We start from the raw sequence: 57,671 nt of genomic DNA on the forward strand, positions 1-57,671 counted from the left end.
TCGGGATTGTACGGTCGGATCGGCCCGGGGGCCGATCGCACCGCACAATCCCGAAGCCGGCGCGATCTCGCTGGTGGGTCGCCTGGAGAGGACGACCGGGCGGAGGGGTTGGTGCGGGAGGTCATGGACGTGACGCAGTGCACGTCCGGGTCGCCCGGTCGGGTGGTCGGCGACGCCGTGACCTGGGCGTTCGCCGCGAGGGGGCCGTTGGCGACGGCGGGAATCGGAAACTGTCGGGGGTGCCGCGCATCATGGAGGACGTGGCAGCAGACGTCCTCGACCTCTTCTCCCCCGCGACCCGCACGTGGTTCGAGGGGGCGTTCGCCGCGCCGACCGCGGCGCAGGAAGGGGCCTGGCGGGCCGCGCACGCCGGGCAGCACGCCCTGGTGGTGGCGCCCACCGGGTCCGGCAAGACGCTGTCCGCGTTCCTGTGGGCACTCGACCGGCTGTCGGTGGAACCACCGCCGGCGGAGCCGCGCAAGCGCTGCCGGATCCTCTACGTCTCGCCGCTGAAGGCGCTGGCGGTCGACGTGCAGCGCAACCTGCGGGCGCCGCTCGCCGGGATCTCGCAGGCATCGCGGCGGCTGGGGCTGCCGGTGCCGGAGATCGAGGTCGGCATGCGCACCGGCGACACCACGGCGGCCGAGCGCCGGTCGTTCGGCAAGACGCCGCCCGACGTGCTGGTGACCACGCCGGAGTCGCTGTTCCTCATCCTCACGTCGTCGGCGCGGGAGTCGCTGGCGGGCGTGGAGACGGTGATCGTCGACGAGGTCCACGCCGTGGCGGGCGGCAAACGGGGCGCGCACCTGGCGGTGTCGCTGGAGCGGCTCGACGCGCTGCTGCCGAAGCCCGCGCAGCGGATCGGGTTGTCGGCCACCGTACGGCCGGTCGACGAGGTGAGCTCCTTCCTCGCCGGCGGGCGGCCGGTCAAGGTGGTGCAGCCGAAGCTCGCGAAGACCATCGAGGTCCGCGTCGAGGTGCCGGTGGAGGACATGGCGAACCTCGACGGGCCGGCGCCGTCGCCGATGGAGCGGCTGGAGAACTTCACGTCGTTGTCGCAGCTGCCTTCCGAGGGCGGCGTCGGCACGCAGGAGGAGATCGCGGGCGCCGAGGTGAAGCGGCCGTCGATCTGGCCCGCGGTCGAGGAACGGGTGCTGGAGCTGATCCAGGCGCACCGGTCGACGATCGTGTTCGCCAACTCGCGGCGGCTCACCGAACGGCTCACGGCGCGGCTCAACGAGCTGGCGGCCGAGCAGACGGAGCTGCGGGCCGGCGACGACTTCCCCGCCGAGGCGATCGGGCAGTCCGGGCTCACCACCGGTGCGGCGCCGACGATCGCGAGGGCGCACCACGGGTCGATGTCGCGGGAGCAGCGCACCCACGTGGAAGAGGAGCTCAAGTCCGGGCGGCTGCCGTGCGTGGTGGCGACGTCGTCGCTGGAGCTGGGCATCGACATGGGCGCGGTCGACCTCGTGGTGCAGATCGAGGCGCCGCCCACGGTCGCGTCGGGGCTGCAGCGGGTCGGGCGCGCCGGGCACCAGGTGGGGGCCGTGTCGTCCGGCGTGATATTCCCGAAGTTCCGCGGCGACCTCGTGTCGTGCGCGGTGGTCGCGGAGCGGATGGCAGCGGGGGCGATCGAGGCCGTGCGGTACCCGCGCAACCCGCTCGACGTGCTTGCGCAGCACGTGGTGGCGATGGTGGCGCTCGAGTCGTGGACGGTGCCGGAGATCGCGGCGCTGGTGCGGCGGGCGGCGCCGTTCTCCGCGTTGCCCGACGACGCGTTGCACGCGGTGCTCGACATGCTGGCCGGGCGGTACCCGAGCGAGGAGTTCGGCGAGCTGCGGGCGCGGATCACGTGGGACCGCGTGACCGGTGAGCTGCACGGGCGGCCGGGTTCGCAGCGGCTGGCGGTCACGTCGGGCGGCACGATCCCCGATCGAGGGCTGTTCACGGTGATGACGCCGGGGGCCGACGACAAACCCGGCTCGCGCGTCGGCGAGTTCGACGAGGAGATGGTGTACGAGTCGCGCGTCGGCGACACCATCCTGCTGGGCACGTCGTCGTGGCGGATCACGGACATCACCCACGACCGCGTGATCGTGGTGCCGGCGCCGGGCGAGCCCGCCCGGATGCCGTTCTGGAAGGGCGACGCGGCGGGGCGGCCGCTGGAGCTCGGGCGGGCACTGGGCGCGTTCGTGCGGGAGCTGTCCACTTCGGACAGCGTGGCGGCGCGCGACCGGGCCGCGGCGGCGGGGCTCGACCAACGGGCGTGCGACAACCTGCTGGCGTACCTGGAAGAGCAGAAATCGGCGACGCGGCACGTGCCGAACGACCGGACGATCCTGCTGGAGCGCTACCGCGACGAGCTGGGCGACTGGCGGATCGTGGTGCACTCTCCGTTCGGGGCGCAGGTCAACGCACCGTGGGCGCTGGCGATCGCCGCGCGGCTGCGGGAGAACCGGGGTGTCGACGCGCAGGTGGCGCATTCCGACGACGGCATCGTGCTGCGGCTGCCCGACGCGCTCGACGCCGAGGGCGGCGAGGTCACCATCGGCGCCGACGACGTGCTGCTGGACCCGGAGGAGGTCGAGCAGCTGATCGTGGCGGAAGTCGGCGGGTCGGCGGTGTTCGCCGCGCGGTTCCGCGAGTGCGCGGCCCGCTCGCTGCTGCTGCCGCGGCGCGATCCGCGGCGGCGGACCCCGTTGTGGCAGCAGCGGCAGCGAGCGTCCCAGCTGCTGTCGGTGGCGGCGAAGTACGAGCGGTTCCCCGTGGTGCTGGAGGCGATGCGGGAGGTTCTGCAGGACGTCTACGACGTGGGCGGGCTGCGAGAGCTGATGGCCGACGTCCGGGCGCGGCGGGTGCGGCTGGTCGAGGTGGAGACGCCGGCGGCGTCGCCGTTCGCGCGGAGCCTGCTGTTCGGTTACGTCGGGATGTTCCTGTACGAGACCGATGCGCCGCTGGCCGAGCGGCGCGCGGCCGCGTTGTCGCTGGATTCGGGGCTGCTGGCCGAACTGCTCGGCACGGAGGCGATCCGGGAGCTGCTGGATCCGGACGCCGTGCGCGAGGTGGAGCGGTCGCTGCAGCGGCTGGATCCCGAGCGGCACGCGCGTTCGGCCGAGGACGCGGCCGACCTGTTGCGATTCCTGGGTGATCTGTCCACTGTGGAGGCTCTGGAACGAGGGATCCAGCCCGAGTGGCTGGAGGAACTGGAAGCCGCGCGGCGGGCGATCCGGGTGCGGATCGCCGGCGAGGAACGCTATCTGGCGATCGAGGACGCCGGGCGGGTGCGCGACGCGCTCGGGGTCGCGCTGCCTGTGGGGGTGCCCGAGGCGTTCACGGAACCGGTGGAGGATCCGCTGGGCGATCTGCTCGGGCGGTACGCGCGGATTCGCGCACCGTTCCCGGCTTCGGCGGCGGCCGCGCGGTTCGGGCTCGGCTCGGCCGTGGTCACGGGTGTGCTGGAGCGGATGACCGGGCAGGGGCGGCTGGTCCGGGGTGAGCTGAGCCCGATCGGGCACCCGGACACCCACGGCGTGGGGCTCGAATACTGCGACGCGGCGGTGCTGCGGCGGCTGCGTCGGGCGTCGCTGGCGAAGCTGCGGGCGGAGGTCGAGCCCGTGGAGCCCGCGGCGCTGGGCCGGTTCCTGCCGTCGTGGCACGGGATCGGCGCGCGGGTGCGCTCGGCGCCGACGGCTGACGACGTGCTGTCGGTGGTCGAGCAGCTGGCCGGCGCGCCGTTGCCGGCGAGTGCCGTGGAGTCGCTGATCCTGCCGAGCCGGCTGCCGGGCTACTCCCCCGCGCTGCTCGACGAGCTCACCACGGCCGGCGAGGTCACGTGGGCGGGCTGCGGCGCGCTGTCCGGCGGGGACGGGTGGCTGGCGCTCGCCCCGACGGACGTGGCCGACCTGCTGCTGCCGGAGGTCGAGGAGAACGCGCCGTCGAGCCCGGTCCACGAGGCTCTTCTGTCCACTTTGGAGGGTGGCGCACTGTTCTTCCGGCAGCTGGTGGACCGGGTTTCGCCACAGCTGGAGTCGCCGCCGAACGACGGCGACATCGCAGGCGCGCTGTGGGACCTCGTGTGGGCCGGGCTGGTCACGGGCGACACGCTGGCGCCGCTGCGCGCGCAGGTCGCGGGCCACGGCGCCCACAAACCGCGGCGGCAGGCTCCGCGCGGCCGGTATGCGCGGCTGCGGGCGGGGCGCCCGGCGATGCCGTCGCGCACGGGACCGCCGACGGTCGCGGGCCGCTGGGCTCTCACGCCGGCGCGGGAGACCGATCCGACGCGCCGGGCCCACGCGCGCACCGAGGCGTTCCTCGAACGGCACGGCGTGCTCACGCGCGGTGCGCTCGACACCGAACGGGTTACGGGCGGGTTTTCGGGGATCTACAAGGTGTTGCGCGGCATGGAGGACTCGGGCCAGGTCGTGCGCGGCTACGTGGTGGAGGGCCTCGGCGCGGCGCAGTTCGCGGCGAAGGGTGCGGTCGATCGGCTGCGCGCCTTGTCGGGTCCCGCGCCCGGTGCGGACGGCTGGTCCGGCTCCCCGGCTCGGGCCGGTAGCGACCGCGCGGTGGTGCTGGCCGCCGCCGACCCCGCCCAGCCCTACGGTGCGGCCCTGCCCTGGCCGGCCGCCACAGGCGACACGAAACACCGCCCGGCGCGCAAGGCGGGCGCCCTCGCGGTCCTCGTCGGCGGCGTCCCCGCCCTCTACGTCGAACGCGGCGGCCGCTCGCTACTGAGCTTCACCGAGGACCGCGCCCCCCTCCAAGCCGCGGCGGCGGGCCTCTCCACCGCCGTCCGCGAGGGCTGGCTGGGCCAGCTGGCCGTCCAACGCGCCGACGGCGAACAAGCCCTCACCTCGGAACTCGCCGACATCCTCCGGGAGGCCGGCTTCCGGGCGACGCCGAAGGGGCTGCGGTTACGCGCCTGAGTATTCGAGTGTCCAAGTATTCGAGTACGTGAGCGCCTGAGTTTCTGAGTGGCTGAGTGGCCGAGTGACGGGCATCGGGCGAGGTCGGCACGGCCGTGGACCCGGTGGTCATTACACTTCGTCCGGATACCCGGCGGGAAGAAGGACGTTCGATCATGGCGATGCGCGCTCTGCGCTACTTCGGGGACCCGGTGCTCAAGACGGTCTGCGATCCCGTGACGACTTTCGACAAGAAGGTCGAGGCGCTGGTCACGGATCTCATGGACTCGGTGAAACCGGACGGGCGCGCGGGGCTGGCGGCGCCGCAGATCGGGGTGGGGCTGAGGGTGTTCAGTTACGACGTGGGTGGCCTGACGGGCTACGTCATCAACCCCGAGATCGTCTCGTTGTCGGAGGAGACGCACGACATCGACGAGGGCTGCCTGTCTGTGCCGGAGCTGTGGTTTCCGACCGTGCGGGCCAAGCACGCGGTGGTGCGGGGCGTCGACCTGCGCAACGAGCCGATCGAGGTCGAGGGGGTCGACGTGCTGGCGCAGTGCCTGCAGCACGAGACCGACCACCTGGACGGCATGCTCTACCTGGACCGCCTGACGCCTGAGCGCAAGAAGCAGGCGCTCAAGCAGGCGCGGGGCAAGGACTGGTTCTGGAACCGCTGAGCACCATCGGCGAAGTGCATTTATGTTCGCGGAAACGTTTTCCACGAACGGAAACACTGGGATTTGTTCACAGTCTTGAATATCGCAAGCGATGGGGGCACCCGCGACGGCCGCGCCGCGGGGCCGGGATGTGGCCGACGCGGCGAACAGTGACTGGCTCCAGACCACGAAACACCTGCTCAGCGCGTTGCCGAGGTCAGTCGATCAAGCCGGAAAAGGCCGCGCGCTGCCGGTCAGTCTCCAGAGCCAGGCCCGGAACGGCGTGTTCGGGATCGGAAAACGCGAGCGTCGCGGAAATGGCGGAATTCGCCGCACAAATGCCGTGACACGGGGTGCCGTGGGGCGTTGCGGACCAGGGTGCCGCGACGCCGTTCACGGAGCTCGCGGAAAGGCACAGGCTCACGGTGCAGGATCAGCGTGCGCTCACCGCTCTCGAGAAGAACACCACGACATTCGACACAACCCCGCCGGGTGCGACAGTACGGCGCGTCGACGGGGCTTACGCGCAGACGTTCCTCGACGTTCCGTCGCGGCCACGGGTGCGCCGGCCGACAGTGTGCGCGATCTGCTCAGCGCGGCAATGCTCGATCTGCCCGCGGCGTCACGCTGGTGGCCGCCCGAATCCTGCACGACGCGTTCGACGGCGGCGCGCGGGGCGGACTGCCGGCGATCGACCCGACCAACGAGCAGCTCGCGCGGACGCTCGGCTTCCGCACCGTGGACACCTGGACCACCGCCGACGCCTGATCACGCGGAGAAGCGGGGTCAGCCGAAGAACGCCGAACCCGCTTCTCCCGCCCGGCACCCTCCCCGGCACCAATCCGGATCCCCCGCCGCCATCAGTGCTCGACCGCCTTCTGCGCCAATGCGGCGCATCGCGTCGTCGACGAAGGAGCCGTCCAGACGGCGGTCGCGCGCGTGATCAGGCCGCGCGCGTCGAGCTCCAGACCGGTGACGCCGTGGGGCACGGGACCGCAACCCGCTGCCGCAGGACGCCCGCGTGTACGCCGGCCACGAGTGGCTGCTCGGCCCGGCCTGGGCATTCGGCCAGCAGAAGGCGGCGCACGCGCTGCGCCTGGCCGCGTCGGGGTTGTTCGACCGCCACGCCGGGGTGAACATCATTCTCGGTCACCTCGGCGAAGGACTTCCTTACTCCCTTTGGCTGATCGACCACCACAACAAATGGAGCAATGCCGCGCTCCCCTATCCTGCCAAACGGCCGATCACCGAATACTTCACCGAGCACTTCTACGTGACGACGTCCGGCAATTTCCGCACCCAGTCGTTGCTCGCCGCGGTGTCGGAACTGAGCGCCGATCGCGTGCTCTTCTCCACCGACTGGCGGTTCGAAAACGTCGACCACGCGGCCGGCTGGTTCGACTCCGCACCCCTGAACGAACCCGACCGTCGCAAGATCGGCAGGGACAACGCGCTGGCCCTGTTCCGACTCCCCTGATGCAAGGCGACAGTTAACTCAAGGCAAGATCACGATTTAACTCGGACAATCCACGAGTGCGACTTGTTTCGTCCGAGCCCCGTTCCCCGATCGTTCACCCGGCACCGGCTCGAGATTAATTTACCGTCCCTAAGTTCCTGACGCACGTTTCACGACGAAAGCAAAGGGACCATGGACACACCTCTGGCAGTCCGGGCTCGGGGAATCACCAAAAGTTTCGGCGAAGTCGTCGCGCTCGACGAAATCGATCTCGACGTCGCCCAGGGGCAGATCCACGGAGTGGCCGGGCCGAACGGCGCGGGCAAAACCACACTGCTGGGTCTGCTGCTGGGCCTCGCCGTCGCGGACGAGGGCCGCCTGGAGATCCTCGACTCGCCCGTCGGGCGGACGCTGGACGCTCCCGGCGGCGTCGCCGGGTTCGTCGACGGCCCCGGCCTCTACCCCTCGCTCACCGCGCGGAAGAACCTTGCCGCCCTGGCCGCCCTGCGCGGCGGCGACACCCGCACCGCCGGCATCGACGACGCGCTCGCCCAGGTCGGGCTCACCGACGTCGCCGACGACCGCGTGCGCGGCTTCTCCCTCGGCATGCGCCAGCGGCTCGGCCTCGCCGCCGCCCTGCTCACCCACCCGCGCCTGCTCGTGCTCGACGAGCCCGCCAACGGCCTCGACCCCGCCGGCAAGAAACACGTGCACGGGGTCCTCACGCGGCTCGCGGCCGAAGGCGCCACCGTCGTGCTGTCCAGCCACCGCATGGACGACCTCGAAGCGCTGTGCTCGGAGGTCACGATCATCGCGACCGGCCGCGTCGTCTTCACCGGTCCGCTGGGCAAGCTCTCGTCGGAGAATCAGGAGCTCGACTACCGGCTCGTGACCTCCGATCGCGAGGCCGCGCGGAAGCTCGCGGCCGAAACCCCCGGCATCCGGCTCGGCGACGAGTCCGGAAAGGACAGTGGCCTGCTCGTGGTGCGCGCGCTCGTGCCCGCGCTCGACGACCTCGTGGTGCGCCTGGTCCACGCGGGCGTGGCTCTCCGCGAACTCGCGCCCGTGGTGTCGCCGCTTGAGGCCGCGTTCCTCGCCCTCACCGAATCCGAAGAGGCGTCCGAAACCGCGTCTCAGCAGCAGGAGTCCGCCCGATGACCGCGACCCTCACCGAACCCGGCACGCCGGGTACACCGGAAACCCCGACCGCACGCGAGGCACCTGCCTCCGTGGCCCGCGGCTACCGCTTCGAGCTGGTCAAACTCGTCTCCCAGTGGCGAGTCCGCCTGCTGGTGCTCGCCTGCTGGATCGCCCCGGCGCTGTTCGTCGCCGCGGTGAGCCAGCAGAGCGACCTGCCGGTGGACACCGTCTTCGGCCGCTGGATGAACGCCACCGGCTGGGCCGGTTCGCTCGTGATGCTCGGGTTCGCCGGCAGCTACGCGCTCCCGCTGCTCACGTCGGTGGTCGCCGGCGACGTGTTCGCGTCCGAGGACCGGCTCGGCACCTGGCGGCACCTGCTGGTGGCCGTCCGGTCGTACCGGCGGATCTTCGTGGCCAAGGTGCTGGCCAGTCTCACCGTGATCTTCGTGCTCGTGGCCGGCCTGGCCGTGTCCAGCGCCGTCGGCGGTGTCCTCGGCGCCGGCAACCGGCAGCTCGTCGGACTCGACGGGCACCTGCTCTCCCCCGGCGCCGCCGCCGGTCACGTGCTGCTCGCGTGGGTTTGCGCGCTCGCCCCGACGCTCGCGTTGGCCGCGGTCGGGCTGCTCGGGTCCGTCGCGCTGGGCCGGTCGCCGATGGGCCTGCTGCTGCCCGCCGTCGTCGCGCTCGGGATGGCGGTGGCCCAGCTGCTGCCGCTGCCCGTGGCCGTGCGCCTCGCGCTGCCGACGTACTCGTTCATCGCGTGGGAAGGGCTGTTCACCAGTCCCGCGCAAGCCGGACCGCTGCTCGTCAGCATCTTCGTCTGTCTCGTGTGGACAGTCGTGGCGACCGCGCTGGCCTACTTCCTGTTCCTGCGACGCGATTTCACCAACCTGAGCTACGACGGCTCGGCCCGCCGCACCATCACCGCCGGCGCGCTGCCGCTGGTCGGGCTGATCGTGGTCGCCTTCGCGGTGATCGCCGTGGCCACGCCGTCGCTCGGCTCCGGCGTGACGCAGGACAAGGTGCAGCAGTCGCTTTCGACCACGTTCGCGCATCTCTACCGCCTGCAGACCGACGAACTGCACCGCCCCGCCGTGACGGAAGCCCAGCTGGGCGTCACGTCCGAGTGCCAGAAGGGCGGCGGCCTCGTCGCCCAGGAAGGACCGGGCAACGACTGGCGGTGCGTCGTCTCGTGGCATCTCCCCGGCGTCGAAGCGACTGGTCAGGCCATCTACCAGCTCGACGTCACCTCAGACGGGCGGTTCGTCGCCGACGGCGACGGGCCGAAGGAAGTGAACGGCTACTTCCAGGTGCGGACCCCGACCGGGGACCAACCCAACCCGCTGTGGCAGTTCGACGCCAGCGTCGAACTGCTGTCCAACACCCCGAAGGGATGACCCCATGCAGGTAACACGCCGCCGCAGGCGTGCAGGGAGAGCCAGGTCCAGCACCGGCAGATCGCGTCAGATCCGCCTGGTCACCGCCGGAACCGCCACACTCGCCCTGGTCGTGACGGGCTCCGGCATCGGCACCGCGTCGACGCAGGAGTTCGGCCAGCAGCATGTCGGCCAGAACACCAAGGACGGGCTGGTCGTCTCGAGCGACCAGTACCTCGACCCGATCGGCGACCGGCTGGTCGTGAACGACGGCAAGATCATGGCGTCGAAGATCAGCCCGGACGGCACGCACCTCGCCGCGCTGACCACCGACGGCGACGCCGCGCTGACGATCGTGGACCTCAAGAGCTACAAGGTCCAGCAGCTGATCGGCACCTCGGCGAAGGTGAACCTCAAGATCGCCGGCAGCGACGTCGGCCAGGAAGGTCCGTCGTACTCTCCCGACGGCAAGTTCCTGTGGCTCGCCCAGACCGACGGCTACACCAAGTTCTCGGTGAACGCCGACGGCTCGCTCGCCAACCCCGTGTCCGTCAAGATCCCCGCCGACGGACCCAAGCACGCCCTGGTCGCCCAGGCGGTGTTCTCGCCCGACGGCGCCGTCGTGTACGCCGCCGTGAACGGCCAGAACCGCGTGGTCGCCATCAACGCGTCGACCGGCGCCGTCCAGCAGAGCTGGAACACCGGCATCGCGCCGCGCGACCTCGTGCTCGTGGGCTCGAAGCTCTACGTCAGCAACGAGGGCGGCCGGATGCCGCTCCCCGGTGAGACGACGATCAACTCGTACAACACCCAGGTGCCGGCCGACCCGTTCACGGGTGCCTCCACCACCGGCACGGTTTCAGTGATCAACACCGCGAAGCCGGCCGCCGCCGTGGCGACCATCAACGTCGGGCTCCACCCGACCGCGGTGTACGCCAGCAACGGCACGGTGTTCGTCGCGAACACGTCGAGCAACAACGTGTCCGTGATCGATTCGGGCAAGGACAAGGTCACCCAGACCATCGCGACCCAGCCGTGGCCCGAGGCCACGGTCGGGTACGAGCCCGATGGCATCACGCTCACCAAGGACGGGCACCTGCTGGTGACGCTCGGCCGCGCCAACGCGATCGCCGTCTACAAGTACGCCAGCCCGAAGGAGCCGGCCAGCTACATCGGCCTGCTGCCCACGGACTACTTCCCGACCGCGATCGCCACGGTGGGCAAGGACATCGTCGTGTCCAACACCCGCGGCATCGACGCCCAGCGCCCGACCACGGCCGCCGGGCACGGCACGCACGACACGACGTCCAGCGTGCAGCGCTTCCAGCTGCCCGACGACCGGACGATCAAGTCGTACACGCCGAAGGTGTTCAAGCAGAACGGCTGGACGAACAACGCTGTCCAGGTGGCGAACGGCAAGAACAAGAAGCCGGTTCCCGTGCCGGCTCGCCTCGGCGACCCGTCGCCGATCAAGCACGTGTTCCTGCTCGTCAAGGAGAACCGGACCTACGACCAGGTCTTCGGTGACATCCCGCAGGGCAACGGCGACGCGGCGCTGGCGCAGTTCGGCGAGAACGTGACGCCGAACCAGCACGCGCTGGCGCAGCAGTTCGGGTTGTACGACAACACGTACGACATCGGCACGAACTCCGCCGAGGGCCACAACTGGCTCATGCAGGCCGACGACCCGGAGTACACCGAGTCCTCGGCCGGTGAGTACCTGCGCAGCTACGACACCGAGGACGACGTGCTGGGCCACCAGGCCTCCGGCACGCTGTGGTCGGGTGCCGAGGCGGCGGGCAACACCGTGCGCGATTTCGGCGAGTTCCAGCAGTTCCTGACCAAGCCTTCGGGCGCGTCTTGGCAGAACCTGTACTGCGACAGCAAGAACATGGCCGCGACGGGTGAGCCCAGCGCCTACCCGCTCGTGTCGTCGTCGCCGATCCCGTCGCTCAACGACGTGTCGGTGCACGGCTTCCCGAAGTTCGACACCAGCGTGCCGGACGTCTACCGGGAGCAGATCTGGCAGCAGGACTTCGAGAAGAACGGCCCCGCGAACCTGAACATGTTCTGGCTTTCCAGTGACCACACCGGTGGTCCCGCGAACGCCGCCGCCCAGGTCGCGGACAACGACCTCGCCGTGGGCAAGATCGTCGACACGATCTCGCACAGCCAGTACTGGAAGGACTCCGCGATCTTCGTGGTCGAGGACGACTCCCAGGCCGGCCTGGACCACGTCGACGGGCACCGGGCGCCGATCCAGATCATCAGCCCGTACGCCCAGCACGGTGTCGTGGACAGCACGTACTACTCGCAGATCACGATGGTTCGCACGATCGAGCAGATCCTCGGGATCCAGCCGATGAACCAGAAGGACAGCGCGGCCACCCCGATGGCGAGTGCGTTCACGAGCAAGCCGAACCTCACGCCGTTCAACGCGGTGGCGAACCGCACGTCGCTCACGGGCGGCCTCGCGACGCAGCCGTCGTGCGGTCCGGACGTGGTGGCTCCGCAGTTCGCGTCCGTTCAGCCCGACACCGCGGTGCCGGCGGACAAGCAGCAGGTCGCTTCGCAGTGGTCGGCGTGGCAGAAGAACCAGCGCCTCACCGGTCCGAACGCGACGGCGGACTACGCGAACCCCGCGCAGATGAACCACTTCACGTGGTACCAGACGCACGGGTTCAAGACCCCGTACCCCGGTGAGAACAAGGTCTTCTCGCCGGATCAGGTGCCGGGTGCGTACATCCCGTCGGCCGAGTCGGACGGCTGAGTCACTGATTGAGTCATGACACGGGCCCCTGGCCGGCATCACCGCCGGCCGGGGGTTCGTGCGTTCGGGACAGAAATCGCCGGCGATTCGGGCAGCCGCGCCCCGGTGCGGGCCCGGCGCTGGTAACGATGGAGGGATGACCGATCCCATCGTCACCACCCCGTACGGCCGGGTGCGGGGCAGCGTGCGCGAAGGCGTCACGCGGTTCCTCGGCATCCCTTACGCGGCCGCGCCGTTCGGCGAGGCACGGTTCCGGGCGCCGCGCCCGCCCCAGGCGTGGGACGGCGTGCGTGACGCGCACGAGTTCGGGCCGACCGCGCCTTCGGTTCCGTTGCCGGGTTCGTTCCTGGCGGAGCCGGTGGTCGAGGGGCCGGCCTGCCTCAACCTCAACGTGTGGACGCCCGACCCGGACGCGGCCGGACTGCCGGTGCTGGTGTGGCTGCACGGCGGCTCGAACGTCACCGGTTCGTCGGCGATGCCGATCTACGACGGAGCGGCGTTGGCGCGGCGAGGGGTCGTGTTCGTGTCGGTGAACTTCCGGCTCGGCGCGGAAGGCTTCGCGCTGCTGCCGGACGCGGTCGCGAACCGCGCGCTGCTCGACCAGGTCGCGGCGCTGGAGTGGGTGCGCTCCGGCATCGCGGCGTTCGGCGGGGATCCGGACGCGGTGACGTTGTTCGGCACGTCGGCGGGCGCGGGCGCGACGCTGGCGCACGTGGCGATGGATCGCGGCCTGTTCCGGCGGGCGATCGTGCAGAGCGCCGGCGCGCGGGCCGCGCTTTCCGCGTCCGACGCGCTTCTGGTCACCGGCGAGATCGCGCGCGCGGCCGGCGTGGAGCCGACGGCGGCGGGGTTCGCGCGCGTCGCGCCGGAGAAGCTCGCCGCGCTGTCGACGGCGGCCGTCACGGACCTCACGGCCGATCTCGACTCCGCCCGCTGGGGTGCGACGACCGTGGCCGCCGCGCAGCCGTTCCTGCCGGTGGTGGACGGGGAGGTACTGACCGAACCGCCGTTCGACGTGGTCGTGCGCGGCGGCGGGGTGGATCTGTTGATCGGCACCAACGCCGACGAGCTGCTGGCGCTGGCCGGCGCGTCGCTTCCGGACGGTGTCTCGCACTCGGACGTGACGGAATTGCTGGGACGGCTGGGTCTTGCGGTCGAAGCCGCTCCCGAAGGGACGACGCCGGTCGAGCTTTACGCCGACGTGCTGACCGACGCCCTGTTCCGCCGTCCGGTCACGGAGATCGCCCGGGCACGGCCGGCATTCGTGTACGAGTTCGCGTGGCCCTCGCCGTTGCCCGGTGTGGGCGCTGCGCACGGGCTGGAGCTGGGGTTCGTGTTCGGCAACCTCGGGTTGTCCGATCTCGAAGGGCCGACGCCGCCGCGTGCGCTGGCGGATCGGGTACAGGCGGCGTGGGTGGCTTTCGCCACGACCGGCGACCCGGGGTGGCCGCGGCACCGCGAGGACGGCGGGGTGTTCGTGTTCCGGGCCTGACGGCCTCTGAAAAACCACGCGTTCGCGCGGGTGTGGATCGCCGTTACTGTCGGGTGCATGTCCGGCGCCGTGCTTCTCGCCGTCGACGAGAACGCGGATGCGCTGCGTGACGTCGAACGGGAACTGCGCGAGCGCTACGCGCGCCACTACCGCATCGTGAGCCTGCCCTCGGCGCAGGAAGCGTTGGTGCTGCTCGAAGAACTCGCCGCGGATGGTGAAGACGTCGCGCTCGTCCTTGCCGGTCAATGGCTTTCCGGCACGACCGGTGGCGAATTGCTGGCCCAGGCGCGCCGGCTGCACCCGCACGCGAAGCGCGGGCTGCTGATCGCCTGGGGCGAATGGGGCGACCGGGCCACGGGTGAGGCGATCTTCGACGCGATCGCGCGCGGGCACATCGACCACTACGTGCTGCGGCCGCTCGCCGCGCCGGACGAGGTGTTCCATCACGCGATCTCGAACCTGCTGCTCGAATGGACCGAGCTGCGGCGCACGTCGCCCTACACGATCCACGTGGTCGGCGACACCTGGTCCGGACGCGCCTACCGGCTGCGGGAGGTCCTCGGGCGGTGCGCGATCCCGCACTCGTTCTCCCTGGCGGACTCGAGCGAAGGACGCGCCCGCATCGCCCAGGCCGGGCCGGGCGAGCTCCCGATCGTCGTCTTCCCCGACGGCACGGTCCTGCGCAACCCCACCGACGCCGACATCGCCGTGGCCTCGGGCGCGCCGGTCAACCCGGACCGCATGGAGTTCGACCTCGTGATCATCGGGGCGGGCCCGTCCGGGCTTTCGGCGGCCATGTACGGCGCGTCGGAAGGATTCGGCACGCTGGTCGTCGACGAAGGCGGGCTCGGGGGCCAGGCGACGTCCAGTTCGCTGATCCGCAACTACCTCGGTTTCCCCCGGGGCGTCAGCGGCCGCCGGCTGGCGCAGCAGGCGTACGACCAGTCGTGGGTGTTCGGGGCGAAGTTCGTGTTCATGCAGCGGGCAGCCGAGCTGCGGCGCGAAGACGAGCTCTCGATCACGCTGTCCAACGGCACGCAGGTGCGGTCCCGCGCGGTGCTGCTCGCGCTGGGTGCCACCTACCACCGGCTGGGCGTGCCGGCCCTCGAGGCGTTGAACGGGGCCGGCGTCTACTACGGCGGTCCGGCTTCGGAGGCGCCCGGTGTCGCCGACCGCGAGGTCTACGTCGTCGGCGGCGGGAACTCGGCCGGCCAGGCCGCGCTGTACCTGGCGCGGTATGCCAGGCAGGTCACGCTCCTAATCCGCGGCCGGTCGCTGGGCGCGGGCATGTCGCACTACCTCGCCCGGGAAATCGAGGCCACGCCCCGGCTCAGCGTCCTCCTCGCCACCGAGGTCGTCGACGGCGGCGGCACCGGGTGGCTGGAGCACCTCGTGCTTCGCGACCGGCTGACCGGCCGCTCGGCCACCGCCCCCGCCGACGCCCTCTTCGTCATGATCGGCGCGCACCCCCACACCGCGTGGCTGCCCCCGGAGGTCGAGCGCGACGACCGCGGCTTCATCGTGACGGGCCCGGACCTGGCCGGCCCGTGGCCGCTCGAGCGCGCCCCGCTGCCCCTCGAAACGAGCCTGCCGGGCGTGTTCGCGGCGGGAGACGTGCGGCACGGCTCCGTGAAGCGGGTGGCGTCGGCGGTGGGTGAGGGTTCGGTGGCGATCCAGTTGCTGCATCGGATGTTCGCGGCTGAAGAGTTGCAACCGAGGGGACGACCGCAGGAACCCGTGGAGCCGGTCGGGCGGTGAACCGTCTACTGTGGAGTGTTCCGCGCGGTGAACTCGCGGAACAACCGCACCAGCTCTCGCGGCTGCTCCTCCGGCACCCAGTGCCCGGCTTCGGCCACGACAGCGCCGGTGACGTCGTCGGCCAGCCGGGAGACCGACGCCTCGACCTCGGCGCCCCGGCCCCAGCCGCCCGCGCCACCGACGGCGAGCACCGGCACGGCGATCCGCTGTTCGGCGGCGCGCGCGGCGTTGTCGCGGGCGTCCTGGTCGATCGCGCGGTAGTACTCGAACCCCGCGCTCAACGCCCCGGGCTGCGTGTAGGTACGCAGGTATTCGGCGCGGTCGGCGGGGGTGATCACGTCGGCGCGGTGGCCGTAGTGGTCGTAGAACCAGCCGAGGTAGAGGTCTTCCCGCCCGGCGATCAGCGCTTCGGGCAAGCCGGGCGTCCGGTGGAACTCGTGGTGCCAGCGGCGGCCGCCCTGGTTGATGCCGGGACTGCCGTCGCCGGGGATCGCGACGTCGACGATGGTCAGGGTGCGCACGGGGCCGGGGAACTGCGCGGCGAGGGCGTAGGCCACGAGCCCGCCCCAGTCGTGCCCCATCACGTGGAACCGGTCGGCCCGCAGCTCTTCCCGCATCAAGCGGTCGATGTCCGACGCGACCGTGCGCGTGTCGTACCCGCCCTCGGGCCGCGAGGAGTCGCCGAGCCCGCGCAGGTCGGGGGCGACGATCGTGAAGTCGCCGGCGAGCAGGGGCAGCACGTGGCGCCAGCAGAACCACGTTTGGGGCCAGCCGTGCAGGAGCACCACTGGTTCCCCGTGCCCGGCCGTGACGTAGTGCAGGCGCACGTCGCCCAGGTCGGCGTGGTGGTGGGTGAGGCCGGTGGTCATGCGCCTTCCCCCTCGTCGGCCAGCCGGTAGGTCTCCGGTGCCAGCCGCAGCGCCACGAGCGTGACGACGGCCGTCAGCGCCACGAACACCGAGATCGCGACCGTGGTGCCCAGGGATTGCAGCAGGGACAAGGAAAGCAGGGGCACGAGCCCGCCGAGCGCACCGGTGACCTGGTAGGCGATCGACGCGCCGGTGTAGCGCACCCGAGAGGGGAACAGCTCGGACAGGAACGCGCCCTGGGCCCCGTAGAGCACGCTCCAGGCGACGATGCCGGCGGCGAACGAGAGCACCACCGGTACCGCGGAACCCGTGTCCAGCAAGGGAAAGAACGCGAACGCCCAGCCGGCCATGAGCACCGCGGACACCGCGTAGAGCGGTCGGCGGCCCACGCGGTCGGACAGCGCGCCGGAGCCGAGGATCACCGGCACGGTGAGCGCCGCGCCGATCACGGTGCCGTAGAGACCGTAGGAGCTGGGGATCTTCTTCAGGCTCACGTACGCAAGCCCGACGGTGGTGAAGACGTAGTAGCCGCCGAAGGACACCACAGTCACGCCGATCGCGAGCAGCAAACGTGCCCAGTGGCGGCGCAGGACCTCGGCCACGGGTGACTTCGCGGTGCCCTGGCGCACCTGCATCTGCTGGAACACCGGGGATTCCTCGACGGTGCGACGCAACACGACACCGATCACGATGAGCACGAAACTGAGCAGGAACGGGATCCGCCAGGCCCAGCTCGCGAAGCGGTCGCTGCCGGCGAGGGCGACGGTGCCGAGCACGACGCCGTTGGACAGCAACAAGCCCAGCGGTGAACCGAGCTGCGCGAAGCTCGTCGCCCAGCCGCGGCGGCCTTTCGCCGTGTGCTCCCCGATCAGCAGCACGGCGCCGCCCCACTCGCCGCCGACCGCTGCGCCCTGCAGCACGCGCAAGACCACCAGCAGCAGCGGCGCCCAGTACCCGATGGCCGCATACGGCGGCAGGACACCGATCGCGACCGTGGCGCCGCCCATGATCACGAGCGTGAGCATCAACGTGCGTTTGCGGCCGATGCGGTCACCGAGGTGGCCGAACAACGCGGCCCCGAGCGGGCGGGCGAGGAAGCCGACGGCGAACGTCGAGAGCGCGAGCAGCGTCCCGACACCGGGCGCGGCGGCCGGGAAGAATTGCCGGTTGAAGACCAGCGCGGCGACCGTGCCGTAGACGATGAAGTCGTAGAACTCCAGCGTGGTGCCGATCATGCTGGCGGCGACGACCTTGGCCGGGGCCGAGCCGGGCGGTTCGTCCTCGGCGGGTCTCTGCGGCGTGGGGGCCGTGGAGGATTCGGGGTTCATGGTCGGTCTCCTCGTCGAGTACCGGGGATCTAGTGGGGGGTGGAATCGGAGTAGCCGGTCGTGCCGCGGGCGGGGTCGCGCATCGAGGCGAGCAGCTGGGCCGCGGAGTGGGCCATGATCTCGTCGAACGTGGCCTGGATCCGGGCGGGTTCGCGCGAGCGGATGGCGTCGACGAACACCAGGTGGTCCTCCGCAGCCATCAGCGGAAGGACCAGCGATTCGCCCATGCCGGCGTGGACCGAGAGCATCTGGGTCACGAGGTGCTCCCACGCCTGGGCGAGCGTGTTGTTGCCGGACAGCTTGCACAGCAGCCGGTGGAACTCGAGGTCGAGGCGGATGCGGTCGAGGAACGTGCCGGTGCGGGCGCGGTGCATCTCGTCGACGTGCCGCTCGAGCTGGTCGGCGTAGTCGTCCCACAACGGTGAGCGCGCGATCGCCACGGCCGCGCGCCCTTCCAGCGCGGCGCGCACGTCGTAGATCTCGGTGATGTCGGCGGGGCTGAGCCGGCGCACGAACGTGCCGGTGCGCGGCCGCTGCACCACCAGACCCTGGTCGTGCAGCTCGCGCAGCGCCTCGCGGACGGTGCCGCGGCTGACCTGGAACCGTTCGCTGAGCGCGTTTTCGACCAGCGCGCTGCCCGCGCCCAGCTCGCCGGAGGCGATTTCGGCGCGGAGGCTGTCCACGAGCTGCTGACGCAGCGTCCGCCGTTCGAGGAGCCCGCTCATCGGGTGTTCCCGTGGTAGGCGCTGTTCGTGTTGACGCTGTAACTCTTCTCCGCCGACCAGCCGCCGTCGACGGGCAGCACGGCTCCGGTGATGAAGCCGCTTTCCGGGCTGGACAGGAAAGCCACGGCGTCGGCGACGTCCCGGGCCGTGCCGCCCGCGCCGAGTGGCACGACGGCGGTGAGCGAGTCGACGAAGTCCTTGTCGTGGTAGTAGCTCTCGGTCATCGGCGTGCGGATCGTGCCCGGCGCGACCACGTTCACGCGGATGCGGAAGCGACCCAGATCCGTGGAAAGGTTGCGGGACAGGCCGATGACGCCGTGTTTGCTCGCGGAGTAGGCCGGGCGGTTGCTGATGCCCGTGAGGCCGGCGACCGAGGCGATGTTCACGATGGCGCGGGGTGTTCCGTCCTTTTCGGACACCGCGCGGCGGGCGAACTCACGGCAGGTGAGGAAGGTGCCGGTGAGGTTGGTCGCGAGCACGTCGTCCCACTCGGCCAGCGTGATGTCGAGGATGTTGACGATTTCGCGGACGCCGCCGCTGTTCACGAGCGTGGCCACGGTGCCGAGCTCACGTTCGGCCTCGGCGAAGGCGGCGGCGACGGAACCTTCGTCGCGCAGGTCGCAGTGCAGGCCGAGGTGGCGCTGCCCCGGGCCGCGGGGCAGCTCGGCGGCGGCCGCGGCGGCGTCACCGCGGTCGAGGAGCACGACGTCGTCTCCGCGCGCGGAGAGGCGGGCGCCGATCTCGCGGCCGAAGCCGCCGGCTCCGCCGGTGACGAGGGTGACGGTCATTTCGCCTCGCTCTCGAACTCGGCGATGCCGAGCACGCGTTCGTATTCGGCCAGCGGCATCAGGGTGTCGAGGACGCCGCGAGTGGACCCCTCGTCGCGGATCGCCCGCAGGACCGTGCGGGCGGCCTGCGCGTACGCGAGCGTGGTGGACAGGCACATGATCGCGATCTTGTAACCCAGCTCGCCGAGCTCGGCCGTGTCCCGCAGCGTCCAGGGCCAGACCTCGAACGCGTCGAACAGCAGCGGGACGCCGGGCAGCAGCTTCGGCAGCCGGCGCACCTGGTCCTCGGACCGGACATCCTCCACCATCACCAGGTCGGCGCCCTCCTCGGCGAACGCCTCTGCCCGCCTGAGGGCTTCGGCCTCGTCGCCGAGGGCGAGCGCGTCGGTGCGGGCGATGATGAGGAAGTCGGGGTCGGTGCGGGCCTTCAAGGCCGCGCGCAGCCTCGCGATGGCGTCGTCGAAGGGGACGATCCGGACCCCCTCCATCGCACCGCAGCGCTTGGGCAGGTCCTGGTCCTCGAGGTGGATGCCGGCGACGCCGGCCGCCTCGAATTCGCGCACCGTACGCGCGACGGCGTGCCTGTCGCCGTACCCGGCATCGGCGTCGGCGAGAACCGGGAGCGCGATCGAACCCGTCACCCAGCGTGCCCGCTCGGTCATCTCGTGCCGGTCGGCGAGCCCGACGTCCGGCCGTCCGAGCAAGCCCGCGGAGGCCGCGTTGCCGGACAGGTAAACGGCCTCGAACCCCTCGTCCTGCGCGATCCGCGCCGCGAGCGCGTCATGACACCCGGGGGCCACCACACATCCGGGCCGCGCGAGGAGCTCTCGCATCCGCGCTCGGACGGCGCGGACTTCGTGATCACTGCTGGTCACCATGGGGCTCACTGTCATTGCTCGATGGTGAGGCAGTCAACTGTCGGTTGTCGGACGATGGAACATCGGCAGGGCGGTGACCGCGGAGGTGGTCAGTGGCGGCCGGTTTCACGCGTCGCCGCGGTTCCCAAGCTCTGTTCGTACGCGCCGAAGCCGAACCGAAGTCCGCGCAGAAGTCCACGATCTCGTCCACCAGTGGCCGGTTGGCCGCGGGCTACACGAGCCCGCGCTGTTTTTGATCTTTTCTCCAGACCTGAGGAGTGAGCGAGTACTCGTTGCCCTCGGGATCCGTGGCGTCGGCGGGCTCGTTCGGCGCCGGCGTGCGCAGGGCGGGGCGAAGGCGGTTGCGGCCGCGTTGGGGGTCCGTCGAGAGCAGGAACTCGATCGCCGGTCCGCGAGCCGAAGGGCTGCGCAGGCCGGTGATCTCCGCGTGGGTCGACGTCACCGGCCACCCGATCAACGCCGACCAGAAGGCGGCGAGGCGGGCCGGGTCGGGGGAATCGACGACGAGCGCGGCCAGTGTGCCCGTGTCGGCGTACTCGGGCCGGGGCTCGAGTACGCAGAACTCGTTGCCCTCAGGATCGGCGAGGACGACCCAGGGCACGTCACCCTGACCGACGTCCAGGAGGCGCGCACCGAGCATCCGGGCGTGCGCCACCACCTCGCGCTGGTGGTCGAGGGTGCGGCTGGACAGGTCGAGGTGGAGCCGGTTCTTGTGCGTTTTGGCGGCCGTCTCGGAGACGAAGGTGAGGGCGAACTCGCAGCCGTCGGTGTCCGGGGGCCGTACGACCGGGCCCTCCTGGCGCCAGCCGAGCAGCGCGGCCCAGAACCCCGCGAGGGCGAGGGGCCGCGCTGCGTCGACGGTGAGGTGATCGACGGTGAAGCTGTCGACCGGCCGGCTGGGCGTGGTCATGGGCCGAAGGTAGCGGCGACCACCGACAAGAACCGGGGAAGCTTCCCCACTTTCCGGTTCAGCGGGTGGCCAGCCGCAGCAAGGCCCAGAGTTGGGCGGCCAGGTCGTGGCCGCGCGAGGAGACGACGGCGGTCGGGGCGGCGCGGCCCCACAGCCAGAGGTAGACGTTGGCCGGGTCGCCGCTCACGAGTTCGTCGGCGGACAGGGCCGCCTCGGGCGAGCAGCGCCACGCGTCCATGGTTTCGGGGCCGGCGCGGGCGATCCAGCTGTGCCCGCCCGTCCGGATGCCGACGGTGCCGTGGCGGGTGCCGGTGAGACCGAGCAGGGCGAGCTTGTGGCCGAAGTACAGGGTGAGGGCCTCGTCGACGCCGTCGGTGGCGAGGTCGGCGGGCACAGCCGGGTGGTCGACGCCTGCGGCGCGCTCGGCGTCGACGCGGTGGACGAGCGTTTCGTGGAGCGTGCGGCGGCGCCAGAAGCCGTACGTCGGATCGGCAGCCCACCAGGTGGCCGCGTGGTCGGCCGGGTCGTGGGCGGCCAGCTCGGCGATCAGTGCGTCGCGGCCCGAGGCGTAGTACTCCGCGACCGTTTCGTCTTGGTGCGGCATGCGCTGCCACTGCGCGGGCTTGTGGCCCTCGCGCAGCCAGCCGAGGGTGACGCGGTGGACGCTGCCGACATGGCGCAGCAGCTCCCCCAGCGTCCAGCCGGGGGCCGTGGGCACCGGCGCCTCGGCCGACGCCGCGTGCGCCACCTCCCCCAGCACCCGCGCTTCGATCTCCAGCGCTTCGAGCAACCGGCCGTGGTCGACCGGACCGAGCTCACGCGACATGGGCTTCGCCGGAGATGGGCAGGCCGTGGATCAGCCGGCGGACCAGCTCGAGGAACAGGCCGGTGGCGCGCAGCAGGCTCGCGGCCGACTCGGCCGTGACCTTTCCGGTGATGCCGGCTTCGGCGGCCGCGCGCGTGGCCGAGTTGGCCGCGAAGAAGGCAGACCACTCCTGCAGCTCCGGCGCCACGGCGTCGAGCAGCACCCAGCCGCTGGCCGGACGACCACGGCCCCGGCGCGACCGCCCGCGCACGGCGAGCACCGCCGCCGCACCGCGCAGAGCCGAGAGGTAGGCGCCGATGAACCGCTCGGCGGGATCACGTTCGTTTTCGGCGTCGGCCAGACCGCGCTTGGCCTGGGCGAGCAGGGTGGCCGCCGCCGGGGGTGCCGGCGGGCGCAGCGACAGGGGCAGCTGGGGCTGCCCGGGGTCAGGGGACACGACCGAGACGGACATGACGACCCTCCTCCCGCTCGGGCGAGTCCGGCAGGTGCCCGGCCGCGGGGCGCTTCCCCCGCCCCTCGCCGGACACCTGCCGGTGAACACTCACCGGATGTCGAACGTCTGTTCGAACGATTTCCAGAGTAACCCCCGGTGCCGTGTTCTCTCAACCCCGCCGGTGGAATCCGGGGACGTGGTGCGGGACACGGTGCCGTCGGCGTGGTCTCATAACCGGATGAGCTCCCCCGACCATCCCGCCGTCGCCAAGGTCACAGCCGCTCTGAGCGAAGCCGGCCAGCAGGCCGCCGCCGAGGGTGTGCGCGTGTTGCCGGCCGAGGTCCGCACCGCGGCCCAGGCCGCCGAAGCGCTCGGGGTCGAGGTCGGCGCGATCGCCAACAGCCTCGTGTTCCGCGCCCGCACGGCCGGCGGCGAGGAGACGGCCCTGCTCGCCCTCACCTCCGGCGCGCACCGAGCCGACCCGGCCCGCCTGGCCGCGCTCGCCGGCCTCGCCGAGGTGGGCAAAGCCGATGCGGACTTCGTGCGTGCGCACACCGGCCAGCCCATCGGCGGCGTCGCCCCCGTCGGGCACCCCCGGCGGCTCGTGACGCTCGTGGACACAGCCCTGCGCGCGTACGACGAGGTGTGGGCCGCGGCCGGGCACCCGAAGTCGGTGTTCCCGACGACGTTCGACGGGCTCGTCGAGCTGACCGGGGGCACCCCGGGCGCGCTCGCGGCGGGAGTGGAGGATGGACAGCCGTGACCGCCATGTCCTCCGGGTGTTCCCGATACGTGCAGTTGTCCGCGGACGAGTTCCGCACCCGCCTGCCCGAAGCCCTGGCCATCTACGTGAAGGCCATGCAGTACCCCGAAGGCACGGCCGAGCAGCGCGCGCCGATGTGGCTCACCCACGCGTTGCGCGAGGGCTGGCGCTGCATGGCCGCCCTCGACGCCGACGACGTGCTGCTCGGCCTCGCCTACGGGTACAAGGGCCGCGCCGGGCAGTGGTGGCACGAGCAGGTGCGCCACGGCCTCACCCGCCGCTCCGGCCCCGAGGAGGCCGAGCGGTGGATGAGCGACTACTTCGAGCTCACCGAGATCCACGTGCGCCCCGAGAGCCAGGGCAAGCAGATCGGCGAGGACCTGCTGCGCCGGCTGCTCGACGGCGTTCCGAACGCCCACGTGCTGCTGTCCACGCCCGAAGGCACCAGCCGGGCTTGGAAGCTGTACCGGCGCACCGGATTCGCCGACGTGCTGCGCGACTACCAGTTCACGGGCGACCCGCGTCCGTTCGCGATCCTCGGCCGTCCGCTGCCGCTCGACCCGAAGTAGGTTCCGGGCGCCAGTAGCCGACGGCCAGCGCCGCGGTCAGGAGAGCCGCGCCGCCCCAGGCCTGCGGGCTCAGGTGATCGTGGAGGACGGCGACGGACAGGATCGTCGCCGTGAGCGGTTCGAGCAGCGCCGAAAGCGCGCCGAGCACGGGGTGGGCCGTGGTGAGGCCCTTGAAGTACGCGGCGTACGCCAGCGCTGTCGGCACGACGCCGAAGTAGACGGCGACGAGCAGCACGTCGGGCCGGGCGGGCAGCGCCATGCCCAGCGCGAGGGCGGCCGGGGTGAGCAGGAGGCCGCCGGTGAGGCAGCCGTACGCGGTGGTGGCCAGGGGGTCGTCGACCGGGCGGGTGGTGAGGACGGCGAACCCGGCGGCCGCGGCGAGAGCCAGGACGATGGCGGCGTTCGACGTTTCGGTGTGCGGCTCCCAGGACAGCAGCACCAGGCCGATCAGCGAGCCGACGACCGACAGCACGGTCCAGGACCGCGGTGCCCGGCGCGTCCGGATCGCCGTGGCGATGGTGAGCATGACGGGCGCGGCGCCGATGGTGGTCATGGTCGCCGTGGCGACCGACCCGAGCGCGACGGCGGCGAAGTAGGTCGTCTGGAAGAACGCGAACAACGCGCCGACGACGAGCACGCGCTTGATTTGCGTGCGGGTCCGCGGGATCCCCTTGCCGGACACCGCGATCGCCGCCGCACCCCCCAGCAGCAACCGATACGCGGCGACGGCCAGCGGGTGCAACCCGGCGAGCTGCCCGAGCAACGACCCGGCCAACCCCCCGGTCCCCCACAGCACCCCGGCGACGACGAGCGCGACCGACCCGCGGGCGCGCTCGGACAGGACAACAGACATGGACAACGCTCCAGCGTCGAAGGATTTCGGACATCGACGACGCGGGGCGGTTTTCGTGCGGTTTTTGTGCAGCACCGACCGGCCGCGGGGTCCGGTGGCGGACTCACGCGGCGGAAACCACCCCGCTCAGAGCGAGGGGGGTGGGGTGACGAGGAAGATCCGGTGCACGGGCGGGAGTTTAGGGGGTAGGCGGTGGTGGGGCGATGGGTTTTGGGGTGGAGGAAGGGAAGACGGCGCTTGAAGTCGCCCGGACACGGTGAAGCCCTCCACCGCCACGCAAGGCGCTGGAGGGCTTCACCAAGCCGAACCGGAAAACTCAGTTCAGCAAAGCCAGCTGCTCTCGCAACGTGTCCAGCCCCATCCCGCCCATCTCCAGCGCCCGCGTGTGGAACTGCTTGATGTCGAACGCGTCCCCCAGCCGCCGGCGAGCGTCGTCGCGGGCGGCGAGCCAGAGGCGTTCGCCGAGTTTGTACGCGGGGGCCTGGCCGGGCCAGCCGAGATAGCGGTCGACCTCGTCGCGAACGTGGGCCTGGTCGGTGATGGTGCGCGTGAGCAGGAACTCCAGGCCGAGGTCCGGGGTCCAGCGCGAGCCCTCGTGGAAGCCCGTGCCGCGCGGGATTTCGAGTTCCAAGTGCATGCCGAGGTCGACGACCACGCGGGCGGCTCGGAACAGCTGTTCCGAAAGCATCCCCAGCAGGTTGCCGTCGTCCGACAAGTAGCCGAGTTCCTGCATGAGGCGCTCGGAATACAGTGCCCAGCCTTCGCCGTGGGCGGAGATGAACGTCATCAGCCGCTGGTACTTGTTGAGCGACGCGGCCTGGTTGACGGCGGTCGCGATCTGCAGGTGGTGGCCCGGCACGCCCTCGTGGTACACAGTGGACACTTCGCGCCAGGTGGTGAACTCGTCCTTGTCCGCCGGCAGCGACCACCACATCCGCCCCGGACGGGTGAAGTCCTCGCTCGGCCCGGTGTAGTACGCGCCGACGCCGCCGCCCGGCGGGGCGATGCGGCACTCCAGCGCCATGAGCCGGTCGGGGATGTCGAAGTGCTTGCCGCGCAAGGACTTCAGGGCCTCGTCGGACAGCGACTGCATCCAGGCCTCGAACTGCGGACGCCCGTGCACGCGGTAGCGCGGGTCGGCGTCGAGCACCTCGGCGGCTTCCGCGACGGACGCGCCCGGACGGATCCGCTCGGCCACCGAGCGCATCTCGGTGTCGATGCGGGCGAACTCGTGCCAGCCCCACTCGTACGCCTCGCGCAGATCCAGCTCGGCACCGATGAAGTAGCGCGACCACAGCCGGTAGACGTCCTCGCCCACGGCGTCCTTGGCCGGGGCCCTCGGCGCGAGCTCGGCGCGCAGGAAGCCCGCGAACTCCGCGAACGCCTCGTCGGCCGCGCGGGCGCCCGCCCGCAGGTCGCCGGACAACGCAGCACCCACCTCGCCGGCGCTGCCCACGAGGCCGGTGAAGAAGCTCGGCCCCTCGCCGAGGCCGGCGTAGGTCTCGCACTGCTCGGCGACCTTGCCCACCTGCCGCAGCGCCGACACACGCCCCGCGTCGGCCGCGGTCAGCAGCGAAGCGCGCACCCCCGCGAGCGCGTCGGGCACCTTCTTCAGGCGGGCCGCGATGTCGGCCCACTGCTCGGGCGTGTCCATCGGCATCAGGTCGAACACCATGCGCAGGTCCTGCACCGGGCTCGCGATCACGTTCAGCGCGGCGACGTCGAGGCCGGCGTCGTGGATCTCCACGTCCAGGCCCACGCGCTCGGTGAACACCGCTTTCGCGACCCGCTCTCCCGCGTCGGCCGGCTCGGCGGCGGTGACCTCCGCGAGAGCCTTCGCCGCGAGCGCGGCCCGGGCCGCGTGGCCGGCGGGCGAGTAGTCGGTGAGCTGGTCGTCGTACCCGGCGACGCCGAGCATGGTGGCCGCGACCGGGTCCACGGCCGCGTAGTCGTCGACGTACCGGTCGGAAATCCCGTGCACGCTGTGTTCGGTGGAAGCCATGGGCCGAACCGTACCGGCCAAGGCCCTGCCTGGGGTACGGACTTACGCGCGCGCCGGCACGAGCCCGAGGCGCGTCACCACCTCGCGCGTGGCCTTGGACCGGTTGAACGTGTAGAAGTGCAGGTCCGGCACACCTTCGGCGATCAGTTTCTCACCCAGTTCGGTGACGGCGTCGATCCCGGCCGCGCGGAACGCCTTCGGGTCGTCCGAAAGCGGCTCCAACCGGTCGAGCAGCCGCTGCGACGCGGGCGCCCCGGAGAGCTTGATCGTGGTGTGCAGGGTGCGCAGCGTGGTCAGCGGCATGATGCCGGGCAGCACCAGCGCGTCGCAGCCCGCGGCGGCCACGCGATCGCGCAGCCGGAGGAAGTCCTCGGCCTCGAAGAACAGCTGTGCGATGGCGAAATCGGCCCCGGCGCGGAACTTCCGCACGAGGTACTTGGTGTCCGACTCCAGATCCGGCGAACGCGGGTGGCCGTAGGGGAACGCCGACACGCCGACGCAGAAGTCGCCCAGCGAGCGGATGAGTTCCACCAGCTCCTCGGCGTACGTCAGGCCTTCGGGGTGGGGCACCCAGTCTCCGTAGACCTCGCCGGCCGGGTCACCGCGCAGCGCGAGGATGTTGCGCACGCCGACGGCCGCGTACCAGCCGATCACGTTGCGCAGCTCCGATACCGAGTGGTCGACCGCGGTCAGGTGCGCCATCGGGCAGAGCGTGGTCTCGGTGGCGACGCGGGCGATGCTGCGGATCGTGCCGTCGCGGCTCGAGCCGCCCGCGCCGTAGGTGATCGACATGTACGCCGGGTCGAACGGCTCGAGCTCCCGGATGGAGCGCCACAGCACAGCCTCGTCGGCCTCGTCGCGGGGCGGGAAGAACTCGATGGAGAACCGGGGCCCGTCCCCCTGCAACCGCTCGATCACCGACGTCATGAACGGACATGTTAGTGGGCGAAACCGGACGCTGGGAGCCCCGGCGCGTGGCCTTGGCCACGGGTACCGTCGGACTCGCACCCTCCGGCGAGGAGCCAGTCATGAGCCGCGAAGACGACACCGCCTGGGACGAAGACGTGCGAGTGGCCGTGTACCGGGCCTTCGCCACCCACGGACGCCCGCCCACGGCGCCGGAGCTGGCCGACGCGGCGCACGGTTCACTCGCCGTGGCCAAGCAAGCGCTGCACCGCCTCGCCGACGCCCGCCACCTGGTCCTCGACGAGTGCGAGCACGTGGTGCTGGCGCACCCGTTCGCGGCGATCCCGCTGGGTTTCTCCGTGATGGGCGAGCGCACATTGTGGTGGGGCGGCTGCGCATGGGACTCGTTCGCGATCCCGCACCTCGTGCGCGCCGAGCCCGAAGTACTCGTCGCCACGCGCTGCCCGTGCTGCACCGAGCCCACGGCCCTCGTCGTGAGCCGCGAAGCGCCGCCGGACGGCCCGCAGGTCGCGCATTTCCCCGTGCCGACGGCCCGGATGTGGGACGACGTGCGCCACACGTGTTCCGTGCAGCGCCTGTTCTGCGGCGAGTCCTGTGTGGACGAATGGACCGAGCGCACGGGCATGGCGAAGGGCGCCGTGCTCGACCTCCCGGCCTTGTGGCAGCTGGCCGAGGGCTGGTACGCCGGACGGCTGGAATACGGCTACCAGCGCCGCGAACCGGCCGAAGCCGCCGCGTACTTCGCCGCCGCCGGGCTGCCCGGCGAGTTCTGGACCGGCTGAGCGGGCCCGACGTCGCGGCGGGCCACCCGCTCGACCGGGTGAGCCGAGACCGCAGGCGGTTTCCGGCCGCGCTCGCGGGCCCCGGAGACCCGGCATCGCTTCGGCGGGCGGGACCCGGCGGCCGACGCCCACCACCAGGACGACGCGAGGCCGGGCGGGCCTGAACACCCGCGGGCCCACCGTGACCGGCGCGCGGGCGGTCAGCCGCATCCGGCGTCTCGTGCGCCACATCGGGGGCACCCGGCGCGACCGGCCGGGCCCGCGCCCCGGATGATGGCGGCATGGACGCGCCCGGTTTCGACGACGATCTGCCTGCCCACGTCGAGCGTGCGCTGACCGCGTTCCTCGACCGTGCCGGCGACGAGATCGTGCGCACGGAGCCGAGTGTCGCGGCGGGCATCGACGTGCTGTCGGGCTTCGTGCTGTGCGGTGGCAAGCGCATCCGGCCGACGTTCGCGTGGTGGGGCTGGCGCGGAGCCGGCGGCGCGGCTTCCGGGGAAGCCGCCGAGGGCGCGCTGCAGGTCGTGGCGAGCCTCGAGCTGATCCAGGCGTGCGCGCTGATCCACGACGACCTCATCGACTCCTCCGACTCGCGCCGCGGCAACCCGACCGTGCACGTTGCCTCGGCCAAGGTGCACGCCGACCACGGCTGGCTGGGTTCGCCCGCGACGTTCGGGCTGGCCACGGCGGTGCTCGTCGGCGACCTCGCGCTCGCGTGGGCCGACGACATGTTCGCCGAGGCCCCGCTTCCCGCCGAGACGCTGGCGAAGGCCCGCCCGGCCTGGCGAGCCATGCGCACGGAGGTGCTGGCCGGGCAGTACCTCGACGTCCGCACGCAGGCCGTCGGCGACGCGTCGCCCGAGGCCGCGCTGCGCATCGACCGGCTGAAGACCGCCGCCTACACCGTGCAGCGCCCGCTGCACCTGGGCGCCGCCCTCGCGGGGGCCGACGACCGGCTCGTCGACACGCTGCTCGAGTTCGGCGGCGACGTCGGCGTGGCGTTCCAGCTGCGCGACGACCTGCTCGGCGTGTTCGGCGACCCGTCCGTGACCGGCAAGCCCGCGGGCGACGACCTGCGCGAGGGCAAACGCACCCTGCTCGTGGCCCTGGGCCTGCAGCTGGCCGACGAGCGGGGCGACCGCACCGCCGCCAAGGTGATCGCCGGCGCCATCGGCAAGGCCGACCTGTCCGACACGGCCGTGGAGGCCGTGCGCGAAGCCCTGACCGGCGTCGGCGCCGTCGACGCCGTGGAGCACCGCATCGACGGCCTCACCGCCTCGGCGATGGCCGCCCTCGAGCGCGCGCACCTGGCCGAGCCGGCTCCGGCCGCGCTGGCCGACCTCGTCGGCAAGGCGACGCGGCGGACCTCGTGACCAAGACCGTCTCCGGGCCCACCGACCACGTGGTGGTGGTCGGAGCGGGTCTGGCCGGCCTTTCGGCGTCGCTGTACCTGCTCGGCGCGGGCCGCCGCGTGACACTGCTGGAACAGGGCAAGGTGCCAGGCGGGCGCGCCGGGCAGCAGGACTTCGGCGCCAACGCCGTGGACACCGGCGCGAGCGTGCTGACCATGCCGGAACTGGTGGACGAGGCGCTGCACGCCGTCGGCGAATCGCTGGCGGACACACTGCCGCTCACCCGCCTCGACCCCGCCTACCACGCCCGCTTCGCCGACGGCAGCACGCTTGCGCTGCGTACCGACGGCGAGGCGATGGAAGCCGAGATCCGCGCGTTCGCCGGCGCCGCCGAAGCCGCCGGTTATCGCGCACTGCGGCGCTGGCTCACCGACCTGTACGCGGCGCAGAAGGACCACTTCATCGGCGCCAACTTCGATTCACCGCTCGACCTCGCGCGCCCGGAGCTGGTGAAGCTCGCCGCGCTGGGCGGTTTCGGGCGGCTCGGCCCGAAAATCGCCCGGTTCCTGCGCGACGAACGCGTGCGCCGGCTGTTCTCCTTCCAGGCGCTCTACGCGGGGCTGGACCCGGCGCGGGCGCTCGGCGCGTACGGCGTGATCGCGTACATGGACACCGTCGGCGGCGTCTACTACCCGCACGGCGGCATGGGCGCGGTCGCGCGCGCGATGGCCGCGGCCGCCGCGAAAGCGGGCGCCGACCTGCGTTTCGGTACCGAAGCGGCGTGGCTGGAACGGGTGTCGTCGCGGGTGCGGGCCGTGCGCACGCGCTCGGGCGAGCGGATCGAGTGCGACGCGGTGGTGCTCGCCACCGAGCTCGGCACCGCGTACCGGCTGCTGGGCGCCCGGCCCAGCCGCGTGCTTCCGTTGCGCTACTCGCCTTCGGCCGTGGTCCTGCACGGGCGCGCGAAACGGTCGTGGCCGCAGCTCGGGCACCACACGATCTTCTTCGGCCGCGCCTGGGACCGGACGTTCGCCGAGATCGTGCGCGAGGGTCGGCTGATGAGCGATCCTTCGCTGCTCGTCACGCGTCCCACCGCGACGGAACCGGGGCTGGCGGGCGACGGCGGCGAAATCGTGTCGGTGCTCGCGCCCGCGCCGAACCTGCGCCGCGGGCGCATCGACTGGCCGCGCGTCGGCCCCGCCTATCGCGCGGAACTGCTGCGCACGCTGGAATCGCGCGGGCTCACGGGGTTCGCCGACGAGTTCACCGTCGACGAGGTCGTGACCCCCGCCGACTGGGCCGCACGCGGAATGTCCGCGGGCACACCGTTCTCGCTCGCCCACACGTTCACCCAGACCGGCCCGTTCCGGCCCGCCAACCTCGTGCGGGCCGCGGGCAACGTGGTGCTCGCCGGCTGCGGCACCACCCCCGGCGTCGGCATCCCGCCGGTGCTCATCTCCGGACGTCTCGCCGCGGAAAGGATCACCGGCCGGTGACAGAACTGGACGCCGCCGGCATCTCGGACCCCGGCCTGCGCGCCGCGTACACCGAATGCCGCCGCATCAACGCCCACCACGGCCGCACGTTCTTCCTCGCCACCCGGCTCCTGCCGGCGCGCGCCCGGCCGGCCGCGCACGCGCTGTACGGCTTCGCGCGCATGGCCGACGAGCTCGTGGACAACCCCGAACCCGGCACCGATCCCAAGGCGGCGCTGGACGAAGTGGCCGGGATGGTCGACGAGGTCTACGAAGGCGGCGCGCCCGCCGATCCGGTGCCGGCCGCGCTCGCCGACACCGTGCGCCGCTACGGCATCCGGCGTGAGCTCGTGGACGCGTTCCTGCACTCGATGCGGATGGACCTCACCGTCACCGAGTACGCCACCTACGCGGATCTGGCGGAGTACGTCCACGGTTCGGCGTGCGTGATCGGGCTGCAGATGCTGCCGGTGTTCGGCACCGTCGTTCCCTTGGCGGAAGCCGAACCCAGCGCCGCGGCGCTCGGGGAAGCGTTCCAGCTGACGAATTTCTTACGGGACATCGGTGAAGACCTCGACCGCGGCCGGCTTTACCTTCCCGTTGAAGAACTTTCGGTGTTCCGCGTGGATCGCGAACTGCTGGTGGAAACGCGCCGGCGCGGGCTGCCCGACCCGCGCGTGCGGCGCGCGCTCGCCGTCGCGGTGTCGCGCGCCCGCGCAGTGTACCGGCGCGCCGAAGCCGGAATTCCGTTGCTGCGTCCCGAATCCCGGCCCTGTGTGCGCACGGCGATCACGCTGTACGAAGGCATCCTCGACGAGATCGAGGCGCTGGACTACGACGTGCTCAACCGGCGCGCGGTCGTCGGCAAGGGCCGCCGGCTGGCCGTGGCTCTGCCGCGGCTGCTCACTGTGTGGGCCCGCGGCCGCGTGCGTAGGCTCTGAGCCATGACTTCCGCTTCGAACCGGCGTCTGCGAGTCGGGCTCCAGCTCCAGCCGCAGCACGCCGACTACGACACCATCCGCCGCACCGCCTCGGCGGCCGAGGACATCGGCGCCGACATCGTCTTCAACTGGGACCACTTCTACCCGCTCTACGGCGATCCCGACGGCATGCACTTCGAGTGCTGGACCATGCTCGGCGCCTGGGCGGAGTCGACGTCCCGCGTCGAGATCGGCGCGCTGGTGACGTGCAACAGCTACCGCAACCCGGAGCTGCTCGCGGACATGGCCCGCACCGTCGACCACATCTCGGGCGGCCGGCTCATCCTCGGCATCGGCTCGGGCTGGTTCGAGAAGGACTACGACGAGTACGGCTACGAGTTCGGCACCGCCGGCGGGCGCCTCGACAACCTCGCCGAGTCGCTGCCGCGCATCGAATCCCGCCTGGGCAAGCTGAACCCGGCGCCGACGCGCAAGATCCCCGTGCTCATCGGCGGTGGCGGCGAGAAGAAGACCCTCAAGCTCGTGGCCAAGCACGCCGACATCTGGCACGGCTTCGGCGATCCGGAGGTCGTCGAGCGCAAGGTGAAGATCCTTGACCAGCACTGCGCGGATCTCGGCCGCGACCCGCTCGAGATCGAGCGCTCCTGCGGTGTGCAGGGCGACCCGGACGAGCTCGGCCCGAAGCTCGTCGAGCTGGGCGTGAGCACGTTCACCGTGGGCGTCGGCGGTCCCGACTACGACCTCACGGCCCTCAAGAACTGGGTCGCCTGGCGCGACAAGCAAAACGGCTGACGCACGAAGTTCCCCGAAGGCCTCCTCGCGCGAGCGGGGAGGCCTTCGGGCGTTTCGGACAGAAGTTTCGGACAGCGGACACGGCGGCCGTCGGCAGGCCGTGATCGATCACCCCGCGTGGTCGGACCGGCGCGGAGCGAATCAGGCGAAAAGCCTAGAAAGCCATGGCCTGGGCGCGCCGCTTCACCTCGGTGCCGTGGCTCGTCCGCAGCGCGTTGACGGGTGTCATGCCCGGCAGCGTGTCGTCGGCCGCGAAGAGCCAGCGCAGCATCTCGGTGCGGCTGAACCCCGAGTCCGCGAGCACCGTGATGGTGCCCGCCAGGCCCTTGACCACTCCGTCTTTGACGAAGAAGTCGCTGGGCACGCACAGGTCGCCTTTGCGGCGCACGGCGATCAGATGACCGTCGCGCAGCATCTGGCGCACTTTGTTGGACGAGATCCCGAGCACGGCCGCCACCTGATTCAGGGGAAGGACGGTGACAGCGGAGTCGAGGACGTCATCGGCGACAGGAATCCCACTCACACGTGACACTGTGCCACATTCGGCCGGTTTCCCGACTGGTACGCACGGGTGACCCGCCGCCTCACCTCACCCGCGCGGGCGTGATTCCGTACGATAACCAGCCGTGACACGCACGCACCCCAGCCTCGTCGGCACGCTGCTCGAACGCCGCTACCGCGTGGACAGGCTGCTCGCCCAGGGCGGGATGTCGTCGGTCTACCGGGGGATGGACACCCGGCTGGACCGCGCGGTCGCGATCAAGATCATGGATCCCCGCTTCGCCGACGACCGCTCGTTCGTGGACCGTTTCGTGCGCGAAGCGCGTTCGGCCGCCCAGTTGCACCACCCGAACGTGGTGGCCGTGCACGACCAGGGCTTCGACGTCCCGCCCGGCGAGGACGCGGGGCTCGCCTTCCTCGTGATGGAGCTCGTGGACGGCGGGACGCTGCGCGACCTGCTGTCCGAGCAGGGCAAGCTCGACGTCGCGCTCGCGCTGAGCATCGCCGAGCCCGTGCTGTCGGCTCTGGCCGCCGCGCACGCCGCCGGGCTGGTGCACCGCGACGTGAAGCCCGAGAACGTGCTCATCGGCCGCAGCAGCGGCGCCCTGTCGGGCGGCGTGGTCAAGGTCGGCGACTTCGGCCTGGTGCGCGCGGTCGCCAGCGCGGGCACCACGAGCTCGAGCGTCATCCTGGGCACCGTCGCCTACCTCTCGCCCGAGCAGGTCACCACGGGCGTCACGGGCGCCCGCGGCGACGTGTACTCGGCCGGGATCCTGCTGTACGAGATGCTCACCGGCCAGGCGCCCTACACCGGCGACACGGCCCTGTCGGTCGCCTACCGGCACGTGAACGACGACGTGCCGCGCCCCGGCGAGCTGCGGCCGGACCTGCCGCCCGCGCTCGACGACCTCATCCTGCGCGCCACCCGCCGCGACTCCGAGCTGCGCCCGGCCGACGCCGGCGTGTTCCTGGCCGAGCTGCAGGCCGTGCGCGCGGAGCTGGGCCTGCCGGTCGTTCCCGTGCCCGTGCCCCCGCCGCCGGACGGCGACCGCATGTCCGACACCGAGCGCACCATGCCGCGCATCCCGGTGACCGAGCAGACGATGCCGGTCTCGGGTCCGCAGGGCACGCGCGCACTGACCCGGGCGGTCCCGGCCGGGCCGCCGCCGTCGCCGCCCACGGGCCAGCCGATGCCGACGCAGCAGGTCGCGGTGCCCCCGCCGGCCACCCCGCCTCCGCCGCGTCGCCCGCGTCCGCCGGCCGACGAGCCGAAACCGCGGGACCGGCGGAAGATGTTCGCCCTGATCGCGGTGGGCGTGCTCGTGCTGGGCGGGCTGATCGGGGCGTTCGCGTTCATCCTCAGCGAGTCGGCGCCCACCACGTCGGCCGTGCCGAAGCTCGTGGGCCTGACGCAGGCCGAGGCCGGCGACAAGCTGCGCGCGGCGAACCTGACGCCGCAGTACAGCCAGGAGTTCAGCAACACCGTGCCGGCCAACACCGTGGTCAAGGTGACGCCGGCCGAGGGCACGCAGCTGGAGAAAGACGCCAACGTCTCCGTCGTCGTGTCCAAGGGCAAGCCGGTGGTGCCCAACATCCAGGTCGGCACCTCGCTGGCCGACGCGACGAAGGCGATCCAGGGCCAGCAGCTCACCGTCACGCAGGGCACACCGGCGTTCAGCGACACCGCGCCCCAGGGCACCGTCGTGAGCGTGAGCCCCGCGGCCGGCACGCCGGTGAACATCGGCGGCCAGGTCACCGTGGTCCTGTCGAAGGGTCCGGAACCGCTCCCGCCGGTGCCCGACGTCACGGACCGGCCGAAGGACGAGGCGTTCCAGCTGCTGCAGCAGGCCGGCTTCCAGCCGGTGGACGGTGGCGAGGAGTTCTCGCAGACGATTCCGGCCGGCGGCGTCACCCGGACGGACCCGCCGGCGAACTCGCCGGGCAGCAAGCAGGTGAGGGTCTTCGTCTCCAACGCCGTGCAGGTGCCCGACGTGCGGTTCAAACAGTTCGACGAGGCCGAGCAGATCCTCAAGCAGGCCGGGCTCGATGTCGACAAGCAGGGGGGCGGTGGTGGCCGCGGCCACGGTGGCGGCGGCGGCTTCAACTTCGTCTTCCAGCAGGACCCGCAGCCGGGTTCGCTGGTGCCGAAGGGCACGAAGGTGAAAATCCGGGGCTTCGGCGGATGATCGGCAACCGAGGCCGCGTCACGGGCGCCGTCGGCCCCGGCCTGATCGGAGAGGTGCTGCTCAGCGTCCGCGGCGGCACCGAGGCCTTCTACGCCTACGCGGCCGACCCCGAAGTGAGCTTCCCGAGCGGCACTCAGGTCCTTGTGGTGGATTTCGAACCCCCGCGGACGGTTTACGTTGAACGGTGGCAACCGCTGAAGCCTTAGCGGCGTCGAAGAGCTACCAACAACCGAAATCGGGCTGCGAGGGGTTATGGAAATCTGGCTCATCGTCGCGATCGCGGTGATAGCCGTGATCGTGCTCTTCGGGCTTCTGCGAATCCTGTACAAGGTCGCGGAGCCGAACGAAGCGCTCATCATCTCCGGGTGGGGGATCCGGGTGGAGCGCACCGAGACCGCCGACAGCCTCGGGTTCAAGATCGTGACCGGCCGGGGTGTCAACGTGATTCCCGGCTTCCAGACCGCGCGACGGCTCTCGCTCGACACACGCGGCGTCAACCTGCAGGTGTCCTGCGTGACCAAGCAGGGCCTGCCCGTGACCGTGCGCGCGGTGGTCATCTACAAGGTGGGCGACGACTACGCCTCCATCGCCAACGCCGCCCGCCGCTTCCTCGACCAGCAGAAGGGCATGAACGACACCATCCACGAGCTGTTCTCGGGCCACCTGCGCTCGATCGTGGGCGGGCTGACCATCGAGGAGATGATCCACAACCGCGACGCGTTGACCGGCGAGGTCCGCCAGTCGTCGGCCACGGAGATGATCAAGCTGGGCCTGATCGTCGACTCGCTGCAGATCCAGGAGATCGACGACGAGTCCGGCTACATCCTCAACCTCGGCAAGCCGCACGCCGCGGCCATCGCGGCCGCGGCCCGCATCGCCGAGGCGCAACGCGACCAGGAGGCCACGCAGGCCGAGCAGGTCGCCGCCGCGCAGAACGCGGGCGCGATGCGGGAGAGCCAGATCAAGCAGGCCGGCTACCAAGCCGAGGTCGACCAGGCCAAGGCGAAGGCGAGCCAGTCGGGCCCGCTGGCCGAGGCGACGGCGCGGCAGGAGGTCGTGGTCCAGGAGACGCGGGCGGCCGAGCTGGAGGCCGCGCTGGCCGAGCAGCGGCTGCAGTCGCAGGTCCGCAAGCCGGCCGACGCGAAGGCGTACGAGACGCGCACGACGGCCGACGCCGACCGCGACGCCCAGATCGCCCGCGCGCAGGCCGAGGCGAAGGAGACCGAGCTGCGGGCCGCGGCCGACGCGACGCGCGTGAAGACGGCCGCCGAGGCGGAGGCGCAGGCCACGAAGGCCCGGGCCGAGGCGTCGGCGGGGGCCACGCGCGCCACCGGTGAGGCCGAGGCGGCGGCCGCCCAGGCTCGCGGTCTGGCGGAGGCGCAGGCCGCGAAGGCGCGGGGTCTCGCGGAGGCCGAGTCGGCCCGGGCTCGCGGTCTGGCGGAGGCCGAGTCCATCAAGGCGCGGGCGGCGGCACTGGCGGAGAACCAGGAAGCTGTGGTAGCACAACAGCTGGCCGAACGTTGGCCGGAAATCGTCGAGGCCGGCGCGCAGGCGTTCGGTAACGTCGACCACATGGTGGTCCTGAACGGCGCGGACGGGATGTCGGACATGTTCACCAAGGCGTTGTCGCTCGGCGGAACGGGCCTCGGCCTGGCCCGCCAGCTGATGGACGCCATGGGCAGCCCCTCGAAGCCCTCGGCCGCCACGGGCTCGGAGCAGGCGCTGTCGAACGGCGACCTCTCCCCGCGCGAGTAGCCCATGAGCTTCTTCACGGACGGTCCTCGTGAACGCCCCCTGTTCCCCGTGCGGGAGCAGGAGCTGTTCGGCTACGAGGGCCGTCCGTGGATGGGCCCGCCGAACGACCACATCGTCCCGGCGCTCCTGCCGTGGGCGCGGCCGCTCGGCCGTTCCGAACGCACGATCGTCGCCCTGCGCGGCATCGAAGTCTGGCCGGAAGCCCTGACGCTGCGCCTGGCGGTGTACTCGCGCGACAGCCTGCAGGAGAGCCGCAGCGGCTCCCTCATCGACCACCGGCGGATCCCGGACTACAACGCGCTGCTCGTCGGCGTGCTGTACCCCGACGGGAGCCGCGGCAGCTCCGAATCGATCTCGGTACCGTCCGCTTCGGAGCCCGCGCAGCCGGTCCTGCGCGCCGTGGGTGGCGGCGGGACGCAGTTCCACCTGGACCACCAGATCTTCGTGTGGCCGTTGCCGGGGGACGGGCCGTTCACGCTGGTGATCCAGTGGCTCGACCGGGACATCAAGGAAACGCACACGGAGCTGGACGGCGCGGCGATTCGGACGGCGGCGGCCGACGCCGGGGAGTTGTGGCCGGGGCTGCCGAAACGGCCGGGTCACGGGGTGAGGTTGCGGCACACGGGGGTGTCGGGTGAGGCTGCTCCTTCGGCTTCGGCGGACGAAGGTGTCCCGCCGGTGCGGTCAGCCGGGTCCGCCGGGTCGCTGCCGCGCCGTGCCGGCACCGGTTCCGACAGCGGCGAACCCCTTCCCCGCCGCGACGCTGCCGCACCTGGCGAGCCCTTCCCCAACCGCAACGCCTTCGGCGCTGCCGAGGGCCGGGGCCCGGCAGCCGCACCCCGCGCCGCCGGCCCCACCTCCAGCGGCGGTTTCGGCAGTGTGGCGACCACCCAGCCCGTGACCGCACCCGGCGAGCCTTCGCCTCCGCGGTCTCCCTCGGTGCTGCTCCCACACTTGGCCGAAGCGTCTCTGCTCCCCCGCCACAACGTCGCCCTCGGTCCCGACCGCCCGGCGCCGCGTCCACCGGGCACGGCCGCGCCCCTCCCCCGACGCACCCCCAGCACCCGCGCCGACAGCACGCCCACCGCACACCCTCCGGCCGGCCTCGCCGCGCTGCTGGCGCAGTCCGCACTCCCGCCGGCGGCGTCCGAGCAGCCACCGCAGTCACTCGGCGAGCCCGCACCGCTTCCCCCACGCAGCACCGACGTCGGCGACAGCCCCACGATCGCGCTGGCCATTCCCGAAACAGCCGAGCCGCTGCCGCAACCGGCACCGCGCACGGCCGGTGAAGGCTCGCCACTCCCCCAGCCGTCCCAGCCGCCGCCCCCGGCCGCCGAAGCGCCCACCGTGGCGCACCCCCTGCCGTTGCCGCAGCCGTCCCGGCCCGCGAAGGAGGAGAAGCCGGCACGGGGAGGGTGGGTGCGGCGCTGGGGTGCGCGTGACCCGGGTGAGTGAAACCGCGGGTCGTTAGCGCCCGCGAAACACGGTGACCACCCTCCTGTCATGTCAAGGTGGTGTCGTGGGGCGCAGCCCACCCCTGCCCTGCCGCACGAGGACGGTCGAGATGGTTCGTACCCCGCTCAGCCCGCTCGACGTCGCGTTCCTGTGCCTGGAAAGCGAAACCGCGCCAATGCACATGGGTGCGGTACTGGTGTTCACCTCTCGCGGGCGAGCCGACGGCGCGGAGCTCGCGGCGCTGCTGGCGTCGCGCGCGGAGAAAATGCCGCAGCTGCGCCGAAAAACGCGGACCGAGCTGTTTCCGCCCGGTTCCGCGACTTGGTCGGATGATCCGGATTTTGTTGCGGCGCAACACATCCACCACCACGAGCTGAGCACACTGTACGACCCCGACCCGCTCACGGACTTCGCCGCGCGGTGGATCGCCGAGCCGCTCGACACAAGCCGTCCGTTGTGGGATCTGACCGTGGTGACCGGGCTGCCCCAGGGTGGTTTCGCGGTGCTGCTCAAGTTGCACCACGCCCTCACCGACGGTGAAGGCGCGTACGCGGTGACCGTCGGCCTGCTCGACGGCCTGGCCGTCGCGGACCGCACCCTCGCCCGCGCGTCCGGGCCGGCGCCGATCCCGCGGCCGCGTTCGGCGCTGCACAGCGTGAAAGACAGCGTGAAAGGCACCCTCGCGCACGCCGGGGAGACGGCCGGGATCGCGACCTCGCTCGTCCGCGCGGCGCGGCCGCCCCTGTCACCCGTGTCGGCGCCCGCGTCGGCCGAGCGTCGCCTGGGGTTCGTGCGGCTGCCCACCGCCGACATCCGCCGCATCCGCCGCGCGCACGGCGGCACCGGCAACGACGTCGTGCTCGCCGTGCTGGCCGGGGCGCTGCGCGAGTGGCTGGTCAACCGCGGCAAACGCGCCGACGGGCGCACGCTGCGGGCCCTGATCCCGGTGAGCATGCGCGGCCGTTCGGGCGGCCAGGTCGGCGGCAACAAACTGTCCGGCTACCTGTGCGACCTGCCGATCGGCGAGGACGACCCCGTCGAGCGCCTGAACCTGGTGCGCCGCGCGATGGCCCGTAACAAGGCCGGCGGCCCGGCCCGCGGCGCCGGCGCGTTTCCGCTGCTCGCCGACCGCGTTCCCACGGTCCTGCACCGCCTCGGCACGAAAACGGCCGGGCTGGCCGCGCCGCTGCTGTTCGACCTGGTCGTGACCACCGTGCCGCTGCCGGCCGCCCGCCTCACCCTCGCGGGCGCGCCGCTGGCGCAGGTGTACCCGTTCGTGCCGCTGGCCCCGCGCCACGCCGTGGGCATCGCCGTCGCCACCTACCGCGACGGCGTCCACATCGGACTCCAGGCGAACGCCGAGGCCGTCCCTGACCTCGGCGGCCTGCGCGACGCGGTCCTGAAGTCCACCGCGGCGCTGTTGAACACCGTTTAGGGACTCAGCCCCGCAGCATCTCCGCCACGAGGAACGCCAGCTCGAGCGACTGCTGCGTGTTCAGCCGCGGGTCGCAGGCGGTTTCGTAGCGGCCGGAGAGGTCGACGTCGGAGATCTCCTGGGCGCCGCCGAGGCATTCGGTGACGTCTTCGCCCGTGAGTTCCACGTGGATGCCGCCCGGGTAGGTGCCGAGCTTGTGGTGCACCTCGAAGAAGCCCTGCACCTCATCGACGATGCGGTCGAAGTGGCGGGTCTTGTAGCCGGTGGACGACTCGTGCGTGTTGCCGTGCATCGGGTCGCACTGCCAGATGACCTTGTGGCCCGAGGCCTCGACCTTCTCGACGATCGCGGGCAGCACCTCGCGGACCTTGCCGTTGCCCATGCGGGAGATGAGCGTGAGCCGGCCTTCTTCGTGGCGCGGGTCGAGGCGCTCGACGTACTCCAGCGCCTGCTCGGGCGTGGTCGTGGGGCCGATCTTGAGGCCGATCGGGTTGGACAGCAGCTCCGCGAACGCGATGTGCGCGCCGTCAAGCTGGCGGGTGCGCTCGCCGATCCAGAGGAAGTGCGAGGACAGGTTGTACAGCTTGGGGTTGGCCGCGTCGGCGTTGTCCAGGCGCAGCAGGGCGCGCTCGTAGTCGAGCAGCAGGGCCTCGTGGCTGGCGAAGATCTCGGTCGACTGCAGCGACGTGTCGGTGACGCCGCAGGCGTTCATGAACCGCAGGCCGCGGTCGATCTCGTTGGCCAGCGCCTCGAAGCGCTGCGCCGCCGGGGAGGCCGACACGAAGTCCTTGTTCCAGTCGTGCACCTGGTGCAGGTCGGCCATGCCGGCGCCGGTGAGGGCGCGGACCAGGTTCATGGCGGCACCCGCGTTGGCGTACGCGCGGATCATGCGGCCCGGGTCGGGCACGCGCAGCTCGGGCTTGGGCACCAGCGAGTTGATGATGTCGCCGCGGTACACGGGCAGGCCCAGCGCGTCGGTGGCCGCCGAACGGGGCTTGGCGTACTGGCCGGCGATGCGGCCCATCTTCACCACGGGCAGGCTCGCGCCGTAGGTGAGGACCACCGCCATCTGCAGCAGCGTGCGCAGGTTGGCGCGGATGTGGGGCTCGGTGTTGGACTCGAACGTCTCGGCGCAGTCGCCGCCCTGCAGCAGGAAGGCCTCGCCGCGCGCGACCATCGCGAGCCGGCTCTGCAGCCGGTCGATCTCGGCGGGCACGGTGATCGGCGGCACGCTCTCCAGCACGCCCCGGACGCGCTTGGCCAGCTCGACGTCAGGCCACTCGGGCTGCTGGGCGGCGGGCAGGGCCAGGGCCGCGTCGAGGCGCGAACGCAGCTCGGGCGGAAGCGGCGGGAGCTCGGGAAGCGTGTCGACGGGAACGTCCACTGTCCAGTTCACGGCTCCCAGGATAAGGTTCGCCGCCCGCGCGGTTCCGGGAGGGCGGTGCGGGTCACACGTCCGGTTCGTCCGGGCAGGTACAGCGCGAAGGGCCGCCGCGGCGAGAAATCTGCTTCACGTTTCGCTCGCCGCCGAGGGCGGGCGCCGGAGAAGGGGGACCCGTCCGCCCGGAGCCGGGCCTCAATTGCGCACCGTCAGCTTCTCGATCGAGCCGGATGGCTTGCCGGTACCCGGCGACGTGCCGTGGTTGGCGATGTACACGTCGTCGCCGTCGATCGCGAGGCCGGTGGCCTGGGCCAGTCTCGATCCGCGTCAGCACGCCGTCCGAGTGCGGCGCGGCGATGCCGTCCTCGGCGAAGGTCACCACGAGCAGCCGGCCTTTGCGGTCGAACGCCAGGTCGGTGAGCGCGGTGAGCCCATCGGCGTAGATCGTCGGCGAGTGACCCGGCACGACGCGCCAGACGCGCGCGACGCCCACGCCGACGCTGCTGAGCTCGGACACGTACAGCGCGCCGTCGGGACCCACGACCACGGACGTCGGCACGGACTGCATCGGGACCTTCGTACCCGGCGGCAGACCCAGCGCGGGCGGCGCGGGCGCCATCTTGACCGGGAACACGGCCAGCACGCTGATCTTGCCGCGGCCGACCTGCTTCACCTTGCCGTCGTGGATGGTCAGGTGCCGCGGGGCTGCTCAGGCCCATGGCCACGGTCTTCGAACCGGTCGACGCGGCGCTCACGACACCAAAAGTCTCGGCTTGAAAAACCGAATAAAGGGGGAGTGCGAAAAAACGACACCACAGAGCGCGAACTGCCGCTCCCGGTGACGGGTCCACTCTCGACGGTCAGCGGAAACCACCGTGTGTGCCGGGAAGTTCACCGGCGCGAGGGCACCGGTGAAAAACAGGCCCCCAGCGCGCCATTGCGCTGGGGGCCTGCCGAACGTGGGGCCCGTAGAACGTGGGGCCGGAGAACGGCGGGTCAGACCACCGCGAGCGGCAACGCCGTCGGGTGCACCGGGGACGGCAGGTCCGAGTCGCCCATGAGGAACGCGTCCACGGCGTTGGCCACGGACCGCCCCTCGGCGATGGCCCACACCACCAGCGACGCGCCGCGGTGGGCGTCGCCGCAGACGAACACGCCCGGCGTCGCGGTCTGCCAGTCGGCACCGCACGACAAAGTGCCGCGCCGCGTCAGGGAAAGGCCGAGACCGTCGAGCAGCGGCATCCGCTCCACGCCCTCGAAGCCGATCGCCAGCAGCACCAGGTCGGCGGGCAGCACCTCGACCTCGTCGCTGGTCGGCACGACCTCGCGCCGGCCCGTCTCCGGGTCCTTCACCACGCGGACCTGCTGCAGCTCAAGGGCCTTGACCTGGCCGGCGCCGTCGTCGACGAACCGCTTCACGGCCACGGCGAACTTGCGCTCGCCGGCCTCCTCGTGCGCCGGGTAGGTGCGCAGGATGTAGGGCCACGTCGGCCACGGCGAGCGGTCGTCGTCGCGGCTCGTCGGCGGCACTGGGTACTGGTCCAGCTGCGTCACCGACAGCGCGCCCTGACGGGTGGCCGTGCCGTAGGAGTCGGCGCCGGTGTCTCCACCGCCGATCACGACCACGTGCTTGCCGGCCGCGTCGATCGGCGACGGGCCGTCGCCCTCCACGAACCGGTTGGCGGGCACGAGGTGCTCCATCGCGAGGTGGATACCGCGCAGCTCCCGGCCCGGCGTGGTCTGGTCGTCGCGACCGCGCAGCGCGCCCACGGCAAGCACCACGGCGTCGTACTGCTCGCGCAGGTCCTCCACCGTCAGGTCCACGCCGACCTCGCAGCCGGTGACGAACCGCGTGCCTTCCTTGCGCAGCTGCGCGAGGCGCCGGTCGAGGACCTTCTTCTCCATCTTGAACTCGGGGATGCCGTAGCGCAGCAGGCCGCCGAGGCGGTCGTCGCGCTCGAACACCGTGACCTCGTGGCCCGCGCGGGTGAGCTGCTGCGCGGCGGCGAGCCCGGCCGGCCCGGAGCCGACCACGGCGACGCGGCGGCCCGAGGACACCTCCGACACCTGCGGCTGCACGTACCCGGATTCCCACGACTGGTCGGCGATCGTCGCCTCCACCCGCTTGATGGCCACCGGCCCGCCCGACAGCGGCGAGATCGCCAGCACGCAGCCGGCCTCGCACGGCGCCGGGCACAGCTTGCCGGTGAACTCGGGGAAGTTGTTGGTGGCGTGCAGCCGGTCGCTCGCCGCGGCCCAGTCGCCGCGGCGGACGAGGTCGTTCCACTCCGGGATCAGGTTGCCGAGCGGGCAACCCGAGCCGCCGGAGTGACAGAACGGGATACCGCAGTCCATGCAGCGCGAGGCCTGCGTGCGCACGGTTTCGTTGCGCTCCGCCGGTTCGACGTCGGCGTAGACCTCGCCCCAGGAAGCGAGACGGTCCTCTTTGGACCTCTTCTTCGGCTCTTCGCGCCGGTACTTCATGAAACCCGTCGGGTCAGCCACGAGCGGCCTCTGTTTCCCGCGGGATACCCGCACCCAGTCGGCCGTCGCGGCCAGTTGCACGATGATCAGCCACGAGCGGCCTCCATGATCGCTTCGTCGACGTCGCGGCCGTCAGCGCGAGCTGCCTTCGCCGCGTCGAGGACCCGCTGGTAGTCGCGCGGCATCACCTTGGTGAAGGCCGCCGAACGCCGCGTCCAGTCGCCGAGGAGCGACGCGGCCACCGCCGAGCGGGTCAGGTCGTGGTGCTGCTGCACGATCTGCTTGAGCCACGCCAGGTCCTCGGAACCCGGCACGGACAGATCCACCATGTCACCGTTGACCTTGGCGCGGTCGAGGTCGAGCACATACGCGGTGCCGCCGGACATGCCGGCCGCGAGGTTGCGGCCCGTCGGGCCGAGCACCACGGCCCGGCCGCCGGTCATGTACTCGAAGGCGTGGTCGCCGACGCCCTCGGCGACGACCGTGGCGCCGGAGTTGCGCACGCAGAAGCGTTCGCCCACCTGGCCCCGCAGGAACATCTCGCCCGCCGTGGCGCCGTACGCGAGCGTGTTGCCCGCGATCGTCTGGCGCTCGGCGGCGAAGACGGCGTCCGGGTCGGGCCGCACGACGATGCGGCCGCCGGAGAGACCCTTGCCGACGTAGTCGTTGGCGTCGCCGACCATGTCGAGTGTGATGCCGCGCGGGAGGAACGCGCCCAGCGACTGCCCGGCCGAACCGGTGAGCAGCACGTGGATCGTGTCCTCGGGCAGGCCTTCACCGCCGTAGCGGCGGGTGATCTCCGACCCGAGCAGCGTGCCGACGGTGCGGTTCACGTTGCGCACCGGCAGCTCGAGGCGCACCGGGTGCGCGTCTTCCAGCGCCGCCTCGGCGAGCTGGATGAGCGTGCGGTCCAGGGCGTGCTCCAGGCCGTGGTCCTGCGCTCGTACGCGCCGCTTCGCCCCGCCGTACGGCGTCTCGGTCGGGACCTCGAAGATCGGCTTCAGGTCGAGCCCGGCCGCCTTCCAGTGCGCCTGCGCCTCGGCCGTGTCGAGCACCTCGGCGTGCCCGATGGCCTCGTCGAGCGTGCGGAAACCCAGCTGCGCCAGCGTTTCCCGGACCTCCTCGGCCACGAACTCGAAGAACTTCACGACGTGCTCGACCTGGCCGGTGTACCGCTTGCGCAGCTCGGGGCTCTGCGTCGCGACGCCGACCGGGCAGGTGTCGAGGTGGCACACGCGCATCATCACGCAGCCCGCGACGACGAGGGGGGCCGTCGCGAATCCGTACTCCTCGGCGCCGAGCAGCGCCGCGATCACCACGTCGCGCCCGGTCTTCATGGCGCCGTCGACCTGCACGGTGATGCGGTCGCGCAAACCGTTGAGCAGCAACGTCTGCTGGGTCTCGGCGAGGCCGATCTCCCACGGCGTGCCGGCGTGCTTGAGCGAGTTCATCGGCGAGGCGCCGGTGCCGCCGTCGTGCCCGGAGATGAGCACCACGTCGGCGTGGGCCTTGGAAACGCCGGCCGCGACCGTGCCGACCCCGAGCGAGGACACCAGCTTCACGTGGACGCGGGCCTGCTCGTTGGCGTTCTTGAGGTCGTGGATCAGCTGTGCCAGGTCCTCGATGGAGTAGATGTCGTGGTGCGGCGGCGGCGAGATCAGCCCGACGCCGGGCGTCGAGTGCCGCGTGCGCGCGATCCACGGGTACACCTTGTTCGGTGGCAGCTGGCCGCCTTCGCCGGGCTTCGCACCCTGCGCCATCTTGATCTGGATGTCGCTGGAGTTGACCAGGTACTCGCTCGTGACGCCGAAGCGGCCGCTCGCGACCTGCTTGATCGCGCTGCGGCGCTCGGAGTCGTAGAGGCGCTCCGGGTCCTCGCCGCCTTCACCGGTGTTGGAGCGGCCGCCGATGCGGTTCATGGCGATGGCGAGCGTCTCGTGGGCCTCGGCCGAGATCGAGCCGTAGGACATGGCGCCGGTATTGAAGCGCTTGAGGATCGCCTCGGCGGGCTCCACCTCGTCGAGCGGCACGGGCTCGCGCACGCTGTCGCGGAATTTGAACAGCCCGCGCAGCGCGCCGCCCTCGCGATAGAGCCGGTGCACCTCTTCGGTGTATTTGCGGTAGACCTCTTCACGCCCGGTCTTCGACGCGTGCTGCAGCAGGAACACCGTCTCCGGCGTGAACAGGTGCAGCTCGCCCTCCCGGCGGTAGGCGTACTCGCCGCCGGTGTCGAGTCCACGGTGGACGCGGTCGGTCGGGTTGTCCGGGTAGGCGCGGCGGTGGCGCACCGCGACCTCCTCGGCCAGCACGTCCAGCCCCACGCCGCCGAGCTTCGACGACGTGCCGGTGAAGTACTCGTCGAGCAGGTCCTGGCTCAGGCCGAGCGATTCGAACACCTGCGCCGCCGTGTATGCGCCGACGGTGGAGATGCCCATCTTCGACATGATCTTCAGGACGCCCTTCACGAGCGCCTGCACGTAGTTGCGGATCGCCTTGCCCGGCTCGATCCCCGTGACCGCGCCCTGGGCGATCATGTCCTCGATCGTCTCGAACGCGAGGTACGGGTTCACCGCGGCGGCACCGTAGCCCAGCAGCACGGCGATGTGGTGCACCTCGCGCGCGTCGCCCGTCTCCACGACGAGCGCGACGCGCAGGCGTTCCTTGGTGCGCACCAGGTGGTGGTGCACGGCGGAGACCAGCAGCAGCGACGGGATCGGCGCCATTCGGTGGTCGGAGTCGCGGTCGGACAACACGAGCGTGCGCGCCCCGGCGGCGATCGCCTCCGACGCCTCACGGCGTACTCGCTCGATCGCGGCGGCCAGCGCCTCGGCGCCACCGTCCACTTCGTACAGTCCGGAAAGGACACTGCAAGCGAAGCCCGGCAGGTCGCCGTCGTCGTTGATGTGGATGAGCTTGGCGAGCTCGTCGTTGTCGATGACGGGGTACGGCAGGTTCAGGTGCCGGCACGACGCGGGGCCGGGCGCGAGCAGGTTGCGCTCCGGGCCCATGATGCGCGCCATCGAGGTCACGAGCTCTTCGCGGATCGCGTCGAGCGGTGGGTTGGTGACCTGCGCGAAGTTTTGCTTGAAATACTCGTACAGCAGCCGCGAACGCTTCGACAGCACGGCGACCGGGGTGTCGGTGCCCATCGAACCGAGCGGCTCGGCACCCTTGGCGGCCATCGGCGCCAGCAGGATCTTGAGCTCTTCATCGGTGTAGCCGAAGGCGAGCTGGCGGCGCAGCACGGAGTCGTGGCTCTGCACCACGTGGTCGCGGTCGGGCAGCTCGGCCAGCTTCAGCAGCCCGGCGTGCAGCCAGCCCTCGTACGGTTGTTCCGCGGCCAGCGCCGACTTCACCTCGTCGTCGGAGACGATCCGGCCGGCCTCGGTGTCCACTAGGAACATCCGGCCCGGCTTGAGTCGGCCCTTCGCCACGACGTCGCCGGGGGCCACGTCGAGCACGCCGGCCTCGCTGGCGAGAACCACGCGGCCGTCGACCGTCTGCCACCAGCGCGCCGGCCGCAGGCCGTTGCGGTCGAGGACCGCGCCTACGAGTGTGCCGTCGGTGAACGTGACACAGGCCGGGCCGTCCCACGGCTCGATCAGGCTCGCGTGGAACTGGTAGAACGCGCGCCGTGCCGGATCCATCGTCGCGTGGTTTTCCCACGCCTCCGGGATCATCATCAGCACCGCGTGCGGCAGCGACCGGCCGCCGAGGTGCAGCAGCTCCAGCACCTCGTCGAACGAGGCCGAGTCCGACGCTTCGGGCGAGCAGATCGGGTACAGCCGCGTGAGGTCGCCCGGGATCAGGTCGGATTCCAGCAGCGCCTCGCGGGCGCGCATGCGGTTGCGGTTGCCGCGCACGGTGTTGATCTCGCCGTTGTGCGCCACGAACCGGAACGGGTGCGCGAGCGGCCACGACGGGAACGTGTTGGTGGAGAACCGCGAGTGCACCAGGGCGATCGCGCTCTCGAGCCGCTCGTCGATGAGGTCGGTGAAGAACGCGGGCAGCTGCGCGGTGGTGAGCATGCCTTTGTAGACGATCGTGCGCGCCGACAGCGACGGGAAGTACGTGCCGCAGTCCGAGGCCGCGCTCTCGTGCTCCACGCGCTTGCGCAGGCAGAAGGCCAGCCGTTCGAGCTCCAGCCCGGCTTCCCCGCCCGGCGACGCGACGAACAGCATGGCGAAGTGCGGCATCACCGAACGCGCCGTGGGACCGATTCCGGCCCGGTCCACGTCGACGGGGACCTCGCGCCAGCCGAGGACGTCGAGGCCCTCCTCGGCGGCGATGCGTTCGGCCAGCCCGACGGCCTTGCGGCGCTGCTCGGCGTCGCCGGGCAGGAAGGCGATTCCGGCCGCGTAGGCACCCGCTCGAGGCAGGGCGAAGCCGGCTTCGGCGCGCAGCAGCTCGTCGGGCAGCTGCAGCAGGATGCCCGCGCCGTCACCACTCGTGGGTTCGGCGCCCGCGGCGCCGCGGTGCTCGAGGTTCGCCAGCGCGGTCAGCCCGTCGGCGACGATGCCGTGGGAGCGGCGCCCTTTGATGTCGGCCACCATGGCCACACCGCAGGAGTCCAGCTCGGTCGCCGGGTCGTAGAGACCCTGCTTGCCGGGAATGGCGGAGAAGATCATGGAAAAGGGACCTCCTTCGTCGTCTACGTGCGAGGCCGGCGGACCGGCCGTGGGAAGCGCACGGGACGACGATGGCCCGCTTGTTAGCGCGACTTTAACACCTGGGAAACACCGGAGCAGCACCTCAGAGCGCCCCGGACGGCGGTGAACGGTAACGATCTGGCTGCGTGGAACGACGTAGTTCCTGATGACACCCAGGTCGTTCGCTTAGCTAACTATCGGATCTGGGCGGTTGCCGTCAAGTGTAACCGGGCTTTTACGCATCCGGCCTGACACAGCCGTTTCCGGCCGTTTTCCTGGGGTCTTGCCCGAGCCGGCGGGCCACTCGTGTGACCGATGCCGCTCGCCGGTGAAACGTGTTAGCGTCCGCCGCATGATCCTCGATCGGTTCCGCGTCACGGACCGGGTCGCGGTGGTCACCGGTGCCGGTCGAGGCATCGGCGCGGCCACCGCCGTGGCACTCGCCGAGGCGGGCGCCGACGTGGTCATCGCCTCGCGCACCGAGTCACAGCTGAACGAGGTGGCCGCCCTCGTGACCGCGGCCGGGCGCCGCGCGCACGTGGTGGCCGCCGACCTGTCGGACCCGGCGGCAGCCGGAGCGCTGGCTTCGGAAGCCCTGGACGCTTTCGGACGGCTTGACATCGTCGTCAACAACGTCGGCGGCACGTACCCGAGGCCGTTCACCGAGTCGACGACGGACTTCCTCGAAGAAGCGTTCCGGTTCAACGTCGCGACCGCCCACGCGCTGACCGTGGCCGCGACCCCGGCACTGCTCGAAAGCGGCGGCGCGGTGGTCAACATCTCGTCGATCATGGGCCGCGTGCAGGGCCGCGGCTTTCTCGCCTACGGCACGGCGAAGGCCGCGCTGTCGCACTACACGCGGCTGGCCGCCGTGGACCTCGCACCGAAGGTGCGCGTGAACGCCATCTGCGTCGGTTCAGTGCACACGTCGGCGCTGGAATTGGTGGCGGGCAACGAAGAGATCCGCGTGAAGATGGAGAATGCGACCCCGTTGCAGCGCATCGGTTCCGCCGACGACGTGGCTTCGGCGGTGCTGTACCTGGCTTCGCCGGCCGGCGCATACGTGACGGGCAAGGTGCTCGAAGTGGACGGTGGGCTCCAGGCGCCGAACCTCGAGCTCGGACTACCGGACCTCTGATCGTCCTTTGTGGACTGTTGTCTGATTTGTCGGGTTTCGAATTCCCAACCGGTGGATTTCCCGAAACACCCCACGCTGGGTGATCACTTCCTGCCATAGTGTTCGTCGACCGACGATCACGGGGAGGGAATCGGTGTCGGACTTCGACGTACACACTGACGTCATGCGCGAGTACGCGGACGTCGTCGACGGGCTGCACGCCCAGGTCGGCAAGATCAAGGACTACATGCGCACCACCGCGTGCGACAAGTCGGGCTTCACCGGCCTGTTCGCGTTGCTGCAGCCGGTGGTGGACCTGGTGGGCAACCTCTACGGCAGCACCCTCGACTTCGGCGACAACCGGCTCACCTCGCTGAGCCAGGGCGTCCGCTCCGCCGCCGACTCCTACGACCACCACGACGGCCAGGTCGCCGCGGTCCTCAAGGAGTTCGGCATCGCGATCGACGAGGTCGGCGCGAAATGACCACCCACCACTGACTCCGACCACCACCGAGGGGGAACGACATGGCCAGGCACAGCCACCCGGGCGGGTCCGGCGGAACGACGCACCACACGCCGACGCACCCTGCCACGCCCCAGCAAGGGCACCCGAACACACCGCCGCAGCATCCGAACACGCCGCCGAACCGGCCGGGTTCGCCGCCGCAGCAGCACACCCCCGGCACCCCGGCGCCTGGCGTGCCGTCACAGGGGCACCCGCCGAACGACCCGCGCAACCCGAACCGGCCCGGTCAGGACGAGGGCGACGAGCGCAAGCGCCCCGGGCAGGGCGAGGACGAGGACGGCAAGAACAAGGGCGACGAGGACAAGGACGAGAAAAAGAAGAAGGACGACGAGGACGATTCCGACAAGCCCGAGGACGACGACTCGGACGATGACGACGACTCCGATGACTCCGACGACGGGGGCGATTCGCCGTCGTCGTCCGGCGGGGATCCCGGCGCCGCGCCGACGACGTCGCCGAGCGGGTTCGACGAGGGCAGCTCGATCAGCGAACAGCTCCAGCCGCCCGAGGACACGTCCGGCGAGGACATCCAGGACCTCGTCAAGGAAGCCGGCGTGGAGGTCATGCCGGTCGAGTGGATCTTCCAGCAGATCACCGGCCAGACGCTCACGCAGATGTTCATCGAGCCGATCACGGGTGACTTCTCGAAGATCTCCGCCGACGCCGAGGCGTGGCGCAACATCGCCGAGGCGATGAAGGCGTTCTCGACCGTGATGGTGGGCAACGAGAAGATCCTCGGCGACAGCTGGTCGGGCCCGGCGTCGCTGGCGCACAAGGCGTACGTGGACCTCGGGTGGCGCGCGGGGCTGGCCGCGGAGGCCGGGATCGCGGAGCTGATCGCCAAGGGGTTCGAGCTGCTGTCGGACACGTCGCAGAAGCTGGCGGCCAAGGCGCTCGACCTGTTGAAGAGCCTGATCGACCGGCTGCTGGTGATGGCGGCCGAGGCGTGTGTGCCGATCGCGGGGTGGATCGCCGACGCGATCACCGGGCTGTCGGAGATCCTGCCGCTCATCAACGCGTTGATCTCGATCATCGACATGATCAAGGACATCGTGCAGAAGGTCGGCGACCTGTGGAACTCGGTGAAGGACATCGGGTCGCAGCTGGTGAAGATCAAGGACGTCGGCAGCGTCTCCGACGTGATCGACATCGGCAAGGGCATCGCGGGCGACGTCGGCGACATCAAGGACAACGCCTCCGGCATCGCCGGCGACGTGGGCGACATCAAGGACTCCGTGAAGGACGGCGTCGAGGAGTCCCGCGGCAACCACGAGGACAACAAGGACTACTGGGACAGCCGCAAGAGCAGCCGGACCCCGGCGCACTCCGGCAGCGGCCGGATCAGCGGCCGCATCGACGACTGAGAGGACCCGCCGTCATGTCACGGCCCACCCCCGCGCAGGACGCGTGGAAGACGCCGGAGATCCGCGAGGCGGAATCGGCGCTCGACAGCACCGTGAGCAAGTCGCGGCAGCTGCTGAAGGACCTCGAGAAGATCCGCCTGAAGCCGCTGCCGCAGACCGACACCCCAGAACGCGTCGAGGCGCTCAAGACCGCCGCCTCGAAGCCCAACGCCCCGGCCGCGCTGCGCCTGGTCAAGCGCAAGGTCGACGCCGGCGAGCTGACGTGGAAGGACGTCGCGTCCGGGAAGGCCTTCGCCGACCCCGAGGTGCGCGCCCTGGCCGACGCCAAGCTCGGCGACGCGAAGGACATGTACGAGGAGATGCAGGAGGGCCTTTCTCCCGAGGAGGTGCTCGAAGCGCGCACGGGCTCGCGCGACTTCCTCGCCGACTCGAACCGCTCGACCTACCCGGCCGCCGCGGAGTTGCCGAAGGGCTTCTCGACGGACAACCCGCTGGCGAGCAGCGCTTCACCGTCGAGCCCGGCTCCGCCGCCGCCCGGCCGCCACAGCGCTCCCCCGCCGGACGACGACTTCGCCGACCCGCTGGCCGACCGCAAGCCGCCGGCACCGCCCGCGCCTCCGGCTCCGCATTCGCCGCCTTCGCCCGCGCCGGACCAGGGCCGGCACGCCGCACCCCGGCACGAGGACCCGCGCCACCGCTTCACCACCCCGGACGACGACGAGTTCACCAGCCCCCTCGCCGACCGCGGCATCCCGAAGCGCCAGGACCCGCCCTCCCCGCGCCGCCCCCGTGGCGAAGACCGTTCCACCGGAGACGACGACTACTTCGGCGGCTCCCCGCTCGGCTGACCCCGTAACGCACGAAGTCCCCGGCTCGACTTCGAGCCGGGGACCTCGTGCGTGGTGAAAAACCGGGGGGTCAGGACTTCTCGGGCTTGTCCGAATCCGAGCCGGAGGACGCGGACCCGGCGTCGACCGTGATTTCGTCGCGGCTGTCCGTGTCGGGTTCGGACGGTGAGGCGGCGGTGTCCGAAGCAGACTCCGACGAGGAAGACTCGCCCACTTCCGTAGCGTCCGAAGAGTCCGAAGCTGCCGAAGGCTCCGCAACCGCGTCACGTTCGTCCCCGCGGCTGCGCAGCGTCTCGGGCAGCTCGCGCGGCCCCTTCTTCTTCGCCACGATCATGAAGGCCACCGCGCCCAGGAACACGAGGATCGCGACCCAGACGTTCACGCGCAGGCCGAGGATGTGGTTGGCCGTGTCGGTGCGCATGAGTTCGATCCAGCAGCGGCCGAGGGTGTAGCCGGCCACGTACAGGGCGAATGCGCGGCCGTGGCCGAGCTTGAAGCGGCGGTCGGCCCAGACCACGACGAGGGCGACGAGCAGGTTCCAGATCAGCTCGTACAGGAAGGTCGGGTGCACTGGGCTGTCCGGCAGCGGGATGTGGCCGGTGGCGATGCCCGTTAGGGGGTCGGGCAAGCCGGTCGCCGGGTCGGTGCGCTGGTAGATCTCCAAGCCCCACGGCAGGTCGGTGTGCGCGCCGTAGAGCTCCTGGTTGAAGTAGTTGCCGATGCGGCCGATGGCCTGCGCCGTGACGATGCCGGGGGCGAGCGCGTCGGCCAGCGCCGGCAGCGGGATGCCCTTGCGGCGGCAGGCGATCAGGGCGCCGACGCCACCGAGGGCGATGGCGCCCCAGATGCCGAGGCCGCCGTCCCAGATGGCGAAGGCGTTCCACGGGTTCTTGCCGGCCGTGAAGTACAGCTCGGGGTCGGTGATCACGTGGTAGAGGCGGCCGCCGACAAGGCCGAACGGCACGGCGAACACCGCGACGTCGATCACGGTCCCCTTGGTGCCCCCGCGCGCGGCCCACCTGCGCTCTCCCCACCAGATCGCCACGATGATGCCGGCGATGATGCACAGTGCGTAGGCACGGATCGGGATGAACCCCAGGTGCCACACACCGCGGTCGGGGCTCGGGATCGTGGCCAGGAAGGCTGCCGAGGCGGAATACACGCGGTCACCGTAGCGCGTCAATGCTCCGGTGTGGTGAGGGCGCCGCCGAAGGGTTCGTGAAGGACCGGTCACGGTCCGGTCGCGACGATGACTACTCGTAGCCACCCGGCTGCAGAGCGGCGAGGTATCCGGCCATCAGGGCCCGCGCGACCTGGCCGACGGCGGCGTCCTCGGGCAGGAACACCTCGTCGTGCAGGCTGGGCGCGCCCGCGGTGTCGCCGAGGCCGACGAACAGCATCAGCCCGCGGGTGCCGGTGCCGCAGTAGTGGGCGAAGTCGTCGGCGCCGAAGGAGCGGAAGTCGACGTCGACGTCGGCGCCGCCGTCGAGCAGCCAGGTCTGGGCGGCCGCCGCCAGCGCCGGGTCGTTGACCAGCACGGGCTCGCACGGGCTGATCTGCAGGTCGGCGGTGCAGCCGTACGCGCGGGCGGTGGAGTGCACGATCTCGGCCAGCACCTCCAGCGCGTGCACGCGGTCGGTCGCGCGCATGAGCCGCAGCGAGCCGAGCGCGGTCGCGGTGTTGGGGACGACGTTGGCGGCCGTGCCGGCGTGGATGCGCCCGACCGTGCAGACGGCGCCGTGCACGGGGTCGATCCGGCGGCTCGCGAGCTGCTGCAGGCTCACCACGAGCTGGCTCAGCGCGAGCACCGGGTCGCGCACGAGCTGCGGGTAACCCGCGTGGCCCCCCTGGCCGTGGAGCACGACCTCGAACTCGTCGGTCGACGCGTTCACCGGCCCGGGCGCGGCCGAGACGACGTTGTGTGCCAGCCGCGGCTGCACGTGGGCGCCGATGACGGTTTCGACGCCGAACTCCTCCAGTACCCCCGACTCGACGATGTCCAGCGCGCCCGAAGGCGCCGTCTCCTCGCGCGGCTGCAGCACCGCGACCAGCCGCCGCGGCACACCCACGCGCCGCGCCGCGCGGCAGACGGCGACCAGCGCGGCCAGGTGCACGTCGTGGCCGCACGCGTGCATCAGTCCGGAGTCCGAGGCCCACGCCACACCCGTGCGCTCGATGATCGGCAACCCGTCCAGCTCCGCTCGCAGCGCGACTGCGGGGCCGGCGTGCTCGCCGGGCAGCTCGACCAGGCGTCCCGTCTTGGCGACGCGCACGCCTTCGCCGGCGCCCAGCGCGGCGGCCGCCAGGCGCGCGGTGTCCTCCTCGTCGCCGGACGCGCGCGGGTCGGCGTGGAGCCGGTGGCGCAGCTCGACGGCATCGGGCAGCTCGTCGGCCAGGGCGGCACGCCAGCGCGCGGCCAGGTCGGTCATCGGGGCTCCAGGCGGTAGATCCGGGTCGCGTTCTCGTGGCCGGCCAGGCGGACCAGGCGCTGTGCGTCCACTTCGGACAGCGCCTCGGCGGCCAAAGCGGACCGCAGGAAGTCGGAAAGTCCTTGGCGGAACAGGGTTGTGCCGAGGTGGTAGAGCTCCGCGAGGCCGAACGCGTCGGTCGAGAACAGCAGCTTGCCGAACGGCACGAGCTCCAGCGTCTCGGCCAGGATCGCCGGCGCGCGGAAGCCGGCGTTGTGCGTGATGAGACCCGTGTCCACGAAGACGTGCTCGAAGACCTGCGCGAGGTAGGCGGCGTTGCGATGGAACGGGTAGTTGTGCAGCAGCAGGATCGGCACGCCCGTCTCGCGCGTGGCCCGCAGCAATCCGGTGAGCAGCAAAGGATCGCACCGGTGCAGGTCCACGTCGGAATCGCCGTAACCCACGTGGAACTGCACGGGCAGCCCGAGGTCGATCCCGGCCCAGACGAGGTGGCGGTGCAGCACCTCGTCGGCCAGGCGCAGCCCCAACCCGGCCCCGAGGCGCGAGAGCCACCGCCCGGCCGCGTCGACCACCTCGACGGCGTCGGGCCGCTCACCTGAGAGCTCCAGCCCCACCCGGTACGCGGCGATCGACTTCACCCCGGCGGCGTGCTTCGCCCGTTTTTCCAGCTCCGCCCCGAAGTCCGCGGCGAACCGGCTCGCGGTCGTGCCGGCGTGCACCACGTCCTCGGCGACCTGCTCGAGCCGCACCACGTCGTGGGCACGGGCGCCGGCGAGGCGGGCGAACTCGGTGGTGCCGGTGAGCTCGTCGGGCTGGAAACCGCCGTCGAGCAGGAAGTCGGTGGACCCCGTGCCTCGCAGGAACCGCCGGTTGACCTCCTCGGCTCCCAGCTCCGCTCGCCGTTCGAGGTACTCGTCGGCCGGCGCGTGCTTCGGCAGGTCCAGCACCGGCGCACACCGCTCGCGCACGGCGAGCCCGATGAGCGAGTCGAACAGCGACGTCCCCAGCGGCGACACCGTGCCGGCCTCGGTGAGCATCCGCTCGAAGCCCTCGCGTCCCACCTCGCCGGTCACCACGCCGTGGCAGTGGTGGTCCACCAGCGGCGCCTCCGCGACGAAGTCCAGCACCTCGCTCATCGGCCTCCTTCGGTGACGCCCAGCCGTTCCCCCACCCTACGGGCGAAGCCGGGCGCCGCGAGGACCAAGACCACGGCCAGCACGAGCACCGCGCCCGCCGCGACGGGGAACCAGCGGGCCGGGCCTTCGGTCGGGTAGGGGACGACGTTGACGTACACCGTGTAGCCCAGCAGCGCGAGCGCGCCGAGGGGGAAGACCAAGTGCCACCACGGGACGTGCATGCGGCGGCGCACGAAGAGCAACAGGATGGCGCCGAGGGTGGTCAGCAGGTAGATGACCAACAGGATCAGCGTGCCGATGGATCCCGACCACGCGAAGGTGTCCGCCGCCGTCGCGCCGAAGAAGACGGCGCACACGACGATGATCAGCGCGGCCGCCAGGGCGACAGCCGTGACCGCGGTGACCGGCGTGCCCTTCGGGGACGTGCGGCCGATGCCGCGGCCGTCGAAGGCGTCGCGGCCCAGGGCGAAGAGCAGGCGCGAGCCGCCGACCACGCAGGCGAGGCAGCAGCCGAACGCGCTGATCGCGGCGCCCACGCTGATCACGTCGCCGGCCCACGAGCCGACGAACGTGCTGCCCAGGTCGCCGAGCAGGGAGGGCGAGTCGTGGAAGGCCTGGGCGTCGGAGCGGAACGCCATCATCTCCACGGCCGTCACGATCACGAAGAAGGCGCCGCCGAAGATGGCCGTGCCGAGGATGGCGCGCGGGATGTTGCGGCGCGGGTCGCGGGTCTCCTCGCCGAGCGTCGCAGCGGCTTCGAAGCCCGCGAAGGACAGGAAGCCGAACACGGCGCCGAGGAACACGCCGGACAGGCCGATGTCCGGCGTGAAGGTGAACACGGACATCGTGAAGTGGGCGTCGTTGGGTGCGTTGCCGGCGATCAGGCGGACCAGGATCACGGCGGTGACCAGGAGGATCACCGCGATCGTCGCGCCCTCCACGGCCAGCAGCGTCGACGTGCCGCGGCGCGCGGGCGCCACCGCGAGCAGCCAGCTGCCGACGAGCGCGACGCCCGTGAGCACGAACGGCCCCCACCACGGCGGGTTCGGCCAGATCCCCACCTGCGTGAGGAACGCCGTGCCGAGCGTGCCCGCGGCCGAGCTCGTGACCACGGCGTAGAAGGTGTAGGTGCCGAGCAGCCCGATGCCGGAGACCACGCCGGCGCGCGGGCCGAGCGTCGCGCCGACGAACGCGTAGACCGAGCCCGCGTGGTGGTAGTGCTGGCAGAGGCGGACGAAGCCGTAGGCGACCAGCAGCACGCCGGCGGCCGAGAGCAGGAAGGCCAGCGGCACGGCGCGCCCGGCGGCGGCCGCGGTCTGCTGGGGGTTGATGTTGGCGGCCATACTCGGCGCCATGAGCGCGACGGACAGGCCCACGGCCTGCCACACCGACAGGGTGCGCCGCAGCGCTGGACGGGTTTCGACGATGTCTGACACGATGCGCTCCTTCGTCCGGAGGCAGCAGGTGGTTCCACGGCCGCCGAGGACGACGGCGTGAACTACACAGTGAACATCGCGGGGGCAGGATGAGCCAGCTCGATCGGGTTGAACTTTCCAGGCGGGGTGCCGAGGAGGCGGCGCGGCTGGGCCGTTCGGAGGTCGAGCTGGTAGCGCTGACCTTCGTCGACAACTCCGGCA

At 71.5% G+C, this 57,671-nt stretch carries 46 protein-coding genes and 1 pseudogene (1 of these 47 cut by a window edge); 26 read left to right on the forward strand and 21 right to left on the reverse strand.

What is annotated here, in order from left to right; all coding sequences use genetic code 11:
- The first annotated feature begins 251 nt into the window (after positions 1-251).
- The 3 genes from AB0383_RS07435 to AB0383_RS07445 all read left to right on the forward strand — a co-directional run bounded on the left by AB0383_RS07435 (position 252) and on the right by AB0383_RS07445 (position 6,331).
- A complete protein-coding gene (locus AB0383_RS07435) occupies positions 252-4,928 on the forward strand; it encodes an ATP-dependent helicase (protein ID WP_366186014.1) in 4,677 nt (1,558 codons plus the stop codon).
- A 155-nt stretch (positions 4,929-5,083) separates the two neighbouring features.
- Positions 5,084-5,584 (forward strand): peptide deformylase, encoded by a 501-nt coding sequence (gene def, locus AB0383_RS07440; protein WP_364179348.1) that lies wholly within the window; start codon positions 5,084-5,086, stop codon positions 5,582-5,584.
- A gap of 609 nt (positions 5,585-6,193) precedes the next feature.
- Complete coding sequence (locus tag AB0383_RS07445; protein WP_364179352.1) at positions 6,194-6,331, forward strand: hypothetical protein; 138 nt, start codon at positions 6,194-6,196, stop codon at positions 6,329-6,331.
- Positions 6,332-6,423: 92 nt separating this feature from the next.
- On the opposite strand, the gene AB0383_RS07450 is transcribed toward AB0383_RS07445, so the two are convergent.
- Positions 6,424-6,552: a hypothetical protein gene (locus AB0383_RS07450; RefSeq protein ID WP_364179354.1), complete on the reverse strand. Its 129-nt coding sequence runs from the start codon at positions 6,550-6,552 to the stop codon at positions 6,424-6,426.
- 32 nt (positions 6,553-6,584) lie between these two features.
- Here AB0383_RS07450 and AB0383_RS07455 point away from each other — a divergent pair, with 32 nt between their 5' ends.
- From AB0383_RS07455 to AB0383_RS07480, 6 genes are all read left to right on the forward strand, one after another.
- Positions 6,585-7,040 (forward strand): amidohydrolase family protein, encoded by a 456-nt coding sequence (locus AB0383_RS07455; RefSeq protein WP_364179356.1) that lies wholly within the window; start codon positions 6,585-6,587, stop codon positions 7,038-7,040.
- Positions 7,041-7,211: 171 nt separating this feature from the next.
- Positions 7,212-8,177, forward strand: a complete 966-nt coding sequence (locus AB0383_RS07460; RefSeq protein WP_364179358.1) for an ABC transporter ATP-binding protein — start codon at positions 7,212-7,214, stop codon at positions 8,175-8,177.
- On the forward strand, positions 8,174-9,556 hold the full coding sequence (locus AB0383_RS07465) for an ABC transporter permease (RefSeq protein WP_366185818.1): 1,383 nt from the start codon (positions 8,174-8,176) through the stop codon (positions 9,554-9,556). Before AB0383_RS07460 ends, AB0383_RS07465 begins: the two co-directional genes overlap by 4 nt.
- A 4-nt stretch (positions 9,557-9,560) precedes the next feature.
- A complete protein-coding gene (locus AB0383_RS07470) occupies positions 9,561-12,305 on the forward strand; it encodes an alkaline phosphatase family protein (protein WP_364179362.1) in 2,745 nt (914 codons plus the stop codon).
- A 136-nt stretch (positions 12,306-12,441) separates the two neighbouring features.
- Entirely contained in the window at positions 12,442-13,797 is a 1,356-nt protein-coding gene (locus AB0383_RS07475) for a carboxylesterase family protein (protein ID WP_364179363.1), read from the forward strand.
- 57 nt (positions 13,798-13,854) lie between these two features.
- On the forward strand, positions 13,855-15,555 hold the full coding sequence (locus AB0383_RS07480) for an FAD-dependent oxidoreductase (protein WP_364179364.1): 1,701 nt from the start codon (positions 13,855-13,857) through the stop codon (positions 15,553-15,555).
- 5 nt (positions 15,556-15,560) lie between these two features.
- On the opposite strand, the gene AB0383_RS07485 is transcribed toward AB0383_RS07480, so the two are convergent.
- The 8 genes from AB0383_RS07485 to AB0383_RS07520 form a co-directional block, all read right to left on the reverse strand.
- Complete coding sequence (locus AB0383_RS07485; RefSeq protein WP_364179366.1) at positions 15,561-16,424, reverse strand: alpha/beta hydrolase; 864 nt, start codon at positions 16,422-16,424, stop codon at positions 15,561-15,563.
- The gene (locus AB0383_RS07490; RefSeq protein ID WP_366185821.1) at positions 16,421-17,752 is read right to left on the reverse strand and encodes an MFS transporter; all 1,332 of its coding nucleotides are present in this window, start codon (positions 17,750-17,752) and stop codon (positions 16,421-16,423) included. The genes AB0383_RS07485 and AB0383_RS07490 overlap by 4 nt, the downstream gene beginning before the upstream one ends.
- A 29-nt stretch (positions 17,753-17,781) precedes the next feature.
- Positions 17,782-18,477 carry a GntR family transcriptional regulator gene (locus AB0383_RS07495; protein ID WP_364179369.1) on the reverse strand — a complete coding sequence of 232 codons (696 nt, stop codon included), beginning with the start codon at positions 18,475-18,477 and terminating at the stop codon, positions 17,782-17,784.
- Positions 18,474-19,265: an SDR family oxidoreductase gene (locus tag AB0383_RS07500; RefSeq protein WP_364179371.1), complete on the reverse strand. Its 792-nt coding sequence runs from the start codon at positions 19,263-19,265 to the stop codon at positions 18,474-18,476. The genes AB0383_RS07495 and AB0383_RS07500 overlap by 4 nt, the downstream gene beginning before the upstream one ends.
- Positions 19,262-20,158 carry an oxaloacetate decarboxylase gene (locus AB0383_RS07505; protein ID WP_364179373.1) on the reverse strand — a complete coding sequence of 299 codons (897 nt, stop codon included), beginning with the start codon at positions 20,156-20,158 and terminating at the stop codon, positions 19,262-19,264. Before AB0383_RS07505 ends, AB0383_RS07500 begins: the two co-directional genes overlap by 4 nt.
- Before the next feature lie 196 nt (positions 20,159-20,354).
- Positions 20,355-21,053, reverse strand: coding sequence for a VOC family protein (locus AB0383_RS07510; protein WP_366185824.1), 699 nt, complete (start codon positions 21,051-21,053; stop codon positions 20,355-20,357).
- A gap of 58 nt (positions 21,054-21,111) precedes the next feature.
- The gene (locus AB0383_RS07515) at positions 21,112-21,879 is read right to left on the reverse strand and encodes a maleylpyruvate isomerase N-terminal domain-containing protein (RefSeq protein WP_364179377.1); all 768 of its coding nucleotides are present in this window, start codon (positions 21,877-21,879) and stop codon (positions 21,112-21,114) included.
- The gene (locus tag AB0383_RS07520) at positions 21,869-22,330 is read right to left on the reverse strand and encodes an SAV_6107 family HEPN domain-containing protein (protein ID WP_366185826.1); all 462 of its coding nucleotides are present in this window, start codon (positions 22,328-22,330) and stop codon (positions 21,869-21,871) included. The genes AB0383_RS07515 and AB0383_RS07520 overlap by 11 nt, the downstream gene beginning before the upstream one ends.
- 220 nt (positions 22,331-22,550) lie before the next feature.
- Between AB0383_RS07520 and AB0383_RS07525 the strand changes: the two genes are divergently transcribed.
- Positions 22,551-23,075 carry a YbaK/EbsC family protein gene (locus tag AB0383_RS07525; protein ID WP_366185828.1) on the forward strand — a complete coding sequence of 175 codons (525 nt, stop codon included), beginning with the start codon at positions 22,551-22,553 and terminating at the stop codon, positions 23,073-23,075.
- Positions 23,072-23,644 carry a GNAT family N-acetyltransferase gene (locus tag AB0383_RS07530; protein WP_364179382.1) on the forward strand — a complete coding sequence of 191 codons (573 nt, stop codon included), beginning with the start codon at positions 23,072-23,074 and terminating at the stop codon, positions 23,642-23,644. Before AB0383_RS07525 ends, AB0383_RS07530 begins: the two co-directional genes overlap by 4 nt.
- On the opposite strand, the gene AB0383_RS07535 is transcribed toward AB0383_RS07530, so the two are convergent.
- The 3 genes from AB0383_RS07535 to AB0383_RS07545 all read right to left on the reverse strand — a co-directional run bounded on the left by AB0383_RS07535 (position 23,583) and on the right by AB0383_RS07545 (position 27,426).
- Positions 23,583-24,497, reverse strand: coding sequence for an EamA family transporter (locus AB0383_RS07535; RefSeq protein WP_366185830.1), 915 nt, complete (start codon positions 24,495-24,497; stop codon positions 23,583-23,585). The genes AB0383_RS07530 and AB0383_RS07535 overlap by 62 nt on opposite strands.
- A gap of 316 nt (positions 24,498-24,813) precedes the next feature.
- Complete coding sequence (locus tag AB0383_RS07540; protein WP_366185832.1) at positions 24,814-26,499, reverse strand: DUF885 domain-containing protein; 1,686 nt, start codon at positions 26,497-26,499, stop codon at positions 24,814-24,816.
- Between the two features lie 42 nt (positions 26,500-26,541).
- A complete protein-coding gene (locus AB0383_RS07545) occupies positions 26,542-27,426 on the reverse strand; it encodes a methylenetetrahydrofolate reductase (RefSeq protein ID WP_220238058.1) in 885 nt (294 codons plus the stop codon).
- Positions 27,427-27,527: 101 nt separating this feature from the next.
- Between AB0383_RS07545 and merB the strand changes: the two genes are divergently transcribed.
- The 5 genes from merB to AB0383_RS07570 all read left to right on the forward strand — a co-directional run bounded on the left by merB (position 27,528) and on the right by AB0383_RS07570 (position 32,768).
- On the forward strand, positions 27,528-28,208 hold the full coding sequence (merB, locus tag AB0383_RS07550) for an organomercurial lyase (RefSeq protein WP_366185835.1): 681 nt from the start codon (positions 27,528-27,530) through the stop codon (positions 28,206-28,208).
- Positions 28,209-28,489: 281 nt separating this feature from the next.
- On the forward strand, positions 28,490-29,581 hold the full coding sequence (locus AB0383_RS07555) for a polyprenyl synthetase family protein (protein ID WP_366185837.1): 1,092 nt from the start codon (positions 28,490-28,492) through the stop codon (positions 29,579-29,581).
- Positions 29,578-31,056: a phytoene desaturase family protein gene (gene crtI / locus AB0383_RS07560; protein ID WP_366185838.1), complete on the forward strand. Its 1,479-nt coding sequence runs from the start codon at positions 29,578-29,580 to the stop codon at positions 31,054-31,056. The genes AB0383_RS07555 and crtI overlap by 4 nt, the downstream gene beginning before the upstream one ends.
- Positions 31,053-31,976 (forward strand): phytoene/squalene synthase family protein, encoded by a 924-nt coding sequence (locus AB0383_RS07565; RefSeq protein ID WP_364179394.1) that lies wholly within the window; start codon positions 31,053-31,055, stop codon positions 31,974-31,976. The genes crtI and AB0383_RS07565 overlap by 4 nt, the downstream gene beginning before the upstream one ends.
- 3 nt (positions 31,977-31,979) lie before the next feature.
- Positions 31,980-32,768: an LLM class F420-dependent oxidoreductase gene (locus AB0383_RS07570; RefSeq protein ID WP_364179396.1), complete on the forward strand. Its 789-nt coding sequence runs from the start codon at positions 31,980-31,982 to the stop codon at positions 32,766-32,768.
- Between the two features lie 154 nt (positions 32,769-32,922).
- Here the strand turns inward: AB0383_RS07570 and AB0383_RS07575 are convergent, their stop codons facing one another.
- On the reverse strand, positions 32,923-33,291 hold the full coding sequence (locus AB0383_RS07575; RefSeq protein ID WP_354863772.1) for an Rv2175c family DNA-binding protein: 369 nt from the start codon (positions 33,289-33,291) through the stop codon (positions 32,923-32,925).
- 103 nt (positions 33,292-33,394) lie between these two features.
- On the opposite strand from AB0383_RS07575, the gene AB0383_RS07580 reads away from it, so the two are divergent.
- From AB0383_RS07580 to AB0383_RS07600, 5 genes and pseudogenes are all read left to right on the forward strand, one after another.
- Complete coding sequence (locus AB0383_RS07580; protein WP_366185841.1) at positions 33,395-35,455, forward strand: PASTA domain-containing protein; 2,061 nt, start codon at positions 33,395-33,397, stop codon at positions 35,453-35,455.
- Entirely contained in the window at positions 35,452-35,661 is a 210-nt protein-coding gene (locus tag AB0383_RS07585) for a hypothetical protein (RefSeq protein ID WP_364179399.1), read from the forward strand. The genes AB0383_RS07580 and AB0383_RS07585 overlap by 4 nt, the downstream gene beginning before the upstream one ends.
- Positions 35,662-35,707: 46 nt before the next feature.
- Positions 35,708-37,210: an SPFH domain-containing protein gene (locus AB0383_RS07590; RefSeq protein ID WP_364179401.1), complete on the forward strand. Its 1,503-nt coding sequence runs from the start codon at positions 35,708-35,710 to the stop codon at positions 37,208-37,210.
- Between the two features lie 3 nt (positions 37,211-37,213).
- Positions 37,214-37,828: pseudogene (locus tag AB0383_RS07595) on the forward strand (hypothetical protein); the annotation flags it as partial.
- Positions 37,829-38,774: 946 nt separating this feature from the next.
- Positions 38,775-40,100: a wax ester/triacylglycerol synthase family O-acyltransferase gene (locus AB0383_RS07600; RefSeq protein WP_366185844.1), complete on the forward strand. Its 1,326-nt coding sequence runs from the start codon at positions 38,775-38,777 to the stop codon at positions 40,098-40,100.
- Positions 40,101-40,104: 4 nt separating this feature from the next.
- Here the strand turns inward: AB0383_RS07600 and AB0383_RS07605 are convergent, their stop codons facing one another.
- The 4 genes from AB0383_RS07605 to gltB form a co-directional block, all read right to left on the reverse strand.
- Positions 40,105-41,496, reverse strand: coding sequence for a class II 3-deoxy-7-phosphoheptulonate synthase (locus AB0383_RS07605; protein WP_220238047.1), 1,392 nt, complete (start codon positions 41,494-41,496; stop codon positions 40,105-40,107).
- 52 nt (positions 41,497-41,548) lie between these two features.
- Entirely contained in the window at positions 41,549-42,154 is a 606-nt protein-coding gene (locus AB0383_RS07610) for a ScyD/ScyE family protein (protein ID WP_366185847.1), read from the reverse strand.
- Between the two features lie 323 nt (positions 42,155-42,477).
- On the reverse strand, positions 42,478-43,986 hold the full coding sequence (locus tag AB0383_RS07615) for a glutamate synthase subunit beta (RefSeq protein ID WP_364179406.1): 1,509 nt from the start codon (positions 43,984-43,986) through the stop codon (positions 42,478-42,480).
- Between the two features lie 65 nt (positions 43,987-44,051).
- A complete protein-coding gene (gene gltB, locus AB0383_RS07620; protein WP_366185849.1) occupies positions 44,052-48,593 on the reverse strand; it encodes a glutamate synthase large subunit in 4,542 nt (1,513 codons plus the stop codon).
- Positions 48,594-48,966: 373 nt separating this feature from the next.
- Here gltB and AB0383_RS07625 point away from each other — a divergent pair, with 373 nt between their 5' ends.
- The 4 genes from AB0383_RS07625 to AB0383_RS07640 all read left to right on the forward strand — a co-directional run bounded on the left by AB0383_RS07625 (position 48,967) and on the right by AB0383_RS07640 (position 52,469).
- Positions 48,967-49,752, forward strand: a complete 786-nt coding sequence (locus AB0383_RS07625; RefSeq protein WP_366185851.1) for an SDR family oxidoreductase — start codon at positions 48,967-48,969, stop codon at positions 49,750-49,752.
- Positions 49,753-49,915: 163 nt separating this feature from the next.
- Entirely contained in the window at positions 49,916-50,215 is a 300-nt protein-coding gene (locus AB0383_RS07630) for a hypothetical protein (RefSeq protein WP_364179412.1), read from the forward strand.
- Positions 50,216-50,256: 41 nt separating this feature from the next.
- On the forward strand, positions 50,257-51,621 hold the full coding sequence (locus AB0383_RS07635; protein ID WP_366185853.1) for a hypothetical protein: 1,365 nt from the start codon (positions 50,257-50,259) through the stop codon (positions 51,619-51,621).
- Between the two features lie 14 nt (positions 51,622-51,635).
- Complete coding sequence (locus tag AB0383_RS07640; RefSeq protein ID WP_366185855.1) at positions 51,636-52,469, forward strand: hypothetical protein; 834 nt, start codon at positions 51,636-51,638, stop codon at positions 52,467-52,469.
- A gap of 70 nt (positions 52,470-52,539) precedes the next feature.
- Here the strand turns inward: AB0383_RS07640 and lgt are convergent, their stop codons facing one another.
- The 4 genes from lgt to AB0383_RS07660 form a co-directional block, all read right to left on the reverse strand.
- Positions 52,540-53,631 carry a prolipoprotein diacylglyceryl transferase gene (gene lgt / locus AB0383_RS07645; protein ID WP_366185856.1) on the reverse strand — a complete coding sequence of 364 codons (1,092 nt, stop codon included), beginning with the start codon at positions 53,629-53,631 and terminating at the stop codon, positions 52,540-52,542.
- Between the two features lie 91 nt (positions 53,632-53,722).
- Positions 53,723-54,898 carry an amidohydrolase gene (locus AB0383_RS07650; protein ID WP_366185858.1) on the reverse strand — a complete coding sequence of 392 codons (1,176 nt, stop codon included), beginning with the start codon at positions 54,896-54,898 and terminating at the stop codon, positions 53,723-53,725.
- The gene (locus tag AB0383_RS07655; protein ID WP_366185859.1) at positions 54,895-56,034 is read right to left on the reverse strand and encodes an amidohydrolase family protein; all 1,140 of its coding nucleotides are present in this window, start codon (positions 56,032-56,034) and stop codon (positions 54,895-54,897) included. Before AB0383_RS07655 ends, AB0383_RS07650 begins: the two co-directional genes overlap by 4 nt.
- Positions 56,031-57,470 (reverse strand): APC family permease, encoded by a 1,440-nt coding sequence (locus AB0383_RS07660; RefSeq protein ID WP_364179423.1) that lies wholly within the window; start codon positions 57,468-57,470, stop codon positions 56,031-56,033. The genes AB0383_RS07655 and AB0383_RS07660 overlap by 4 nt, the downstream gene beginning before the upstream one ends.
- Before the next feature lie 89 nt (positions 57,471-57,559).
- Between AB0383_RS07660 and AB0383_RS07665 the strand changes: the two genes are divergently transcribed.
- Positions 57,560-57,671 carry the start of a glutamine synthetase family protein gene (locus AB0383_RS07665; RefSeq protein WP_366185861.1) on the forward strand. The gene runs 1,253 nt beyond the window's last position, so only the first 112 of its 1,365 coding nucleotides appear in the window; it begins with the start codon at positions 57,560-57,562; its stop codon lies off the right edge, out of view.

It is taken from the genome of Amycolatopsis sp. NPDC051373 (assembly GCF_040689465.1).
GTDB lineage: Bacteria > Actinomycetota > Actinomycetes > Mycobacteriales > Pseudonocardiaceae > Amycolatopsis.

What these genes read in the sequence shown, in the direction of transcription:
- AB0383_RS07435 (WP_366186014.1), top strand. Translation starts at nt 252, where the DNA reads ATGGAGGACGTGGCAGCAGACGTCCTCGACCTCTTCTCCCCCGCGACC.
- def (WP_364179348.1), top strand. Translation starts at nt 5,084, where the DNA reads ATGGCGATGCGCGCTCTGCGCTACTTCGGGGACCCGGTGCTCAAGACG.
- AB0383_RS07460 (WP_364179358.1), top strand. Translation starts at nt 7,212, where the DNA reads ATGGACACACCTCTGGCAGTCCGGGCTCGGGGAATCACCAAAAGTTTC.
- AB0383_RS07465 (WP_366185818.1), top strand. Translation starts at nt 8,174, where the DNA reads ATGACCGCGACCCTCACCGAACCCGGCACGCCGGGTACACCGGAAACC.
- AB0383_RS07470 (WP_364179362.1), top strand. Translation starts at nt 9,561, where the DNA reads ATGCAGGTAACACGCCGCCGCAGGCGTGCAGGGAGAGCCAGGTCCAGC.
- AB0383_RS07475 (WP_364179363.1), top strand. Translation starts at nt 12,442, where the DNA reads ATGACCGATCCCATCGTCACCACCCCGTACGGCCGGGTGCGGGGCAGC.
- AB0383_RS07480 (WP_364179364.1), top strand. Translation starts at nt 13,855, where the DNA reads ATGTCCGGCGCCGTGCTTCTCGCCGTCGACGAGAACGCGGATGCGCTG.
- AB0383_RS07485 (WP_364179366.1), bottom strand. Translation starts at nt 16,424, where the DNA reads ATGACCACCGGCCTCACCCACCACCACGCCGACCTGGGCGACGTGCGC.
- AB0383_RS07490 (WP_366185821.1), bottom strand. Translation starts at nt 17,752, where the DNA reads ATGAACCCCGAATCCTCCACGGCCCCCACGCCGCAGAGACCCGCCGAG.
- AB0383_RS07495 (WP_364179369.1), bottom strand. Translation starts at nt 18,477, where the DNA reads ATGAGCGGGCTCCTCGAACGGCGGACGCTGCGTCAGCAGCTCGTGGAC.
- AB0383_RS07500 (WP_364179371.1), bottom strand. Translation starts at nt 19,265, where the DNA reads ATGACCGTCACCCTCGTCACCGGCGGAGCCGGCGGCTTCGGCCGCGAG.
- AB0383_RS07505 (WP_364179373.1), bottom strand. Translation starts at nt 20,158, where the DNA reads ATGACAGTGAGCCCCATGGTGACCAGCAGTGATCACGAAGTCCGCGCC.
- AB0383_RS07510 (WP_366185824.1), bottom strand. Translation starts at nt 21,053, where the DNA reads ATGACCACGCCCAGCCGGCCGGTCGACAGCTTCACCGTCGATCACCTC.
- AB0383_RS07515 (WP_364179377.1), bottom strand. Translation starts at nt 21,879, where the DNA reads ATGTCGCGTGAGCTCGGTCCGGTCGACCACGGCCGGTTGCTCGAAGCG.
- AB0383_RS07520 (WP_366185826.1), bottom strand. Translation starts at nt 22,330, where the DNA reads ATGTCCGTCTCGGTCGTGTCCCCTGACCCCGGGCAGCCCCAGCTGCCC.
- AB0383_RS07525 (WP_366185828.1), top strand. Translation starts at nt 22,551, where the DNA reads ATGAGCTCCCCCGACCATCCCGCCGTCGCCAAGGTCACAGCCGCTCTG.
- AB0383_RS07535 (WP_366185830.1), bottom strand. Translation starts at nt 24,497, where the DNA reads ATGTCTGTTGTCCTGTCCGAGCGCGCCCGCGGGTCGGTCGCGCTCGTC.
- AB0383_RS07540 (WP_366185832.1), bottom strand. Translation starts at nt 26,499, where the DNA reads ATGGCTTCCACCGAACACAGCGTGCACGGGATTTCCGACCGGTACGTC.
- AB0383_RS07545 (WP_220238058.1), bottom strand. Translation starts at nt 27,426, where the DNA reads ATGACGTCGGTGATCGAGCGGTTGCAGGGGGACGGGCCCCGGTTCTCC.
- merB (WP_366185835.1), top strand. Translation starts at nt 27,528, where the DNA reads ATGAGCCGCGAAGACGACACCGCCTGGGACGAAGACGTGCGAGTGGCC.
- AB0383_RS07555 (WP_366185837.1), top strand. Translation starts at nt 28,490, where the DNA reads ATGGACGCGCCCGGTTTCGACGACGATCTGCCTGCCCACGTCGAGCGT.
- AB0383_RS07570 (WP_364179396.1), top strand. Translation starts at nt 31,980, where the DNA reads ATGACTTCCGCTTCGAACCGGCGTCTGCGAGTCGGGCTCCAGCTCCAG.
- AB0383_RS07585 (WP_364179399.1), top strand. Translation starts at nt 35,452, where the DNA reads ATGATCGGCAACCGAGGCCGCGTCACGGGCGCCGTCGGCCCCGGCCTG.
- AB0383_RS07590 (WP_364179401.1), top strand. Translation starts at nt 35,708, where the DNA reads ATGGAAATCTGGCTCATCGTCGCGATCGCGGTGATAGCCGTGATCGTG.
- AB0383_RS07600 (WP_366185844.1), top strand. Translation starts at nt 38,775, where the DNA reads ATGGTTCGTACCCCGCTCAGCCCGCTCGACGTCGCGTTCCTGTGCCTG.
- gltB (WP_366185849.1), bottom strand. Translation starts at nt 48,593, where the DNA reads ATGATCTTCTCCGCCATTCCCGGCAAGCAGGGTCTCTACGACCCGGCG.
- AB0383_RS07625 (WP_366185851.1), top strand. Translation starts at nt 48,967, where the DNA reads ATGATCCTCGATCGGTTCCGCGTCACGGACCGGGTCGCGGTGGTCACC.
- AB0383_RS07630 (WP_364179412.1), top strand. Translation starts at nt 49,916, where the DNA reads ATGCGCGAGTACGCGGACGTCGTCGACGGGCTGCACGCCCAGGTCGGC.
- AB0383_RS07635 (WP_366185853.1), top strand. Translation starts at nt 50,257, where the DNA reads ATGGCCAGGCACAGCCACCCGGGCGGGTCCGGCGGAACGACGCACCAC.
- AB0383_RS07640 (WP_366185855.1), top strand. Translation starts at nt 51,636, where the DNA reads ATGTCACGGCCCACCCCCGCGCAGGACGCGTGGAAGACGCCGGAGATC.
- AB0383_RS07650 (WP_366185858.1), bottom strand. Translation starts at nt 54,898, where the DNA reads ATGACCGACCTGGCCGCGCGCTGGCGTGCCGCCCTGGCCGACGAGCTG.
- AB0383_RS07655 (WP_366185859.1), bottom strand. Translation starts at nt 56,034, where the DNA reads ATGAGCGAGGTGCTGGACTTCGTCGCGGAGGCGCCGCTGGTGGACCAC.